The organism is Streptomyces sp. NPDC002536, from assembly GCF_053594995.1.
In genome coordinates this window covers 57,672-113,144 of sequence record NZ_JBSFWU010000006.1, presented here as the reverse complement: position 1 = coordinate 113,144, position 55,473 = coordinate 57,672, and the positions used below count along the sequence as shown (strand labels likewise).

The 55,473-nt window shown below is 71.6% G+C and carries 56 protein-coding genes and 1 riboswitch (2 of these 57 running past the window's edge); of the genes, 30 read left to right on the top strand and 26 right to left on the bottom strand.

What is annotated here, in order from left to right; all coding sequences use genetic code 11:
• Window positions 1-1,177, top strand: partial view of a magnesium-translocating P-type ATPase gene (gene mgtA / locus ACWD4B_RS04280; protein ID WP_451419313.1) — the 3' end only. Its footprint begins 1,418 nt before the window's first position; 1,177 of the gene's 2,595 nt are visible here — the last part of the coding sequence; the start codon falls outside the window, past its left edge; it ends in the stop codon at window positions 1,175-1,177.
• Window positions 1,178-1,379: 202 nt separating this feature from the next.
• Here mgtA and ACWD4B_RS04275 read toward each other — a convergent pair whose 3' ends face one another.
• Together ACWD4B_RS04275 and ACWD4B_RS04270 are read right to left on the bottom strand one after the other, a co-directional pair.
• Window positions 1,380-2,738: a hypothetical protein gene (locus ACWD4B_RS04275; RefSeq protein WP_451419312.1), complete on the bottom strand. Its 1,359-nt coding sequence runs from the start codon at window positions 2,736-2,738 to the stop codon at window positions 1,380-1,382.
• Between the two features lie 87 nt (window positions 2,739-2,825).
• Window positions 2,826-4,340 carry an LCP family protein gene (locus tag ACWD4B_RS04270; RefSeq protein ID WP_451419311.1) on the bottom strand — a complete coding sequence of 505 codons (1,515 nt, stop codon included), beginning with the start codon at window positions 4,338-4,340 and terminating at the stop codon, window positions 2,826-2,828.
• A gap of 159 nt (window positions 4,341-4,499) precedes the next feature.
• Between ACWD4B_RS04270 and tatA the strand changes: the two genes are divergently transcribed.
• Together tatA and ACWD4B_RS04260 are read left to right on the top strand one after the other, a co-directional pair.
• Window positions 4,500-4,775 carry a Sec-independent protein translocase subunit TatA gene (gene tatA, locus ACWD4B_RS04265; RefSeq protein ID WP_451419310.1) on the top strand — a complete coding sequence of 92 codons (276 nt, stop codon included), beginning with the start codon at window positions 4,500-4,502 and terminating at the stop codon, window positions 4,773-4,775.
• 256 nt (window positions 4,776-5,031) lie between these two features.
• Window positions 5,032-5,970 (top strand): beta-ketoacyl-ACP synthase III, encoded by a 939-nt coding sequence (locus ACWD4B_RS04260; protein ID WP_451419309.1) that lies wholly within the window; start codon window positions 5,032-5,034, stop codon window positions 5,968-5,970.
• Between the two features lie 4 nt (window positions 5,971-5,974).
• Here the strand turns inward: ACWD4B_RS04260 and ACWD4B_RS04255 are convergent, their stop codons facing one another.
• Window positions 5,975-6,196, bottom strand: a complete 222-nt coding sequence (locus tag ACWD4B_RS04255; RefSeq protein ID WP_451419308.1) for a hypothetical protein — start codon at window positions 6,194-6,196, stop codon at window positions 5,975-5,977.
• 47 nt (window positions 6,197-6,243) lie between these two features.
• Complete coding sequence (locus ACWD4B_RS04250; RefSeq protein ID WP_451419307.1) at window positions 6,244-7,155, bottom strand: glutaminase; 912 nt, start codon at window positions 7,153-7,155, stop codon at window positions 6,244-6,246.
• A 46-nt stretch (window positions 7,156-7,201) separates the two neighbouring features.
• Between ACWD4B_RS04250 and ACWD4B_RS04245 the strand changes: the two genes are divergently transcribed.
• Window positions 7,202-8,119 (top strand): 1-aminocyclopropane-1-carboxylate deaminase/D-cysteine desulfhydrase, encoded by a 918-nt coding sequence (locus ACWD4B_RS04245; protein ID WP_451419306.1) that lies wholly within the window; start codon window positions 7,202-7,204, stop codon window positions 8,117-8,119.
• Window positions 8,120-8,289: 170 nt separating this feature from the next.
• Here ACWD4B_RS04245 and ACWD4B_RS04240 read toward each other — a convergent pair whose 3' ends face one another.
• A complete protein-coding gene (locus tag ACWD4B_RS04240; RefSeq protein ID WP_451419331.1) occupies window positions 8,290-9,882 on the bottom strand; it encodes a Na+/H+ antiporter in 1,593 nt (530 codons plus the stop codon).
• 51 nt (window positions 9,883-9,933) lie between these two features.
• On the opposite strand from ACWD4B_RS04240, the gene ACWD4B_RS04235 reads away from it, so the two are divergent.
• The 4 genes from ACWD4B_RS04235 (at window position 9,934) to ACWD4B_RS04220 (ending at window position 12,383) form a co-directional block, all read left to right on the top strand.
• On the top strand, window positions 9,934-10,194 hold the full coding sequence (locus ACWD4B_RS04235) for a UBP-type zinc finger domain-containing protein (protein WP_336414083.1): 261 nt from the start codon (window positions 9,934-9,936) through the stop codon (window positions 10,192-10,194).
• Window positions 10,195-10,297: 103 nt separating this feature from the next.
• Entirely contained in the window at window positions 10,298-10,843 is a 546-nt protein-coding gene (locus ACWD4B_RS04230; protein ID WP_451419305.1) for an N-acetyltransferase family protein, read from the top strand.
• A gap of 210 nt (window positions 10,844-11,053) precedes the next feature.
• On the top strand, window positions 11,054-11,470 hold the full coding sequence (locus ACWD4B_RS04225; protein WP_126915983.1) for an ATP-binding protein: 417 nt from the start codon (window positions 11,054-11,056) through the stop codon (window positions 11,468-11,470).
• 40 nt (window positions 11,471-11,510) lie between these two features.
• Entirely contained in the window at window positions 11,511-12,383 is an 873-nt protein-coding gene (locus tag ACWD4B_RS04220) for an RNA polymerase sigma factor SigF (RefSeq protein ID WP_390776798.1), read from the top strand.
• A gap of 150 nt (window positions 12,384-12,533) precedes the next feature.
• On the opposite strand, the gene ACWD4B_RS04215 is transcribed toward ACWD4B_RS04220, so the two are convergent.
• Window positions 12,534-12,998: a hypothetical protein gene (locus tag ACWD4B_RS04215; protein WP_451419304.1), complete on the bottom strand. Its 465-nt coding sequence runs from the start codon at window positions 12,996-12,998 to the stop codon at window positions 12,534-12,536.
• An 82-nt stretch (window positions 12,999-13,080) separates the two neighbouring features.
• On the opposite strand from ACWD4B_RS04215, the gene ACWD4B_RS04210 reads away from it, so the two are divergent.
• Window positions 13,081-14,049 carry a diacylglycerol/lipid kinase family protein gene (locus ACWD4B_RS04210; RefSeq protein WP_336414086.1) on the top strand — a complete coding sequence of 323 codons (969 nt, stop codon included), beginning with the start codon at window positions 13,081-13,083 and terminating at the stop codon, window positions 14,047-14,049.
• Between the two features lie 323 nt (window positions 14,050-14,372).
• Window positions 14,373-14,630 (top strand): WhiB family transcriptional regulator, encoded by a 258-nt coding sequence (locus ACWD4B_RS04205; RefSeq protein ID WP_004937597.1) that lies wholly within the window; start codon window positions 14,373-14,375, stop codon window positions 14,628-14,630.
• Window positions 14,631-14,799: 169 nt separating this feature from the next.
• Here ACWD4B_RS04205 and ACWD4B_RS04200 read toward each other — a convergent pair whose 3' ends face one another.
• A complete protein-coding gene (locus tag ACWD4B_RS04200; protein ID WP_451419330.1) occupies window positions 14,800-16,269 on the bottom strand; it encodes a sensor histidine kinase in 1,470 nt (489 codons plus the stop codon).
• Window positions 16,270-16,546: 277 nt separating this feature from the next.
• Here ACWD4B_RS04200 and nagB point away from each other — a divergent pair, with 277 nt between their 5' ends.
• Complete coding sequence (gene nagB / locus ACWD4B_RS04195; RefSeq protein ID WP_336414087.1) at window positions 16,547-17,332, top strand: glucosamine-6-phosphate deaminase; 786 nt, start codon at window positions 16,547-16,549, stop codon at window positions 17,330-17,332.
• A gap of 253 nt (window positions 17,333-17,585) precedes the next feature.
• On the opposite strand, the gene ACWD4B_RS04190 is transcribed toward nagB, so the two are convergent.
• From ACWD4B_RS04190 to ACWD4B_RS04175, 4 genes are all read right to left on the bottom strand, one after another.
• Window positions 17,586-19,049, bottom strand: a complete 1,464-nt coding sequence (locus ACWD4B_RS04190) for a glycoside hydrolase family 3 protein (RefSeq protein WP_451419303.1) — start codon at window positions 19,047-19,049, stop codon at window positions 17,586-17,588.
• Window positions 19,050-19,059: 10 nt separating this feature from the next.
• Complete coding sequence (locus ACWD4B_RS04185; protein WP_451419302.1) at window positions 19,060-19,890, bottom strand: carbohydrate ABC transporter permease; 831 nt, start codon at window positions 19,888-19,890, stop codon at window positions 19,060-19,062.
• Complete coding sequence (locus ACWD4B_RS04180) at window positions 19,887-20,840, bottom strand: carbohydrate ABC transporter permease (protein WP_451419301.1); 954 nt, start codon at window positions 20,838-20,840, stop codon at window positions 19,887-19,889. Before ACWD4B_RS04180 ends, ACWD4B_RS04185 begins: the two co-directional genes overlap by 4 nt.
• A 79-nt stretch (window positions 20,841-20,919) precedes the next feature.
• The gene (locus tag ACWD4B_RS04175; RefSeq protein WP_451419300.1) at window positions 20,920-22,191 is read right to left on the bottom strand and encodes an extracellular solute-binding protein; all 1,272 of its coding nucleotides are present in this window, start codon (window positions 22,189-22,191) and stop codon (window positions 20,920-20,922) included.
• Between the two features lie 240 nt (window positions 22,192-22,431).
• On the opposite strand from ACWD4B_RS04175, the gene ACWD4B_RS04170 reads away from it, so the two are divergent.
• Entirely contained in the window at window positions 22,432-23,199 is a 768-nt protein-coding gene (locus ACWD4B_RS04170) for a GntR family transcriptional regulator (protein WP_451419299.1), read from the top strand.
• 99 nt (window positions 23,200-23,298) lie between these two features.
• On the opposite strand, the gene ACWD4B_RS04165 is transcribed toward ACWD4B_RS04170, so the two are convergent.
• Entirely contained in the window at window positions 23,299-23,730 is a 432-nt protein-coding gene (locus ACWD4B_RS04165; protein WP_227726825.1) for a DUF2000 domain-containing protein, read from the bottom strand.
• A gap of 50 nt (window positions 23,731-23,780) precedes the next feature.
• Here ACWD4B_RS04165 and ACWD4B_RS04160 point away from each other — a divergent pair, with 50 nt between their 5' ends.
• Both ACWD4B_RS04160 and ACWD4B_RS04155 read left to right on the top strand, forming a co-directional pair.
• Window positions 23,781-24,590 carry an AraC family transcriptional regulator gene (locus tag ACWD4B_RS04160; protein ID WP_451419298.1) on the top strand — a complete coding sequence of 270 codons (810 nt, stop codon included), beginning with the start codon at window positions 23,781-23,783 and terminating at the stop codon, window positions 24,588-24,590.
• 89 nt (window positions 24,591-24,679) lie between these two features.
• Complete coding sequence (locus ACWD4B_RS04155) at window positions 24,680-25,615, top strand: LAETG motif-containing sortase-dependent surface protein (protein WP_451419297.1); 936 nt, start codon at window positions 24,680-24,682, stop codon at window positions 25,613-25,615.
• Window positions 25,616-25,654: 39 nt separating this feature from the next.
• Here ACWD4B_RS04155 and ACWD4B_RS04150 read toward each other — a convergent pair whose 3' ends face one another.
• Entirely contained in the window at window positions 25,655-25,813 is a 159-nt protein-coding gene (locus tag ACWD4B_RS04150) for a hypothetical protein (RefSeq protein WP_451419296.1), read from the bottom strand.
• Between the two features lie 214 nt (window positions 25,814-26,027).
• Between ACWD4B_RS04150 and ACWD4B_RS04145 the strand changes: the two genes are divergently transcribed.
• Both ACWD4B_RS04145 and ACWD4B_RS04140 read left to right on the top strand, forming a co-directional pair.
• Window positions 26,028-26,684 (top strand): ScbR family autoregulator-binding transcription factor, encoded by a 657-nt coding sequence (locus tag ACWD4B_RS04145; protein WP_451419295.1) that lies wholly within the window; start codon window positions 26,028-26,030, stop codon window positions 26,682-26,684.
• A 64-nt stretch (window positions 26,685-26,748) separates the two neighbouring features.
• Window positions 26,749-27,513 (top strand): SDR family oxidoreductase, encoded by a 765-nt coding sequence (locus ACWD4B_RS04140; protein WP_451419294.1) that lies wholly within the window; start codon window positions 26,749-26,751, stop codon window positions 27,511-27,513.
• Window positions 27,514-27,516: 3 nt separating this feature from the next.
• Here ACWD4B_RS04140 and ACWD4B_RS04135 read toward each other — a convergent pair whose 3' ends face one another.
• Entirely contained in the window at window positions 27,517-29,100 is a 1,584-nt protein-coding gene (locus ACWD4B_RS04135; RefSeq protein WP_451419293.1) for a lytic murein transglycosylase, read from the bottom strand.
• 130 nt (window positions 29,101-29,230) lie between these two features.
• Here ACWD4B_RS04135 and ACWD4B_RS04130 point away from each other — a divergent pair, with 130 nt between their 5' ends.
• The 6 genes from ACWD4B_RS04130 to ACWD4B_RS04105 all read left to right on the top strand — a co-directional run bounded on the left by ACWD4B_RS04130 (window position 29,231) and on the right by ACWD4B_RS04105 (window position 33,859).
• Window positions 29,231-29,734, top strand: a complete 504-nt coding sequence (locus tag ACWD4B_RS04130) for a hypothetical protein (protein WP_451419292.1) — start codon at window positions 29,231-29,233, stop codon at window positions 29,732-29,734.
• 155 nt (window positions 29,735-29,889) lie between these two features.
• Window positions 29,890-30,780: a hypothetical protein gene (locus ACWD4B_RS04125; RefSeq protein ID WP_451419291.1), complete on the top strand. Its 891-nt coding sequence runs from the start codon at window positions 29,890-29,892 to the stop codon at window positions 30,778-30,780.
• A gap of 110 nt (window positions 30,781-30,890) precedes the next feature.
• Window positions 30,891-31,166 (top strand): DUF3311 domain-containing protein, encoded by a 276-nt coding sequence (locus ACWD4B_RS04120; RefSeq protein ID WP_451419290.1) that lies wholly within the window; start codon window positions 30,891-30,893, stop codon window positions 31,164-31,166.
• Window positions 31,163-32,821, top strand: coding sequence for a monocarboxylate uptake permease MctP (gene mctP, locus ACWD4B_RS04115; protein ID WP_451419289.1), 1,659 nt, complete (start codon window positions 31,163-31,165; stop codon window positions 32,819-32,821). Before ACWD4B_RS04120 ends, mctP begins: the two co-directional genes overlap by 4 nt.
• Before the next feature lie 67 nt (window positions 32,822-32,888).
• A complete protein-coding gene (locus ACWD4B_RS04110; RefSeq protein WP_451419288.1) occupies window positions 32,889-33,671 on the top strand; it encodes a MerR family transcriptional regulator in 783 nt (260 codons plus the stop codon).
• A complete protein-coding gene (locus ACWD4B_RS04105) occupies window positions 33,668-33,859 on the top strand; it encodes a hypothetical protein (protein WP_451419287.1) in 192 nt (63 codons plus the stop codon). Before ACWD4B_RS04110 ends, ACWD4B_RS04105 begins: the two co-directional genes overlap by 4 nt.
• Window positions 33,860-33,869: 10 nt before the next feature.
• Here the strand turns inward: ACWD4B_RS04105 and ACWD4B_RS04100 are convergent, their stop codons facing one another.
• Together ACWD4B_RS04100 and ACWD4B_RS04095 are read right to left on the bottom strand one after the other, a co-directional pair.
• Window positions 33,870-34,943: a hypothetical protein gene (locus ACWD4B_RS04100; RefSeq protein WP_451419286.1), complete on the bottom strand. Its 1,074-nt coding sequence runs from the start codon at window positions 34,941-34,943 to the stop codon at window positions 33,870-33,872.
• A gap of 4 nt (window positions 34,944-34,947) precedes the next feature.
• The gene (locus ACWD4B_RS04095; protein ID WP_451419329.1) at window positions 34,948-35,448 is read right to left on the bottom strand and encodes a hypothetical protein; all 501 of its coding nucleotides are present in this window, start codon (window positions 35,446-35,448) and stop codon (window positions 34,948-34,950) included.
• A 539-nt stretch (window positions 35,449-35,987) separates the two neighbouring features.
• A riboswitch (cobalamin riboswitch) is annotated at window positions 35,988-36,113 on the top strand.
• A 163-nt stretch (window positions 36,114-36,276) separates the two neighbouring features.
• Here ACWD4B_RS04095 and ACWD4B_RS04090 point away from each other — a divergent pair.
• Window positions 36,277-38,670, top strand: coding sequence for a ribonucleoside-diphosphate reductase subunit alpha (locus ACWD4B_RS04090; RefSeq protein WP_451419285.1), 2,394 nt, complete (start codon window positions 36,277-36,279; stop codon window positions 38,668-38,670).
• Entirely contained in the window at window positions 38,670-39,680 is a 1,011-nt protein-coding gene (locus ACWD4B_RS04085; RefSeq protein ID WP_451419284.1) for a ribonucleotide-diphosphate reductase subunit beta, read from the top strand. The genes ACWD4B_RS04090 and ACWD4B_RS04085 overlap by 1 nt, the downstream gene beginning before the upstream one ends.
• Window positions 39,681-39,803: 123 nt before the next feature.
• On the opposite strand, the gene def is transcribed toward ACWD4B_RS04085, so the two are convergent.
• The 8 genes from def to ACWD4B_RS04045 form a co-directional block, all read right to left on the bottom strand.
• Window positions 39,804-40,433, bottom strand: a complete 630-nt coding sequence (gene def / locus ACWD4B_RS04080; RefSeq protein WP_451419283.1) for a peptide deformylase — start codon at window positions 40,431-40,433, stop codon at window positions 39,804-39,806.
• 91 nt (window positions 40,434-40,524) lie between these two features.
• A complete protein-coding gene (locus tag ACWD4B_RS04075; protein WP_336414126.1) occupies window positions 40,525-41,511 on the bottom strand; it encodes a tetratricopeptide repeat protein in 987 nt (328 codons plus the stop codon).
• A 270-nt stretch (window positions 41,512-41,781) separates the two neighbouring features.
• A complete protein-coding gene (locus ACWD4B_RS04070) occupies window positions 41,782-42,972 on the bottom strand; it encodes an HD domain-containing protein (protein ID WP_336414232.1) in 1,191 nt (396 codons plus the stop codon).
• Window positions 42,973-43,859: 887 nt separating this feature from the next.
• A complete protein-coding gene (locus ACWD4B_RS04065) occupies window positions 43,860-45,182 on the bottom strand; it encodes an HD-GYP domain-containing protein (protein ID WP_451419282.1) in 1,323 nt (440 codons plus the stop codon).
• Between the two features lie 214 nt (window positions 45,183-45,396).
• Entirely contained in the window at window positions 45,397-45,732 is a 336-nt protein-coding gene (gene rsrA, locus ACWD4B_RS04060; RefSeq protein WP_451419281.1) for a mycothiol system anti-sigma-R factor, read from the bottom strand.
• The gene (locus ACWD4B_RS04055) at window positions 45,729-46,418 is read right to left on the bottom strand and encodes a sigma-70 family RNA polymerase sigma factor (protein ID WP_190076230.1); all 690 of its coding nucleotides are present in this window, start codon (window positions 46,416-46,418) and stop codon (window positions 45,729-45,731) included. The genes rsrA and ACWD4B_RS04055 overlap by 4 nt, the downstream gene beginning before the upstream one ends.
• Window positions 46,419-46,692: 274 nt before the next feature.
• Window positions 46,693-47,346 carry an alpha/beta hydrolase family protein gene (locus ACWD4B_RS04050; protein ID WP_451419280.1) on the bottom strand — a complete coding sequence of 218 codons (654 nt, stop codon included), beginning with the start codon at window positions 47,344-47,346 and terminating at the stop codon, window positions 46,693-46,695.
• Window positions 47,347-47,424: 78 nt separating this feature from the next.
• Window positions 47,425-48,258 (bottom strand): SOS response-associated peptidase, encoded by an 834-nt coding sequence (locus tag ACWD4B_RS04045; protein WP_451419279.1) that lies wholly within the window; start codon window positions 48,256-48,258, stop codon window positions 47,425-47,427.
• A 41-nt stretch (window positions 48,259-48,299) separates the two neighbouring features.
• Between ACWD4B_RS04045 and ACWD4B_RS04040 the strand changes: the two genes are divergently transcribed.
• The 4 genes from ACWD4B_RS04040 (at window position 48,300) to ACWD4B_RS04025 (ending at window position 51,878) form a co-directional block, all read left to right on the top strand.
• A complete protein-coding gene (locus ACWD4B_RS04040; protein ID WP_451419278.1) occupies window positions 48,300-49,013 on the top strand; it encodes a M50 family metallopeptidase in 714 nt (237 codons plus the stop codon).
• Between the two features lie 74 nt (window positions 49,014-49,087).
• Window positions 49,088-50,434 (top strand): 3-phosphoshikimate 1-carboxyvinyltransferase, encoded by a 1,347-nt coding sequence (gene aroA / locus ACWD4B_RS04035; RefSeq protein ID WP_390776434.1) that lies wholly within the window; start codon window positions 49,088-49,090, stop codon window positions 50,432-50,434.
• 17 nt (window positions 50,435-50,451) lie between these two features.
• A complete protein-coding gene (rsgA, locus tag ACWD4B_RS04030; RefSeq protein WP_451419277.1) occupies window positions 50,452-51,459 on the top strand; it encodes a ribosome small subunit-dependent GTPase A in 1,008 nt (335 codons plus the stop codon).
• A gap of 95 nt (window positions 51,460-51,554) precedes the next feature.
• Window positions 51,555-51,878 carry a DMT family transporter gene (locus ACWD4B_RS04025; RefSeq protein WP_329099136.1) on the top strand — a complete coding sequence of 108 codons (324 nt, stop codon included), beginning with the start codon at window positions 51,555-51,557 and terminating at the stop codon, window positions 51,876-51,878.
• Window positions 51,879-51,900: 22 nt separating this feature from the next.
• Here ACWD4B_RS04025 and ACWD4B_RS04020 read toward each other — a convergent pair whose 3' ends face one another.
• Window positions 51,901-52,530 (bottom strand): TetR/AcrR family transcriptional regulator, encoded by a 630-nt coding sequence (locus ACWD4B_RS04020; protein WP_451419276.1) that lies wholly within the window; start codon window positions 52,528-52,530, stop codon window positions 51,901-51,903.
• Window positions 52,531-52,655: 125 nt separating this feature from the next.
• On the opposite strand from ACWD4B_RS04020, the gene hisN reads away from it, so the two are divergent.
• Entirely contained in the window at window positions 52,656-53,450 is a 795-nt protein-coding gene (gene hisN / locus ACWD4B_RS04015; RefSeq protein WP_451419275.1) for a histidinol-phosphatase, read from the top strand.
• 140 nt (window positions 53,451-53,590) lie between these two features.
• Window positions 53,591-53,998 (top strand): CBS domain-containing protein, encoded by a 408-nt coding sequence (locus ACWD4B_RS04010; protein ID WP_451419274.1) that lies wholly within the window; start codon window positions 53,591-53,593, stop codon window positions 53,996-53,998.
• A gap of 62 nt (window positions 53,999-54,060) precedes the next feature.
• On the opposite strand, the gene ACWD4B_RS04005 is transcribed toward ACWD4B_RS04010, so the two are convergent.
• A protein-coding gene (locus tag ACWD4B_RS04005; RefSeq protein WP_336414136.1) for a catalase crosses the window boundary here: on the bottom strand, window positions 54,061-55,473 show its 3' portion. The gene runs 63 nt beyond the window's last position; the window shows 1,413 of its 1,476 coding nt (coding positions 64-1,476); its start codon lies beyond the right edge, outside the window; its stop codon occupies window positions 54,061-54,063.

Here is a 55,473-nt window from a genome sequence, read left to right as displayed (position 1 = left end):
CGCCGCCCTGGCCGCCGACGGGCTGCGGGTGCTGGCCGTCGCCGTCGCCGGACGTCCCGCCCGCCCCGGCCCGTACACCCACGCCGACGAGCACGGCCTGACGTTCACGGGCTTCGTGGGACTGCGCGACGCCCTCGCCCCCACCGCGGCCGAGGCCATCGCCGAGCTCGCGCGCGGCGGCGTCGCCGTCAAGCTCCTCACGGGCGACCACCCGGGCACCGCCGCCCGGGTCTGCCGCGAACTGGGCGGCGACCCCGGCGTGCCCGTCACCGCCGACCGCATCGACGCCCTCGCCGACGAGGCGGAGCTGACGGAACTCGCCGCCGGGACGACCGTCTTCGCGCGCTGCACCCCCGAGCACAAGGCCCGGGTCGTGCAGGCGCTGCGCGCAGGCGGGCACACCGTCGGGTTCCTGGGCGACGGGGTCAACGACCTGGCCGCGCTGCACGCCGCCGACGTGGGGATCTGCCCGCGCGACGGGGTCGACGTGGCGCGCGAGGCCGCCGACGTCGTGCTCGCCTCGAAGGACCTCACCGCCCTGGACCGGGCCATCGTCGCCGGGCGGCGCAGCACCTCCAACATCGCCGCCTATCTGCGGATCACCCTGTCGTCGAACGTCGGCAACGTCATCGCGATGCTGGTGGCCGGGCTGATGCTGCCGTTCCTGCCGATGCTCCCGGCGCAGGTGCTGGTGCAGAACCTGTGCTTCGACGCGGCCCAGCTGGCCCTCGCCTTCGACCGCCCCGACCCCGGCGCCCACAACCGTCCCGTGGTGCTGCGCCCGCGCGCGCTGCTGCGCTTCGTCACGGGCTTCGGCCTGCTGAACGCGGCCGCCGACCTGGCCACCTTCGGGGTGCTGCTGCTGGCCGTGCACTCGCTGGGCGAGGACGGCCAGGAGGCGTTCCACGCCGGGTGGTTCACCGAGAACCTGCTGACGCAGGCGATGGTGATGCTGCTCCTGCGGTCCGGGCGGCAGCTGGCGGAGGGCGACACCCCCGGCCCGATCCGGTGGGCGACGGCCGGCCTGGCGGTGGTGGGCCTGCTGCTGCCGCTGTCCCCGGTGGGGCCGCTGCTGGGGATGGCGGTGCTGCCGGCGATGTACTACGCGCTGCTGGCGGTGGTGCTGGCGCTGTACGCGGTCGGCCTCGCGGCGGCGCGGGCGCGGTTCGACCGCTGAGCCACAGCGCCCCGTAAGGGGCGCGGGGCTCCTTTTGATATGCGGCTCCGCCGCGTGGGCGCGACCAGCCACCGCCGGCCTGCAGCCGACGCACCACCCCAGGGGTCCGGGGCGAAGCCCCGAGAACCTCGACTGCGGGAGCGTCGTGGCTGATCGCGCAGTTCCCCGCGCCCCTTACGCGGCGCACGAAACGCGGGACGGGTTACCAGTCCCCGCCCCCGAAGTCGCCCCCGCCTCCGAAGTCGCCGCCGCCGTCGCCCCAGCCGCCTCCGCCGAAGTCGCTGGAGTTGAAGTCCGAGCCGGAGAAGTCCCCGCCGTCGGTGCCGCCGTCGTACGACGGACCGGCCGCCCAGGCGGACGGTCCGCTCAGCATGCTGCCCAGCACCGTGCCCGCGAGCAGCCCCGGCAGCATGCCGCCGCCGAAGTAGCCGCCGGCCCAGGGCCCGTACGCGGGCCCGGCGTTCCAGTAGGGCTGGGGACCGTGCTCGGTCTGGACGGTGCGGGACATCGGCTCCTGTCCGTCGGCCACCCGGGCCGCGTCCGCCGCGCAGGCGGGCACGGTGCGCATCGCACCGCCCGGCGGGGCCCAGGCCACGTCCTGGACGGACGGCCCGTGCCGCGGGTCGAAGAAGCAGGGCATCCGGCGCTCGGGCAGCGGGGCCCCGGTGCGGCGGGCGGCGAGGGTGGCCAGGGCGAAGCGGCCCTTGTCGAGGGAGTCGGTGACGCCCGTGACCTCCTGCGGCCTGGTGGCCGCGGCGATCCGCGTCTTGGCCTCCTCGTAGGCGTCGAGGGCCTGCTCGTAGTCGTGGCGCATCTCGTCGGTGGCGCCGGGCTCGGACGGCTTGAAGTCCAGCCGGTCGAGCTCCTCGCCGAAGGCGGTGATGTCCTCGTCGACGACGACGCGCAGCGCCTGCAGCTCGGCGCGCTCGCGCTCCTCGCGCCGCTTCTTGTTGCGCCGGTAGAGCGCGTAGCCGCCGGCGCCGCCGGCCACCAGAACGCCGCCGATCACCAGCAGCCCGGTGGTGGCGGCGTCGCCGGAGCCGCCCCAGGAGTCGGGGGCGTGGCCCTTGGCCTGCTTGTCGGCCTGGTCGACGAAGTTGTTGAGCACGGTCTTGGCGTCGCCGCCCTCCGCCCTGACGGCGTCGACCAGGTTGCGGGCGGAGCCGGGCGACATCACCTTGCGGTCCGCGGCGGCGTTGAACTTGTCGCCGAGGTGGACGGCGTAGACGCCGCTGATGCCGACGAGGCTGCGCAGGTTCTTCAGGATGGTCTGCTCGGGGAACTCGGGCGCGTTGGGCAGCACCGCGACGAACACCGGCTTGCCCGCGTCCTCGATCTTCTTCGCGAGGTCCTTGGCGTCAGCGTCGGAGAGCTGCGAGCTCGCCCTCGGGTCGACGTAGACCGGGCTCTTCTTCAGCCCTTCGGCCACGGCCTTCAGGCCGGTGGCCGTTCCGGTGTCGGCGTGCGCGGCAGGAGCGTACGACGCCGCGCCTGCCAACGCGAACAGGGCGATGGCCAGGGCCGCCAGCGGCCTTGCCAGCACCCGGGGAGTGGCGGACATGGCGTTGCTCCTCCAGGAAGGGCTCATGAGGATCATGGCTTTACTCTTCGCTCACCAACAAAACGGGCCGAACGGTCATGAGGTTCCTCACCCGTAGGAGAGGTTGGCGCAGGGGTCGTCGTCGGCCGAGCGGGCCTTGTCCGCGACCTCCGAGGACACCGCGTCCGGAGTGGAGACCGAGGCCGACGGGCTCGGGCCGGAGCCGCCTGCGGGGGCGTCCGCGTAGTCCTTGCCGAGGGTGACCGAGATCCCGCTCGCGGAGGCTCCCCGGACGTACGAGCCGGGGAAGAGCTTCGCGAGGGTCTTGGCGTGGTCCGCCTCGCCGGGTCCGAACTCGATCACGGTGGTGGCCTCGCCGCGCAGCCGGGAGTTCGCGGTGCCGGTGACGGTGTAGCCGTGCTCCTGGAGCAGTCCGGTGGCGCGGGCGCCGAGGCCGGCGACCGTGGTGCCGTTGGCTATGGAGACCTTGACGCCGGCCCCGTTGACGGCCTCCGAGGAGGATGCCGAGGGCGAGGGCTCGGACCCGTGGCCGTCCTTGCCGGCAGCGTCCTTGCCGTCGATGGTCCGGTCGGCCCTGAGGGAGGCCCACAGGGCGTTCGCGTCGGGCTGCTTCACGTCGACGCGGGCGCCGTCGTACTGCCAGGGCATGGTGACGAACTTGATGTTGTGCAGGTCGATGTTCTTCATCGCCATCGCGAAGGAGATCATCTTGTCGGCGCTGCCGAGCCCGGGGTCGACGGTCATCGACTTGGTGGCGGCGTCGGCCAGGGGCAGCAGGGTGGTGGGGTTCAGGCCCTGCGACTTGACCTTCTTGATCATGGAGGAGACGAAGGCCTGCTGACGCTGGATGCGCCCGATGTCGGAGCCGTCGCCTATGCCGTGGCGCACGCGGACGTAGTCCAGCGCCTTCTGCCCGGAGACCTTCTGCGGCCCCTTGGGGAAGATCAGGTCTCCGCGCGAGCCGAGGTTGGGGTTGAGGTCGCCCTCGTAGAGGTCCTTGGGGACGCAGACCTCGACGCCGCCCACGGCGGAGGTCATCGAGGAGAAGCCCGAGAAGTCGACCACGACGGTGTGGTCCACGCGCAGCCCGGTCAGCTGCTCGACGGTGTTCTGGGTGCAGGCGGGGTTGCCCTTGGGGGTGTCGCCCACGGAGAAGGCCGAGTTGAACATCGCGTGGTGCTCCCCGGACGTCCAGCTGCCGCTCGGGAGCTTGCAGGGCGGGACGTCGACGAGGGTGTCCCTGGGTATGGAGATGCCGATCGCGTGCTTCCCGTCACCGTAGACGTGCAGGATGAACGCGGTGTCCGAGCGGCCCACGTCGCCCGTGCCGCCGCCCAGCTTGGCGTTGCCGCCCGCGCGCGAGTCCGAACCGATCACCAGGACGTTCTGCCCGGCGGCATTGGCCGGGGGGCGGTTCTTGGAGAGGCCGTCGGCGCCGAAGGTGTTGATGTTGCCGTCGAACTTCAGGTACAGCCAGCCCGCACCGGCGGTCAGCAGCACCAGGAAGGCCACGGCGACAATGGTGACCCCCCGCATTTTTCCGCGCTTCGCGGGCTTCCCCGGGGGCGTTCCCTCGGGGCGCTTGCCCCGCTTGCCACTCATATGCGCGCCTCGTTCCAGTCCCCCGCCGACCGTTTGTTCACGGCCGGTTAGACGATTGGCCATGGGCTTTGGTTGTCCATTTGCGCAATCTAGCAAGTATGGTGGGGAAAGCTGTTATGGCATCCGAGCCGGAGCAAGCGGAAAGAGAGGTGGGCGGCCATGCTGCGCAACGCCCTGGAACCCTGGCACCTCCTGGTGGTCGTGCTCGTGGTTGTCGTCCTGTTCGGGTCGAAGAAGCTGCCCGACACCGCCCGTGCGCTGGGCAAGTCCATGCGCATCCTCAAGAGCGAGGCCAAGGCGATGAAGGACGAGGGCAGCACCGCACCTGCGAACACGGGCGCCGCGAGCGACACCGCCGCCGCCCCGGTGTCCGGCATCGTGCACCCCTCCACCCCCGCCTCCCCCAACGGAAGCACCGCCGACAGCGCTCGGTGAGCCGACCCCTCGGGGACATCGGCCCGTGGTGAGCCTCCTGGAGGCCGGGAACACCTCCCGGCCCGCGCCGGGAGGCTGCGCACCGCGGGCTTTTGTGCATGCCCGGGCACAGCCGGGGCAGCAGCGCCGATGACCGGCCGATGATCGGATCACGACAGTAGTTCCCGCGCAACATTGGCGGATCACGCACCGGGAACCGGAAGGAAAGCGTCGAGACTGGTCACCCGCATCACTCGCGCGCGCAGGAGGAACCGCCATGTCCGGGTCTCGTGTACTGGCCATGGGCCACTACCAGCCGTCCCGGGTGCTCACCAACGACGAGCTGGCCACCCTGGTCGACACCAGCGACGAGTGGATCAGTTCCCGGGTGGGCATCCGTACGCGGCGCATCGCCGCGCCCGACGAGTCGGTCGCCTCGATGGCCGCCCAGGCCGCCGCCAAGGCCCTCGCCAACAGCGGGCTCGCGCCGGAGGACGTCGACCTCGTCCTCGTCGCCACGTGCACCGCCGTCGACCGCAGCCCCAACACGGCGGCGCGGGTCGCCGCCGCACTGGGCCTCACCGCCCCCGCGGTGCTGGACGTCAACGTCGTCTGCGCCGGCTTCACCCACGCCCTCGCCCAGGCCGACCACGCGATCCGCGCCGGAGCGGCGACGAACGCGCTGGTCGTGGGCGTGGAGAAGTTCAGCGACGTGACCGACTGGACGGACCGCACCACGTGCGTCCTGGTCGGCGACGGCGCCGGGGCCGCCGTGGTCACCGCCTCCCCCGAACCCGGCATCGGCCCGGTGGTGTGGGGCTCGGTCCCCGAGATGGGCCACGCGGTGCGCATCGAGGGCGCCCCGTCCCGCTTCGCCCAGGAGGGCCAGTCCGTCTACCGCTGGGCCACCACGACCCTCCCGCCGATCGCCCGCAGCGCGTGCGAACGAGCCGGGGTGCGGCCGGAGGAGCTGGCGGCGGTGGTCCTGCACCAGGCGAACCTGCGCATCATCGAGCCGGTGGCCCGCCGGATCGGCGCGGTGAACGCCATTGTCGCCACGGACGTGACGGAGTCCGGCAACACGTCGGCGGCGAGCATCCCGCTGGCCCTGTCGAAGCTGGTGGCCTCCGGCCGGGTGGAGCCCGGCGCCCCGGTCCTGCTGTTCGGGTTCGGCGGAAACCTGTCGTACGCGGGGATGGTCGTGCAGTGCCCGTGACCGCCTACGGCTGTTCCCGCAGGTAGAGCGCGCCGCACGAGTGACAGATGGGGACGTTCGGCGTCCCCCAGTCGTCCGCGGAGCGGACTTCGGCGGCCGATTCCAGCTCGCGCCCGCACATCGCGGTCGACGCCTCCTGCCGCACCACGTGCCAGACCTTGACCTCGGCCAGCGGGTCCGCTGCCGCGCGGCCGTCGACGTACTCGGCCCGGAGTTCGTGCTCCATGACCCCACCATGCGGTACCCCTGGCGGGGGCGCCACCGATGGGGCGCTCAGAACACCGACCAGCCCGTCAGCGTCGTGAAGTGGTCCAGCGCAGCGACACCGGCCACCGAGTTGCCCCGGGCGTCCAGGCCCGGGCTCCACACGCACAGCGTGCAGCGGCCCGGTATCACCGCCACGATGCCCCCGCCCACGCCGCTCTTGCCGGGCAGGCCCACCCGGTAGGCGAAGTCGCCGGCCGCGTCGTAGGTGCCGCACGTCAGCATCACGGCGTTGATCTGCTTCGCCTCGCGGCGCGGCAGCAGCCGCGAGCCGTCGGCGCGCAGGCCGTGCCGGGCCAGGAAGCTGCCCGCGCGGGCCAGGTCGGCGCAGCTCATCCGGATCGAGCACTGCCAGAAGTAGTGCTCCAGGACCGTCGGCACGGGGTTGTCGAGGTTGCCGTAGCTGGCCATGAAGTGGGCCAGCGCCGCATTGCGGTCGCCGTGCTCGGTCTCGGACTCGGCCACCACCGGGTCGAAGGAGACGTCCGGGTTGCCGCTCTCGGCGCGCAGGAACTCCAGCATCGTGGTGCTCGCGTCGCCGGTCAGCGTCTGCAGCCGGTCGGTGACGACGAGCGCGCCGGCGTTGATGAACGGGTTGCGCGGGATCCCGTTCTCGTACTCCAGCTGCACCAGGGAGTTGAACGGGTTGCCGGACGGCTCGGTGCCGACGCGCTCCCAGATCTTCTCGCCGCCCTCGGCGAGCACCAGCGCGAGACTGAACGCCTTGGAGATGGACTGGACGGAGAACGGCCGTTCCCAGTCCCCCACGCCGTACACGCCGCCGTCGACGTCGGCGACGGCCATGCCGAAGTGATTGATGTCCACCTCGGCGAGCGCCGGGATGTAGTCGGCGACCTGCCCCCGGCCGACCAGCGGCCGCGCGAAGGCGGCAACCTCTTCGAGTACGGCCTGGTAGTCCACGTGGTGCGCTTCCTGTCTCTCCTTGCTGGCCGGGCCAGCGTACAAAATGGGTGACGTGACCAGCGACAATCCCCCCGGCGCGGCCGGGCTCGCCACCCTCCGTCCCGTGCTGCCGTCGCCGCTCGCCGAAGTGACGGACGAGCGGTTCGCCCGGCGCGGGCTGCGTCTGCTGCTCAAACGGGACGACCTGATACACCCGGACCTTCCGGGCAACAAGTGGCGCAAGCTGGAGCCGAATCTCGACGCCGCCGTGGCGGCCGGGCGGCGCACCCTGCTCACTTTCGGCGGCGCCTACTCCAACCATCTGCGGGCGACGGCCGCCGCCGGCCGGCTGCTCGGCTTCGCCACGGTGGGCGTCGTACGGGGCGAGGAACTGGCGGACCGGCCGCTCAATCCGTCGCTCGCGCAGTGCGCGGCGGACGGGATGGAGTTGCGGTTCGTCGACCGGGGAACGTACCGGCGCAAGGCCGAGCCGGAGGTGCTGGCGCGGCTGGCCCCCGAAGGGGCGTTCGTCGTCCCGGAGGGCGGCAGCAACGCGGCCGCTGCGCAGGGCTGCACCGCGCTGGGGCGTGAGTTGCGCGGGGTGGCGGATGTGGTGGGGGTGGCGTGCGGGACGGGCGGCACGCTCGCCGGACTGGCGGGTGGCCTGGCGGCCGGCCAGCGGGCGATCGGGTTCCCGGTACTGAAGGGCGGGTTCCTCGGCCCGGAGGTGGAACGCCTCCAGCGGGAGGCGTTCGGGGGACGGCGCGGCGACTGGCAGTTGGACGAGCGCTTCCACTTCGGCGGCTACGCGAAGAGCTCTGCCGAGCTGGAGGAGTTCGCGGAGGACTTCGCGGCGCGGCACAGGGTGCGGCTGGAGCGGGTGTACGTGACGAAGATGCTGTTCGGCCTGACGGCCTTGGCGGAGGAGGGGGCGTTCACGCCCGGAAGCACGGTGGCTGCTGTCATCACGGGGGCCCCGTAACGGGCGCCCCGTCAGGGGCGCGGGGCTGTTTCGATATGCGGCTCCGCCGCGTGGGCGCGATCAGCCACGACGCACCCGCAGATGCCCTGCCGCCCGAGGCGGTGCGTCAACTGCAGGCCGTCTTCGGCTGGTCGCGCAGTTCCCCGCGCCCCTTAAGGGCGCAGTCACCCTCATTCCTCCCGATAAGCGGCCGCCTCCTCCAGATCCAGCCTGCGCAGCAGCACCCGCAGCATCTCGTCATCGATCCGCCGCTCGTCCCGCAGCCGCACGAACACCTGGCGCTCCGCGCCGATGACCTCGCGGGTCAGGCGGCGGTACGCGTCGTCCGCCGTCTCGCCCGTCCGTTCGTCGACGACGCCCAGCCGCTCCCACACCGCGTTGCGGCGGCGTTCCAGGACCGCGCGCAGGCGGTCCGCCAGCGGCGACGGCAGGGCGTTGCGCTCGTCCGCGAGGAGTTCCGCCAGCCGCCGCTCCGCCGCCGTGGACGCCTCGCTCTGCGCCTGGGCCTCGACCAGCGTCAGCTCCTCCGGCTCGGGGCGCCGCAGCCGCAGCCGGCGGATCAGCGGCGGCAGCGACAGGCCCTGCACCACCAGGGTGCCGATCACCGTCGTGAACGCCAGGAACTGGATCAGGTTCCGCGCCGGGAACGGCGCGCCGCTGTGCGTGGCGACGGGGATCGAGAAGGCGATGGCCAGGGACACGACGCCGCGCATACCGGCCCAGCCGATGACGAACACCCCGCGGACGTCCGTGTCGGGCTCGCGCTCGCGGATCCGCGGGAACAGCGCCCGCGGGACGAAGGCCGCGGGGTAGACCCACACGAAGCGCGTCGCGACCACGACCGCGAACACCACCACCGCGTACCAGGCCGCGGGCCCCATCCCGTACGTCCCCAGCCCCCGCAGCACGACGGGGAGTTGGAGCCCGATGAGGGCGAAGACGGCCGACTCCAGGACGAAGGCGACCATCCGCCACACGGCCTCCTCCTGCAGCCGGGTCGCGAAGTCGACCTGCCAGGACCGGTGTCCGAGGTAGAGGCCGACGACGACCACGGCGAGCACGCCGGACGCCCCGACCTCCTCGGCGGCGCCGTAGGCGACGAACGGGATGAGGAGCGAGAGGGTGTTCTGCAGCAGCGGCTCGCGCAGCCGCTTGCGCAGCCAGTGCAGCGGCACCATGAGGACGAGGCCGACGCCGATGCCGCCGACCGAGGCGACCGCGAACTCCCGGGCGCCCTCGGCCCAGGTGGCGCCCGCGCCGACCGCGGCGGCGAGGGCCACGCGGTAGGCGGTGATGGCCGTCGCGTCGTTGACCAGCGACTCGCCCTGCAGGATCGTCGTGAGCCGCGACGGCAGCCCCAGGCGGCGCGCGATGGCCGTCGCGGCCACCGCGTCCGGCGGGGCGACGACGGCGGCCAGCACGAGCGCCGCCGCGGCGGGCAGCCCGGGCACGACGAGGAACGCCACATAGCCGACGACGAGCGTCGCGAAGAGCACGTACCCGACCGAGAGCAGGGCGACCGGCCGCCAGTTGGCCCGCAGGTCGAGGTACGAGCTGTCGAGCGCGGCGGTGTGCAGCAACGGCGGCAGCACCAGGGGCAGCACGATGTCCGGGTCGAGCGTGTAGTCCGGCACGCCGGGCACGTACGAGGCCACCAGCCCGGCGGCGACGAGCAGCAGGGGCGCGGGCACGGGGGTGCGGCGGGCGGCGCCCGCGACGGCGGTGCTGCCGGCGACCAGCAACAGCAGCGGCATGACATTCATGTGTCCGGTCATCCCTCGGAGTCTGCGAGCGTGCGAACTACCCTGGCAATCATGATCGAGTGCACGCATGTCGATGCGCTGCCGCGCCCCGAGCCGGAGCCGGCGAGTGCCACCTGCCCGGAGTGCGAGAGAGTCGGCAGCCACCCCGTACAGCTGCGGATGTGCCTGGTGTGCGGCCATGTCGGCTGCTGCGACTCCTCGCCGTACCGGCACGCCACCGGGCACTTCGAGGAGACCGGCCACGCGGTGATGCGCAGTCACGAACCGGGACAGAGCTGGCGCTGGTGCTTCGTGGACCGGCACCTCGTCTGAGCGCCCGCACCGGGGCGGGCGCCGCACGCACGCCCCCGCGCGTGCCCCCGGCGGGGGCGCCGGTTTCCGGGGCCCTGTCGGCGGGGCCCGCTAGCATGCACACATGATCCGACCTGCGACGCCCGGCGACGTGCCCGCCGTCCACGCGATGATCCGCGAACTCGCCGCGTACGAACGGGCGCTGGAGGCGGCGAAGGCGACCGAGGAGCAGCTGCACGAGGCGCTCTTCGGGGAGCACCCGGCGGCCTTCGCCCTGATAGCGGAGAGTGACGAATCGACGCCCGAGGACGGCCGCGCGGAGCGCGAAACGGTCGGCTTCGCCCTCTGGTTCCGCAACTTCTCCACCTGGACGGGCACGCACGGTGTCTACCTCGAGGATCTCTACGTCCGGCCGCACGCGCGCCGCGCGGGCCACGGCAGGGCGCTCCTCGCGGCGCTCGCGAAGATCTGCACGGACCGCGGCTACGAGCGTTTCGAATGGTCAGTGCTGGACTGGAACGAGCCCTCGATCGCCTTCTACAAGTCCCTCGGCGCCGAGCCCATGAGCGAGTGGACGGTGCACCGGATGTCGGGAGAGCCGCTCCAGGCTCTTGCGGCGCTCGCGCAGAGTGACGAAAATCCCAACAGGGCGATTTCTCTTTCGATTTGAGACCGCACGACCCTAGCCACTGTGCGTACTCATGGGCTTACCATGAGTGACAGTCGCGGGGCTGCGGCGCGGACCCGCAGATCGCGATAGCGTCTCAGCCGGACCATGTGCCGCACCGGCCCGTTTCTCCCCCGTCCTCCACCGGCCGGGGGCCGCGCGGGACCGGGCCCCGTTACAGCTCAAGAAGCTTGTGCCACCTTGGAGGTGAGGGTGTCCCCCATCGCAGGCGAGCCTGGGACGACCCAGGACTTCGTGGAAGTCCGGCTGCCCGCTGCGGGTGCCTACCTGTCGGTGCTGCGGACGGCGACAGCCGGCCTCGCGGCCCGTCTGGACTTCACCCTCGACGAGATCGAGGACTTGCGCATCGCCGTCGACGAGGCCTGCGCGATCCTGCTCCAGCAGGCCGTTCCGGGCTCCGTCCTCAGCTGCGTCTTCCGCCTCGTCGGGGACGCGCTCCGGGTGACCGTCTCGGCACCCACCACCGACGGCCGCGCGCCCGAGCGCGACACCTTCGCCTGGACGGTGCTCTCCGCCCTGGCCGGCGAGGTCGACTCCACCGTCGCGGAGGACCGCACGGTCAGCATCAGCCTGCACAAGAAGCGCGGCGCCGGCCCCGGGCAGCCGTGACGGAAGAGGGGGCTCCGTGAGTACTGCGTCACCGCGGGGAGTGCGTACCCCGGCCATCCCGCAACAGCCTGCCCGGCCGCTGCCGGTCCAGGCGGGCGACCCGTCAGAGCGGGCGGACCACATGGATCATGTCCAGCACCAGCAGCAGCACGGCGATCCGCACGATCGCAGCGGTGCCCGGGCCCTGTTCGTCGAGCTGCGCGCGCTGCCCGAGGGCTCGCCGGAGCGGGCCGAGCTGCGCAATCACCTGGTGCGGATGCACCTGCCCCTGGTGGAGCACCTGGCCCGGCGGTTCCGCAATCGCGGCGAGCCGCTGGACGACCTCACCCAGGTCGCCACGATCGGTCTGATCAAGTCCGTGGACCGGTTCGACCCGGAGCGCGGGGTGGAGTTCTCCACGTACGCGACGCCCACGGTCGTCGGCGAGATCAAGCGGCACTTCCGCGACAAGGGCTGGGCGGTGCGGGTGCCGCGCCGGCTCCAGGAGCTGCGGCTGGCCCTGACCACGGCCACCGCCGAGCTCTCCCAGCGGCACGGCCGCGCGCCCACGGTGCACGAGCTGGCCCAGCACCTGAGCATCTCCGAGGAGGAGGTGCTGGAGGGCCTGGAGTCCGCCAACGCCTACAGCACGCTCTCGCTGGACGTGCCGGACACGGACGACGAGTCCCCGGCCGTGGCGGACACCCTCGGCGCGGAGGACGAGGCGCTGGAGGGCGTCGAGTACCGGGAGTCCCTCAAGCCGCTGCTGGAGGACCTGCCGCCGCGGGAGAAGAAGATCCTGCTGCTGCGCTTCTTCGGCAACATGACCCAGTCGCAGATCGCCCAGGAGGTCGGCATCTCCCAGATGCACGTCTCCCGCCTGCTGGCCCGCACCCTGGCCCAGCTGAGGGATCGCTTGCTGATCGAGGAATGAGCCGAGCCCCGTAAGGGGCGCGGGGAACTGCGCGAGCAACCCCCACCGGCCCGCAGCCGACGCACCGCCTCGGGCAGCAGGTCATCTGCGGGTGCATCGTGGCTGGTCGCGCAGTTCCCCGCGCCCCTTACGGGGCGCGCCGGACACGTCCTAAGCGTCCCGAGGCCCGATGCCCAATGCTTCGGTGGCGGTCGGGTTGACCAGCAACACCAACGTCGTCACGGCGACGAGCGCAACCGCGACCCCGGCCGCGATCAACGCCCCGCCCGCATTGGCCAGCGTCCACGCGACCGGCAGCGCCATGATCTGCGTCGCCAGCGACGGCCCCCGGCTCCAGCGCCGCCGCAGCCACAGCCCGCGCGCCGCGACCAGCGGCAGCGCGGCGAGGGCGAGCACGGTCAGCCCGCCCATCTCCGCCTGGCGGGGGCTGTCCGGCCGTCCCAGCAGGCCCATGACCAGCAGGTAGATCCCACCGGCGACGAGCACGGCACCCTCGGCGCCGGACAGCACGGCGGCCGCCGTCAGCCGGCGCGGCCGGGGCCCGGCGGGGGCCGGAGGCGTGTTCCCCGCCTGGGTCGTACGGGCGGATTTCGGGGCGGACTGCTTGCTGCTCACCCCAGCAGGGTAGCTGTAGGCCTGCTCGTAAAAGGCCGACCTGGGACCGTTCATGTACCGGCAGGTAGGTAGGCTGGCGCGCATGCGTGCGCTTCTCGTGGTCAACCCTTCGGCCACCACCACCAGTGCCCGTACCCGTGATGTCCTGGCGCACGCCCTGGCAAGCGATCTCAAACTGGAGGTCGCCACCACCGAGTACCGCGGGCACGCCCGCGACCTCGCACGGGCCGCGGTCGAGAGCGGGAACACGGAGCTGGTGGTCGCGCTCGGCGGCGACGGCACGGTCAACGAGGTGGTCAACGGCCTGCTGCACGCGGGCCCCGCCCCCGAGCAGCTGCCCCGGCTGGCGGTGGTGCCCGGCGGGTCCACCAATGTCTTCGCCCGCGCCCTGGGCCTGCCCAACGACGTCGTGGAGGCGACGGGCGCCCTGCTGGACGCGCTGCGCGAGGGCCGTGAGCGCACGGTCGGCCTCGGCCTGGCGGCGGGCACTCCGGGCACCGAGGACGAGGGGGTCCCGGAGCGCTGGTTCACCTTCTGCGCGGGCTTCGGCTTCGACGCGGGGGTCGTGGGCCGGGTGGAGCAACAGCGCGAGCGCGGCAAGCGTTCGACCCACTCCCTGTACGTGCGACAGGTGGCCCGTCAGTTCTTCGGCGAGCACCACCGGCGACACGGCACGATCACCCTCGAACGACCTGGCGAGGAGCCACTCCGCAATCTCGTCATGTCGATAATCTGCAACACGGCCCCGTGGACCTATCTGGGCAACCGCCCGGTCTACGCGCTGCCGGACGCGTCCTTCGACACCGCCCTTGACGTGCTCGGATTCACCAAGCTGAGCACGCTGACGGCCGGCCGCCACGGCACCCAGCTGCTCACCTCCACCCCCGAGCGCGGGCCTCGCGGCAAACACGCTGTGTCACTGCATGACCAGGACTCGTTCACCTTGCATTCGCAGGTTCCCCTCCCGTTCCAGATGGACGGCGACCACCTCGGACTGCGCACCAGCGTGACGTTCACAGGCGTTCGCCGTGCACTGCGTGTGATTGTGTGAGTGCCAGGGCCTAAAGTCCTTCCACTCGAACGTTTAGACTGGGCTGCACCCCCTGGAAGTACGGCTGTGACCTAGCCGACACCGAGGAATCAAAAAAAACTTTCCGGAAGGGGTTGTATCCGTCGCCGAGGTTTGCGAGTCTCTTCATGGCGATCGGGACAGCCCTCCATCAAGGCTTCCTCTGAGAGCCCGAACCCCCTCCTTTTACCTCCTGGACCACACCAGTCTTGCGACTGGCAGTCGGCCCTTCCCTTGCGGGGGGATTCGTGAAAGCGTTCACATTCACAAGCCACGTAGCCGTAACACGAGGAGATGGAGCAGCCATGGACTGGCGTCACAACGCCGTTTGCCGCGAGGAAGACCCCGAGCTGTTCTTCCCCATCGGCAACACCGGTCCTGCGCTGCTGCAGATCGAGGAAGCCAAGGCCGTCTGCCGCCGCTGCCCCGTCATGGAGCAGTGCCTGCAGTGGGCGCTCGAGTCCGGCCAGGACTCCGGCGTCTGGGGTGGCCTCAGCGAGGACGAGCGTCGCGCGATGAAGCGCCGCGCTGCCCGCAACCGGGCGCGCAACGCGACCGCCTGACCCCCTACTGTCTAACGACGGCCCTCGGCCCCCGAGCCGCAGCGCGCAGTACCCCCGGAGCTCCCCTGGCATCCGGGCGTGCACCAGCACAGTGAAGCTTTGAGCCCCGGACCTGAACTTCAGGTCCGGGGCTCAGTGCTGTGTGCCGCGCGGATCGGGGCTTCGCGGATCAGGGCTTCTCGGCGCGCACCGGGATGTCGAGGGTGACACGCGTTCCCTGCCCGGAAGCGGGCAGCATGTCGAAGGTTCCGCCCAACTCCCCCTCGACCAGGGTGCGTACGATCTGCAGGCCCAGGTTGCTGGCCTGCTGCGGGTCGAAGCCCTCGGGCAGCCCGCGCCCGTCGTCCTGGACCGAGATCAGCAGCCGGGAGTCGCTGCGGGTGCCGCCGCGCACCGCGGTGACCTCGACGGTTCCCGACTCGCCCGGACCGAAGCCGTGTTCCAGGGCGTTCTGCAGCAGTTCGGTCAGCACCATCGACAGCGGAGTCGCGACCTCGGCGTCGAGCACCCCGAAACGGCCGGTGCGCCGGGTGCGGACGCGCCCCGGGGAGATCTCCGCGACCATGGCCAGGACCCGGTCCGCGATCTCGTCGAACTCCACGCGCTCGTCAAGGTTCTGCGACAGCGTCTCGTGCACGATCGCAATCGAACCGACACGGCGGACGGCCTCCTCCAGCGCCTCGCGGCCCTCCGCCGAGGAGATCCGGCGGGCCTGCAGCCGCAACAGCGCCGCCACGGTCTGGAGGTTGTTCTTCACCCGGTGGTGGATCTCCCGGATGGTGGCGTCCTTGGTGATCAACTCGCGCTCGCGCCGACGCAGTTCGGTGATGTCGCGCAGCAGTACGAGTGAACCGATGTGCGTGCCCTTGGGCTTGAGGGGGATGGCCCGCAGGTGGATCACCCCGTCGTTGGCCTCGACCTCGAACTCGCGCGGCGCCCAGCCGCTGGCGAGCTTGGCCAGGCCCTCGTCGACCGGGGTGCGCGAGGGTGCCAACTGAGCGGTGGTCTCGCCCAGATGATGCCCGACGAGATCGGCGGCCAGGCCGAGGTGATGATAGGCGGACAGCGCGTTGGGGCTGGCGTACTGGACGATGCCCTCGGCATCGAGCCTGATCAGCCCGTCGCCGGCGCGCGGCGAGGCGTCCATGTCGACCTGCTGCCCCGGGAAGGGGAAGGTGCCGTTCGCGATCATCTGGGCGAGGTCGGAGGCGCTCTGGAGGTAGGTGAGCTCCAGCCGGCTGGGGGTGCGCACGGTCAGCAGGTTGGTGTTCCGGGCGATCACGCCGAGGACCCGCCCCTCGCGGCGGACCGGGATGGACTCCACCCGGACCGGCACCTCCTCGCGCCACTCCGGGTCGCCCTCGCGCACGATGCGGCCCTCGTCGAGGGCGGCGTCCAGCATCGGCCGGCGGCCGCGCGGCACCAGGTGGCCGACCATGTCGTTCTGGTAGGAGGTCGGTCCGGTGTTGGGCCGCATCTGGGCGACGGACACGTAGCGGGTGCCGTCCAGGGTGGGAATCCACAGGACGAGATCCGCGAAGGACAGGTCGGAGAGCAGCTGCCACTCCGAGACCAGCAGGTGGAGCCACTCGAGGTCCGAGTCGTCGAGCGCGGTGTGCTGGCGTACGAGATCGTTCATGGAGGGCACGGCTCGAGCCTACCCGGGCGTCCACCGTGCGCAGGCCGCCGGAAGTTCGCGGAGAAGTCGTCCGCCGGTCATGGACACCGTCGAATGGTCTAGTCCACAATGAAAAGGTAAAGAGCCCGCCCCTCCCGCACAGGGGGCGGAGCGACAGGCTGCGGCGCCGGCCGGGTCGAGGGTCCCGGCCGGGCGCCGCGGCCACCAGGCGGCTCATGTCCGTTCTGCTACATTGAGAATTGGTCTATACCACCCTCTTCAGATCGGCAGGCCCAGCGTGGAAGTTGTCATCGTTCCGGACGCCCAGGCAGGCGGCGAGATCATCGCCGAGGCCATGGCCGCCCTGCTGCGCCGCAAGCCCGACGCCCTGCTCGGCGTGGCCACCGGCTCGACGCCGCTGCCGATCTACGAGGCGCTGGCGGCCAAGGTCCGTGCCGGTGCCGTGGACGCCTCGCGCGCCCGCATCTGCCAGCTCGACGAGTACGTCGGGCTGCCGGCCGACCACCCCGAGTCCTACCGCTCCACCGTGCTGCGCCAGGTCGTCGAGCCGCTCGGCCTGACCGAGGCCTCGTTCATGGGCCCCGACGGCACCGCCGAGGACGTCCAGGCCGCCTGCGAGGCATACGACCGCGCGCTGTCCGGGGCGGGCGGCGTGGACCTGCAGCTGCTCGGCATCGGCACCGACGGCCACATCGGCTTCAACGAGCCGTGCTCCTCGCTCGCTTCGCGCACCCGCATCAAGACGCTGACGGAGCAGACGCGCGTCGACAACGCGCGCTTCTTCGACGGCGACATCGACCAAGTGCCGCACCACGTCATCACCCAGGGCATCGGCACCATCCTGGAGGCCCGCCACCTGGTCCTGCTCGCCACGGGCGAGGGCAAGGCGGACGCCGTCGCCCAGACCGTCGAGGGCCCGGTCGCGGCCGTGGTCCCGGCGTCGGCGCTGCAGCTGCATCCGCACGCGACGGTTGTCGTGGACGAGGCCGCCGCGTCCAAGCTGAAGCTGGCGGACTACTTCCGCCACACGTACACCAACAAGCCGACCTGGCAGGGGCTTTAATTACCGCGCCCCGTCAGGGGCGCGGGGAACTGCGCGACAAGCCCCCGCCGGCCCGCAGTCGACGCACTACCCCAGGGGTCCGGGGCGCAGCCCCGAGAACCTCGACTGCGGGCGCGTCGTGGCTGATCGCGCAGTTCCCCGCGCCCCTGACGGGGCGCCTGGTACGGGCACATCGAGGCTCGTCGCGCCCACGCGGCGGAGCCGCTGGGGGTACCTCCCAGCGGTAGCTGGGGGAGTCACAGCCCCGCGCCCCTTACGGGCGCACCAACGCCTCCGCCGCAGCGGTCCCGCACACGCGTGCCGCGCCATGGGTGGCCACGTGCAGCGAACCCGCCGGAGGTGCCTGGTTGAGGCCCATTTCGACGACTGCCGTGTCCGGGCGGGCCGTCAGCAGGGCGCGCAGCGCAGCCGCCATCCACGGGTGGCGGTGCGCGTCCCGGACGACGGCCACCACGCGGCGGTCCCCGGCAGCCGCCAGAACCGCGGCCGCGGCCGCCCCGGGGCCGTACGTGTCCGTCGTCGTACCCGGCAGCAGCCGGGCCAGTTCGGCGCCCACGCCCCACGGCGTCTCGTCGCCCACCGCGATGTTCGCCACCGGCGCGAACGCCGCGACGTACGCGGCCCCGTCCAGCGGCTTCCAGCCCGGCGCAGCCGTGACCCGCAGGGCCCGGCGGGCGGCTTCAAGTCCCACCTCCGGCGCCGGGGTGACGGCCGCTCCGAGCGGAGTCACCAGCGCCCGTACCCGTGCCGCCGCGTCGGCGAGCCGCTCCTCCGCCAGTTCCCCGCCCCGCACCGCGTCGACGAGCGCGTCGCGCAGCCGCAGCACGGTGTCCTCGTCGGCCAGCCCGCCCCCGACGCAGATCGCGTCGGCGCCGGCGGCGATGGCCATGACGCTGCCGCGCTCGATGCCGTAGGCGGCGGCGACGGCCTGCATCTCCATGCCGTCCGTGACGATCAGACCGTCGAAGCCGAGGCCGCCGTCCGCGACGGACCCCCGCAGCAGGCCGTGCAGTGCGGCCGGACTGAGCGTGGCCGGCAGGCGCGGGTCGAGCGCGGGCAGCAGGATGTGCGCGCTCATGACCGCCTTGGTGCCGGCGGCCACGGCGGCCCGGAACGGGACGAGTTCGCGGGTGTGGAGCGTGCCGAGGTCCGCGTCGATGCGCGGCATGTCGTGGTGGGAGTCGACGGCGGTGTCGCCGTGTCCGGGGAAGTGCTTGGTGCACGCGGCGACCCCGGCGGACTGCAGGCCCTCGACGTAGGCCGCGGTGTGCCGGGCGACCAGCTGCGGGTCGGCGCCGAAGGACCGTACGCCGATGACCGGGTTGTCGGGGTCGGAGTTGACGTCCGCGGAGGGCGCCCAGTTGAGGTTGACGCCGCAGGCGGCGAGCCGGCGGCCGAGTTCGCGGGCGACGGCCCGGGTGAGCCCGGTGTCGTCGACGGCGCCGAGGGCGAGGTTGCCGGGGAAGGAGGAGCCGGTGCGGACTTCGAGGCGGGTGACGTCGCCGCCCTCCTCGTCGATGGCGACGAGGACGTCCTCGTACTCGGCCCGCAATTGTGCGGTGAGCGCCGCGAGTTGTTCCGGCGAGGTGATGTTGCGCCCGAACAGTCCGACGGAGGCGAGGCCTTCGCCGAGCCGGCGCAGCAGCCAGGCGGGGGCGGTGGTGCCCGTGAAGCCGGGCTGGAGGACGGTGAGGGCGTCGCGCGTGAGCGTGTCCATGGATGCAGTGCTAACCCTTCACTGCGCCGGAGGTGAGGCCTCCGACCGCCTTGCGCTGGAGGATGACGAACAGGACGAGGATGGGGACGGCGAAGAGCGAGGAGGCGGCCATGGTGGCACCCCAGTCGTCGCCGAACGTGCTGCGGAAGCCGGTGAGCCAGACCGGCAGCGTCTGGGAGCCGGGGTCCTTGTTGAGGATCAGGACCATGGGGAACTCGTTCCAGACGGTGATGAAACCGAAGAGCGAGGTGGCCATCAGGCCGGGGGCCAGCAGCGGGAAGATCACCCGCACGAACGCCTGCGTACGCGTGCAGCCGTCCACCATGGCGGACTCCTCCAGCTCCTTGGGCACGGCGGCAACATAGCCGCGCAGCGTCAGGACGGTGAAGGGCAGCACCATGACCGTGTAGATGGCGGTGAGCGGCACCAGGCTGTTCAGCATCTCCGCGTCGCGCACGATCATGTAGTAGGCGATGACCATGACCTCCCAGGGGGCCATCTGGGCCATCATCATCACCAGGATGAAGCTCTTGCGCCCCTTGAAGCGCATGCGCGCGACGGCGAAGGACGCCAGCAGCGCGATGACGAGCGAGAGCCCGACGGCGATCAGGGTGACGGTGAAGGAGTTGCCGACGAACGTCCAGAAGCCGTCGGCGTGCACGGCCTTGGTGAAGTGGTCGAGCGTGGGGGCCTTCGGGAACCAGACGGGGGTGTCGCTGACGATGTCCTTGTTGGCCTTGAAGGCCGTGGCGAACATCCAGTAGACGGGGAACGCGAAGACGACGAAGAGGACGGCCGCCGTCGCCCCGGGCCATACGCGGCCGAGCAGGGATCGCCTCACAGTTCGTCCTCCTCTTGCTTGAGCACGATGCGCAGGTAGTACGCGGTCAGGGCGAGCAGGATCACGATGGTGAGGATGGAGATCGCGGCGCCCATGCCGAAGTGCTGGTTGCCCATGCCCTCGACGAAGGCGTAGACCGGCAGGGTCTCGGTGAGCCGGTCGGGGCCGCCCTCGTTGATCGCGAAGACCTGGGTGAACGCCTTGAAGACCCAGATGACTTCGAGGAAGGTCGTCGCGAGGAAGAAGGGCCTGAGGAAGGGGAAGGTCACCGAGGTGAACGTCGTCCAGGTGCCCGCGCCGTCCAGCGAGGCGGCCTCGTAGAGCTCCTTGGGGATCGTGGTCGTCGCCGCGTAGAGGTTGATCGCCACGAAGGGGATGGACTGCCAGACGATCAGGACGGTGATCACGAAGAAGGTGGAGAGCTGTCCGCTGGTCCAGTTGTACCCGTGCATGGAGTGCCAGCCGAGCCGGTCCAGCACGTAGTTGACGACGCCGAAGCGCTGGTCGAAGAGCCACTGGAAGACGGTGGTGGCGGCGACGACCGGCATGGCCCAGGCGAGGACGAGGCCGAGCGAGAGCAGCAGCCGCATCTTCTTGCCGAGCCGGGCGAGCAGCAGTCCGATGAGGCAGCCGAGCAGCATGATGAGGGCGACGTTGGCCGCGGTGAAGGCGACGGACCGGCCGGTGACGTGCCAGAACTCGGAACTGCCCAGCGTCTTGGTGTAGTTCTCGCCGCCGTTCCACTCGGTGACGTGCCGGATCAGCTGGCGCGGGTTGAGGTTCTGGAACGACAGGATGCCGTTCTTCACCAGGGTCCAGCCGAGCAGCAGGACGATGACGGCGGCCGCGGGGAGAATCAGCAGGTAGGGAACGGCCGTTGCGGCTCTCCGGGCCGACGTGCCGGGTGGCGGGGCGCCGCCTTTCCTCGCCTCTTCCGTCTGAGCTGACATCGTCGTCCGCCTTCTCCCCTGTAGAACTGTGGTGCGTCGTACCGGGGTTGTGCAGCGGATACTGCACAACCCCGTCGGATCACTGCTTCTGGCTGAGGCGCTTGTTCATGTCGCCCTCGACCTGCTTGGCGGCCTCGTCCGCGGACTTTCCTTCGAGGACGGCCGTCATATAGGCCTTGACCGGGTTCGGCGCGTTCTCCACCGCGGCCCATTCGGGGATCAGCGGGGTGGTGCCGCCGCCCTTGGCGGCGGGCGCCGCGGCCTCGGCGGCCGGGTTGCCCTTGACGCTGGAGAGCAGGGAGTCCTTGTTGGGGATCGAGCCGACTTCCTTGGACAGCGCGGCCTCGTTCTTGTCGGACAGCGCGATCTTCAGGAATTCCTTGGCGAGTTCCTTCTTCTTGCTGCCCTCGGCGACGGCGAGGTTGGAGCCGCCGAGGAAGACGCCCTCGGGCTTGTCGGCCGTCTCACCGGGAATGGTGAAGTAGCCGATCTCCTTCTCGATCTCCGGGTTCGCCTTGATGGCGGTGGCCGCCTCCCAGCCCATGCCGATGAAGGCGCCTGTCCTGCCCTTGGCGAAGACGTCGGCCTGCTGCGGGTTGGCCTCGTCCTTGTCCTTGGGGGCCTTGCTGAAGGCCTGGTACTGCTTGTAGATGTCCATGGCCTTGGCGACCTTGGGGTCGCCGAGGTTGGAGACGTACTTGTTGCCGTCCTTCTTCACCAGGTCCGCGCCGGTGCCGATGGTCAGGCCGTCGAAGAAGTACCAGTTCTGGCCGGGCAGATAGAGCGGCTCGGCGTCGCCCTTCTTCTGAATGGCGTCGAGGTCCTTGAAGAATTCGGCGCGGGTCTTCGGCGTGTCCGTGATGCCGGCGTCGGCCCAGATCTTCTTGTTGTAGATGACGACGCGGCTGGCGGCGTACCAGGGCGCGGCGTACTGCTTGCCCTCGAAGACGGACGGTTTGTTGAGGGAGTCCGTCCAGTCGGCGCCGATCTCCTTCTTCAGGTCGCCGAGGTCCGCGATGCCGCCCGTCTGGGCGTAGAAGGAGGTCTGGGTGTTGCCCACTTCGACGACGTCCGGCGGGGCGGACTCGGACAGAGCAGTGGTGAGCTTCTGCTGGATGCCGTTCCACTTCTGGACCTGTATGTCCAGCTTGGCGCCCGTCTTCTGTTCGAATTCGGCCTGTACGGACTTGGTCCAGCCCGGCGGATTCGAGCCATCCATGAACCACACGGTCAGACTCTTGGCCCGGGAACCGTTTCCACCCGAATCCTTGTCACTGTCGCTGGACCCACAGGCAGCAACACTCACCAACATTGCCGCGACTCCCGTCGCCGCTATGAGCCCTCGCCTCACGGCACTCTCCTCAGGGACCGAATGTGGTCTTTAATGGTTTAGACCAGTGCCCGCAGCTTGGCCTAGACCTTTTGGGGTGTCAAGGGTGTATAAGAGTCGCTGTCGGCTCCGTTACCGGACCGACACCTGAGGCCGGCCCGGCCGTCTCCGGGCCCCTCGGGCTCTGCCCGTGCCACCATGTGACCGCGATAAACGGAGGAGCCGGTGACGGCAGCAGGAACGGACTCGGGAAGGCACGCCATGGCAACCGAGGGTGGTACGGCGGACAGCGGCAGCGCCGCGAGCAGCGCGCGGACGGCCCGTGTTCCCAAGTACTACCGCCTCAAACGTCACTTGCTGGAGATGACCGAAACCCTGCCCCCGGGCACCCCCGTGCCCCCGGAGCGCACCCTCGCCGCCGAGTTCGACACCTCCCGCACCACCGTGCGGCAGGCCCTGCAGGAACTGGTCGTCGAAGGACGACTGGAGCGTATCCAGGGCAAGGGGACATTCGTCGCGAAGCCCAAGGTCTCGCAGGCGCTGCAACTGACCTCCTACACGGAGGACATGCGGGCCCAGGGCCTGGAGCCGACCTCGCAGCTCCTCGACATCGGCTACGTCACCGCGGACGACCGGCTGGCGGGGCTGCTGGACATCGCGCCGGGCGGCCGCGTCCTGCGCATCGAACGTCTGCGGCTGGCGAGCGGTGAGCCGATGGCCATCGAGACGACCCACCTCTCGGCGAAGCGGTTCCCGGCGCTGCGCCGGAGCCTGGTGAAGTACACGTCGCTCTACACCGCCCTGGCGGAGGTCTACGACGTGCATTTGGCGGAGGCGGAGGAGACCATCGAGACGTCCCTGGCGACCCCCCGCGAGGCGGGCCTGCTGGGCACGGACGTGGGCCTGCCGATGCTGATGCTCTCCCGGCACTCCCTCGACGCGGAGGGCCGTCCGGTGGAGTGGGTGCGGTCGGTGTACCGGGGGGACCGCTACAAGTTCGTGGCGCGGCTGCAGCGGCCGACGGAGTAGGGGGGCCGCACCCAGGACCGCGCGACCGCACCGGGACGGCTCGGCACCCCCGTGGCCGAGCCGCCCTGATGGGGCATCACACCTGCCGGACGCGCCGGTTCAGGGGTGCATGGTGGCGCCCTTGAGCACCTTGTCCACGCCGTTGCGCGGCCCGTGGAGGGCGATGCCGACGAGATCGAGCTGATCCTTGCCCACGGCGCGCACCGCGGCGCGGTTGTCGCGGTCGTTGTTGGTCGTGAACAGGTCCGAGGTGAAGACGGACAGCGGGATCCCGCGGCCCAGGGCGCGGCCGTGCGCCGTCGTCAGGAGCTCCTTCGAGCCTTCGAAGACGAGCACGGGCTGCCGGAACATCGACAGGTACTCCGTGCCGTCGGCGTCCCCGTAGGGCTCGCCGATCACTTCGGGGAGCGCGGTGCCGATACCGCTGACCAGGAAGGCCGTGACGTTCAGGCGCTGCCAGGTGTGCAGGTCGTCGCGCAGCAGGACAGCGATCTTGGTGTCGAAGCGGACAGGGGCGTTCTCGGTTTCCATGCACCGGATTGTGACCCGGTACAACGACCCTGGTCTTGTACGATCTTTGCGTGGTTGCCCGCCCCGATCTCACGGCGTGGCGGCCGGCCGTGGCCGGGGTCGCCGAAGTCCTCCACGCGCACTTCACCGACCACGTCTACCCCATGCACGCGCACGACACGTGGACGCTCCTGATCGTCGACGACGGCATGGTCCGTTACGACCTGGACCGTCACGAGCACGGCGCGCTGAGCGACTTGGTCACCCTGCTCCCCCCGCACGTGCCGCACAACGGCTGCCCGGTGACCCCGCACGGGTTCCGCAAGCGGGTGCTGTACCTGGATGCGGACGTGCTGGGCGTGGAACACATCGGCCGGGCCGTGGACGGACCCGCCCTGGACGACCCGCTGTTACGGCGGCGCATCCACCAACTGCACACCGTGCTCGCCGAACCCGGCGAGGACCTGGAGGCGGAGTCCCGCCTCGCCCTCATCTGCGAACGCCTCCTGCGGCACCTGGGCCGCCGCGTCCCCCCGGCCCCGCCCCGCCCGGACCGGAGCGGCCTCGCCCACCGGCTGCGCGACCTCCTGGACGAGCGCGTCCCCGAGGGCCTGTCCCTCCAGGAGGCGGCCGGCCTGCTGCACGCCCATCCCGCCCATCTCGTCCGGGCGTTCAGCCGCGAGTTCGGCATCGCCCCCCACCAGTACCTGACCGCCTGCCGCGTGGACCGCGCCCGGCGCCTCCTGCTGGAGGGCCGGCCCGCGCCCGCGGTGGCCGCGAGCACGGGCTTCTGCGACCAGTCGCACCTGGCAAGGAACTTCAAGCGGATCGTGGGCGTCGGCCCGGGGTGGTACGCCCGCACGGTCCGCGGACCCCGATGAGCACGATCTGCGCAGCGCGGCGTTTATGCGGCCATTACCATCACCCCCGTACCAAGTGTCCCGTCTCGTCACACACAGAGGTTGCTCGCATGAAGCTGTCCCGAATAGCGACGGTCGCGGCCGCCGTCTCCCTCGCCCCTGCCGTCTTCCTCGCCACGCCGGCGCTCGCCGACGACGGCAACACCGTGGATTCGTCGACCCAGACGGTCACCGAGCCGAAGAAGGAGACGACCGACGCGACCACGCAGACCGAGCAGGAGGCCAAGGCCGTCCTGACGGCGCACTTCCCCCAGAAGTTCGTGACCGGGTCCAAGGACTGGACGGAGTTCTCGGTCGACATCGACAACTCCAAGGGCGATGCCGTAGAGCAGTTCTCGCTCCGCTTCACCCTTGAGGCCGGGGTCGACTCCAAGGAGCACCCCAAGGCCGGCAAGAGCGAACTCGAGTACCAGGACGCCGACGGCAAGTGGCACCCGGCGCTCGAGCCCTCCTCCCTCTACGGCACCGTCTCCGGCACCGTGAAGGACGGCAAGCTCGGCAAGGGTGCGAAGCGCACCGTCAAGCTGCACATCCGGCTGGGCGCCGACTTCCCGCAGCCCGTCTCCGCACACGTGGAAGTGGAAGCCTCCGGCGCGGCGAAGTTGACGCTCCCCCACGTCCCCGTGGGTGCCCAGACCCAGTCCGCGTCCCCCTCGCCCGAGCCGAACACCCACGGCGGGGACAAGAACAACAAGTCCACCGAGTCCCCTTCCCCGGCCCAGCCGACCCCCTCCGTCAGCACCGCGCCCAGCGCAAGCGCCAGCCCGAGCGTCAGCGCGAGCGCCACCGCGAGCCCCACCCCCGCCCCCGCGACCGGCAGCGACAACACCGCCTCCGGCAGCTCCGGCAGCGCTGACACCACCCAGCTGGCCGCCACCGGTGCCGGCAACGAGACGCCGTGGCTGATCGGCGGCAGCGCCGCCGCCCTCGTGGCGGGCACCGGCATGGTGGTCGCCGCGCGCCGCCGCTCCGCCTCGCGCGGCTGACGTCGCCCGGGTGTGAACCCCGCCCGCGTCGGGCGGGGTTCACACCTTCGCCAACACGCCTCCCTGCGCCTGCAGTTCGCTGCCCATGTCCGCCAGCAGCTCCTCCCGGGAGCGCACGGACGCCCGCAGCTCGGCCGCCTCCAGCGAGCTCGCGACCGTCTTGTACGAGATCCCGAACCACTCCAGGTAGGACAGCACCCGCCGCGCGTCGGCGTCGGGGAGGAACCGGAAGGCGGGGGTCCCGTCGGGGGCGCCGGTGATGTTAGGGGGAATGTTCCCCCGCTCACGACTTGGAGCACCCTCCGGGCAGGCAGACGGCCACGAACAGGCGTCGTAAGATACGGACCGGACGGTTTTTTCACACCGTCGCAACGTGGGCCAACGTGGGCCACAGTCACACCAGGAGGCCCACATGGCACGGCAGGAACGTGCGCTCCGTACCCGGCAGACGGTGCTCGAAGCGGCGGCGGAGGTCTTCGCCGACCGCGGCTACGAGGCCGCGACCATCACCGAGATCCTCGACCGGGCCTGCGTCACCAAGGGCGCGCTCTACTTCCACTTCCCGTCCAAGGAGGACCTGGCCCGTGGCGTCCTCGAGCACGCGGTGACCGAACCGCCGCCGGAGCAGCAGATCAAGCTCCAGTCCTTCGTGGACACGGGCCTGATCCTCGCCCACCGCCTGCCCCGCGAACCGCTCCTGCGCGGCGCGGCCCGCATCGCCGCGGACCAGAGTGCACAGCGGTTCTTCGGCCTGCCCTGGCCCGTATGGGTCGAGCACACCGCGGCCATGCTGGCCGCGGCCAAGGAACAGGGCGAAGTCCTGCCGCACGTCGACCTGGTCCTGACCGCCCAGACGATGGTGGGCGCGTTCACCGGCACGCAGCTCTTCTCGGAGGCGGCGGACGGCATGGCGGACCTGGAGCGGCGGACGGCCCTGCTGTACGAGCTCATCCTGCCGGGCATCGCGGCACCGGACATCCTGGGCCGGCTGGACACCTCGCCGGAGCGGGGGGCGCGCCTGCTGAAAGAGAACGGACGCGGGGCGGACGGGGCAGACGAAACCGGCTGAGCACCGAACCGGCCGCATCAGCACGCACGCACACACACATCGATCACGGGGGAATGCATCACTCATGGGTGCACTGCAGGGCAAGACCGCGCTCGTCACCGGATCCAGCCGCGGCATCGGCCGCGGCACGGCCGAGGAACTCGCCCGCCAGGGCGCGCTCGTGGCCGTCCACTACGGCAGCAACGAGGCGGCTGCGAGAGAGACCGTCGCCGCGATCGAGGCGGAGGGCGGCCGGGCCTTCCCGGTCGGCGCGAAGCTCGGCGAACCCGACGCGGTGACGGAGCTGTACGCCGCATTCGACGCGGGCCTGAAGGAGCTCGGCGCCGAACCCGGCCTCGACATCCTCGTCAACAACGCGGCAGACGGCACGATGCGGGAGATCACCGACGTCACGCCGGAGCACTTCGACGACCTCTTCGCCGTCAACGCCAAGGCCCCGCTGTTCGTCGTCCAGCAGGGCCTGGACCGCATGCGCGACAACGGCCGCATCATCAACCTCACCTCGGCGGTGACGCGCCACGCCTTCCCCGACGCCATCGTCTACGGGATGACCAAGGGCGCCGTCGACGTCATGACCCTGGCCCTGGCTCAGCAGCTCGGCAGCCGCGGCATCACGGTCAACTGCGTGGCGCCCGGCTTCGTCGAGACGGACATGAACGCGGCGATGCGCCAGTCCCCCGAGGCACGGGAGCAGTTGGCGGCCTTCTCCGTGTTCCACCGGATGGGCGTGCCGCAGGACATCGCCGACGTGATCACGTTCCTCGCCTCGGACGCGGGCCGCTGGATCACCGGGCAGCGGATCGACGCCACGGGCGGCTCGAAGCTGTGACGGTCATGACTCAGGGGGCATGACCGTCAACGGCACGTCCAGGGCGACGCCTTCGGGCGTGGTGAGGCGCAGGACGTAGGTGCCGGGGTTCCGGCCGGCGCGGAGGACGGGCAGCGTGACGACGCCGTCGGAGCCGGGGGCGGGGAGGGCGAGGGTGCGGACGGGGATGCCGTCCGCATCCGTGAAGTACGGTGCGTCGTCGCTCCCGACGACGGTAGCGGTGATCCGCGTCCCGAGGGCGGGCTGCCCGTGGCGGGTGGCGTTGATGCGTACGGGACCGGGGAATTCGGTACCGGCGACGGCGCTCAGGGGCTTCTCGCCGGCCACCCGGAGAAGGTCGGCGGTGGCGGTGGCCGGGAGCCGGAGCGTCACCTGGAACCCGGCGTCCCGTCCTGCGGCCCGGGCCCGGACGGTGAACGTACCGGGCCGGTCCCCGGTGTGGACGGGCGGGGCGACGGCGACACCCTGACCGTCGGTGGCGACGGTGATGCTCCTGACGCCGCCGGGGAACCGGGCGCCGGTGTCGTCGCCGACGATCTCGAAGGTGACGTCCTGCCGGGGAACGGCCTGCCCGCTGCGGTTGCCGGCCCAGACACGGAACCGGTCCCGGAGCACCTGCCCGGTCTCGGCACCGGTCCGGTCGGGGCCGAGGACGTCGAGCCGGGTGAGGGTGAGGTCGGGGGTGGGATCGGGCGTGGGCGTGGGCTTCGGGTCGGGCTTGGTCTGAGGGGTGGGGGTGGCCGGCCGCGAAGCGACGCTCCCGGAGCCGGACTTGACCGCCGCGGCCGATGTCCTGCTGGGAACCCCCGGATCGGGTCGATGCGGGGTGGCCGGAGTGTCATTGGGAATGGCGGTGGCGTTGCCGCCCTGGTACGTCCGCATCCACTCCAACACGGCGTTCACGTATTCCCGCGAGTTGTTGTAGCTGAGGACGGCCCGGTCGAGGTCGGCCGGGTTGTTGAGGTCGCGATCCCCGGCGCAGAGGTATCGGGCGGTGCCGAGGGCGGCATCGTAGATGTTGTTGGGGTCCTTGACCCCGTCCCCGTTCCCGTCGGCACCCCAGGCGGCCCAGGTGGAGGGAATGAACTGGGTGGGCCCGACGGCCCGGTCGTACTCGGTGTCCCCGTCCCAGCGCCCGCCGTCGGTGTCCCGGATGAGCGCGAACTGCTTCCCGTCGAGCCGGGGCCCACGGATGGGCGTCTCGGTGAACCCGTCCTCGCGCAGCCCGTACCCGGAGGCGTGCACGGACTCGACCCGCCCGATGCCGGCGACCAGTTCCCAGGGAATGTGACACCCGGGCTGACTGCCTGCGAGCGCTTCCGCGGCCTTCTTGTACGCGTCCAGGGCGGTCGCGGGAATCCCGGCGTCCCCGGCGGCGGAGGGCCCCGGCTGCACACCGGGCTTGCGGAGGTCGGGAAGGGCGAGGTTGGGCACGCCGCGCGGGTGGGCGGCCTGTGGTCCGTCCTCGCCGGTGGGGGCGGGGTTGGCACTGGCGGTGAGCGGCCCGGCGGCCGCGGCTGTCGACAGCGAAGCGGCGAGGGCGACCCCACAAAGGCCGCGGCGGGTGCGGGGGGTGACGAACTTCATGGGGTCCTCGACAAAAGGGACCCGCACCCCGTGAGAGGCGCGGGGGAACTGCGCGATCAGCCACGGACGGCATGGGGCCGACGCACGACAGGAATCGGGAGGCATTGCCGAGACCCGGCTGTAATTGTAAGTGACGCTTTGCCAGCCCTTTAACAGGGTCGTCAGGGGCGCTTCCGGTCCAGTAAAGTCGGCAGGAAAACAGTCGGAGAATTCCTCCGGCGAGGCCGACATCACAGGGACTGAGGAGATCACACTGCACCCCCCGCACATCTCGACAGGCACCTGGTGGATCATCGCCTCCATCGTGACGGCGCTGCTCTTCGCCGTCTGCGTGCCCGTGATGCCCACGCGGGATTACAAGGTCAAAGTCGCCTGTATTCCCCTTCTCGGAGTGGTGTTCATGTGGGGAGCCGCCACACTGAGAGGGCATGACCTCGAAGCAGTTCTGTCCATGTATTCCACGGGGACACTCGCACTTTCTCTCGGTGTCTTCGGGCGCGGCAAAGAGCTGAAGCGAGCAGTCGAAGACGAGAGACTGTTCGGCAAGCAAAGCTCTCAGCCCAAGTTGACCGCCCAGCTCCTCACCGCGTTCTGCGGGGTAATGCTGGTGTGGGCGTGGCTCAGATGGGGTTGAGCCCTACCAGACGTGCTCGCCGGTGTCTCAACTTTCCGCACATCTGACTGGACTTGACTCGTGCCCCGCTACGGTGGCCGCAACAAGCGACCCCCCGCGCTGGCTGCAACCGGCGCAGGGGGTCTACACCCACAAGGAGATAAGGCCTCCCGAAGATGCACCGGCATGCTATCCCCCCTGCACGCTTCTTCTCCCAGGTTCCGAACGAGATCATCCGCCATCCCCGCCTCTCCTCCGACGCCGTCCGGCTGTTGCTCTGGCAGCTGTCGCTCCCGCCATCGGCCAACGAGCCGCTCTACGAGTCCGCGCAACGCGCCGGGATCAAGAAGGCCGCGTTCAACCGCACGAAGGGCGAGTTGCTCGCCGAGGGGTACCTGCACGAGTGGCGCTGCCAGGACAGAGCCGGGCGATGGTCTCGGCCGCAGCTCATCTCCAACGTGCCGTTGACGGCGGGCGAGGCGCTCGCCGTACGGGACGGCCACGTTCCGGATCCGTCACCCCGACCGAGTGCCCCACAACCGGCCGTCGGTGAGCCGACTCCTCGGGCCGTCGGTCGTTCCCCTGAAAACACCGAGGGGAACACCTCCCACCCTCCCCACCACCCGCTCGCCGAGCGCGGCGCCCAAGCCCTCGCCGCCGTCGCCCGCGACGAACAGCGGCTCCGTCTCAGTGGGCGCGAGCTGCGCCAACTCGCCCCGCTCGCAGGCGAATGGCTGCTCCGCGGCGCCACCCTCGCCGACCTCCGCGACGCGCTGGCCTCCGGGCTCCCCGAGCGCGTCCACTCTCCCGCCGGGATCGCGCGCGACCGGCTGGTGCGGAAGATGCCGGAGCCCGCGCCGGAGCCCAAGGCGGCCCCAAAGCCACTTCGTCACTGCAGCGGCCCCTGCGGGCGGGTGTTCCGGCCCGTCGTCGACGAGGACCAGTGCCGGGACTGCCGCCGCGCAACAGCCCCGTACGACACCTCCGCCTCCGTCGCCGCAACCCACCGCGGCATGGCTGCCGTCCGCGAGGCGCTCGGCCTCATCCCGTGCATCGGCCCGACGTGACGTTGCCATACCGAAATCCGGACAGGGGGTGACGTCACCGCGCCCCTCGCCTAGATTTCGTGCGCATCACGCGAGTGATCACTCGCACCGGGGACGGACGGAGTCACCGCATGTCGGCACCACCAGAACCACCCGAGAACAACAGGGGGCACAGCCGCCCCGTCGTCACCGTGCCGCTCGTCGTGGCCGGTGTGTGCCTGGCCATCCCCTTCGGGGCGATGCTCTGGGTCGACTCGTACTCCCGGCTGACTCCGACCCTCATCGGCATACCGTTCTTCTACTGGTACCAGATGCTGTGGGTGGTCCTCTCGACCGTGCTCACGGTCGTCGCCTACGTTCTCGTCCGGCGCCATGAAGCGGCGCGCCGCGGGGGTGAGCGGAAGTGACGCACACAGTCCTCGCCGGTACCACGCACGGCGTCAACGGCGTCGCCCTCACCGTGTTCATCGTCTTCTTCCTCGCCGTCACGGTCATGGGATTCCTGGCCGCGAAATGGCGGCAGGCCGAGAACGCGAACAACCTCGACGAATGGGGGCTCGGCGGGCGGTCGTTCGGCACCTGGATCACCTGGTTCCTGCTCGGCGGCGACCTCTATACCGCGTACACCTTCGTCGCCGTCCCGGCGGCGATCTACGCAGGCGGGGCGGCCGGATTCTTCGCCGTTCCGTACACGATCCTCTGCTATCCGCTCGTCTTCACCTTCCTCCCCCGCCTCTGGTCCGTCGCGCACAAGCACGGGTACGTGACGTCCTCGGACTTCGTCCGCGGCCGGTTCGGGTCCAAGGGGCTTTCGCTCGCCCTCGCGCTGACCGGAATCCTCGCGACCATGCCGTACATCGCGCTCCAACTGGTCGGCATCCAGGCCGTCCTGGACGTGATGGGCGTGGGCGGCGGGGCGAACGCGAGCTGGTTCGTGAAGGATCTGCCGCTGCTCATCGCCTTCGGCGTCCTGGCTGCGTACACGTACTCCTCCGGACTGCGGGCGCCCGCCCTCATCGCCTTCGTCAAGGACACGCTGATCTACATCGTCATCGCGGTGGCGATCATCTACATCCCCATCAAGCTCGGCGGCTTCGGCGAGATCTTCAGCAAGTCCGGCCATGCCTTTGCCGTCACGAACCCCGCCACCGGCCAGCCTCGGGGCTCGCTCGTCACGGGGCCGCAGGCGCAGTGGGCGTACGCGACGCTCGCGCTCGGTTCGGCGATGGCGCTGTTCCTCTATCCGCACTCGGTGACGGCCGTCCTCTCCAGCAAGAACCGCAATGTCATCCGGCGCAACACCACCATTCTGCCGCTGTATTCACTGATGCTGGGGCTGCTGGCCATGCTCGGATTCATGGCCGTCGCCGCCGGAATCAAGGTGAAGAACGGGCAGTTGGCGATCCCGCAGCTCTTCGCCGACATGTTCCCGGACTGGTTCACGGGGGTCGCCTTCGCGGCCATCGGGATCGGGGCACTGGTCCCCGCGGCCATCATGTCGATCGCAGCCGCGAATCTCTTCACGCGCAACATCTACAAGGACTTCATCCGGCCGGACTCCTCGCCCGCGCACGAGGCCAAGGTCTCCAAGCTCGCCTCGCTGCTGGTGAAGGTGGGGGCCCTGGTCTTCGTCCTGACCATGGACAAGACGGTCGCCATCAACTTCCAGTTGCTGGGCGGCATCTGGATTCTCCAGACCGTGCCCGCGCTCGTCGGCGGCCTCTTCACCCGGTGGCCGCACCGCTGGGCGCTGCTCGCGGGGTGGGCCGTCGGAATGGGGTACGGGACGTGGCGGGCGTACGAGACGCCGAGCGCCACGCAGGACCACTTCGGCAATACGAACCTGATTCCGTTCATCGGGGAGAAGGGGTACATCGGCCTGACGGCGTTCGCCCTGAACGTGCTCGTGGTCGTCGTCCTGACCTTCGTCCTCAAGGCGGTCGGGGCACCGGACGGTGTCGACCAGACGTCGGCGTCGGACTACACGGCCGATGCGGGTGACCCGGGCGTCAGCCCGGACCTGCCGCCGGCCACGGCGGGGGCGGCCCCGGGCGGGCATTGAGCCCACTCCGCCGGCGGCCTGGTCCGCGACTTGAACCTCACGTCGTGTGAGGCTGCATGGTGGCCCCATGACCACGACATGGAAAGTGGGCCCGCTCGCCGAGGCCAGCGGGCTCACCGTGCGCACATTGCACCACTGGGACGGCATCGGGCTGCTCAGCCCCTCCCAGCGCACCGCCGGCGGGCACCGGGAGTACACGGAGGACGATCTCGTCCGCCTGTATCAGGTGCTGGCCCTGCGCAGGCTGGGGCTGGGCCTGGAGAGCATCGCCGTCTGCCTCGACACCGGGGTCGACCCCGCACGGCTCGTGCGGGATCACCTGGCGACGGTCGAGGCATCGCTCGCCGCGCTCGGTTCGCTGCAACAGCGGCTCGCGCAGCTCGGCGACGCGCTCGACGCCGGGCAGGCGCCGAGCACCGGCATGCTGTGGGACGCGCTGCGGGCGATCGGCGGGACGGGACCCGAGGGCGAGCGCACGCTGCGCCGGCACCTGGACGACGAGCAGATTCAGGTGCTGGAGTCACGGGCCGCGGCCCTCGGGCCCGCGATGCACTACCTCCTGGAGATCGAGTGGCCCGAGCTGTACCGGAGGGCGGAGCGGCTCCGCGTCGACGGGGTACCGCCCACCGACCGGAAGGTCCGGCGGCTGGTTGCCCGCATGGACGAGTTGAGCACCCTGTTCAGCGGCGGCGACGCGGAGATCGGCACCGGTGTGCGGGCGGCCTGGTACGAGGACCCGGCGGCCATGTCGGGTGATCCGGCTGCCGCCGCCTCCGCGGACGAATGGCGCGCGCTCGCCGACTACTTGGCCCTCGCCCGACGCAGCACCGAGGAGGAGATCCGGTCATGAACCGTCCCACCCGCACCCGTATCGCCCTGCTGTCCACGGTCCCCACGCTGCTGACCGTTCCGTACCTCTGCCTCCTCGCTGCGCTGGGCATCACGCCATGGAGCCTCCTCCTTGCCGTGCCGGTCGCTCTCGCCGTGCACGCCGCCGTCACCTTCGTCCGTCTGCGGTCCGTGCGCTCTCAGCCGTGACCGGCCGGGTCTACGTCTGCTGCAACGCCCCGAGAACCCACGGCATGTGCATCTCGGGGGATGCGATGAGCACGGGCGTATCGCCGTCCCGGCACTCCGCTATCAGGAAGTTGGTGAGGTCCGGGCCGGGGTCCGACCGGTACGGCGGACGGACGCGCTCCACGACGAGGGTGCGCGGCACGGCCTTGCGGGCGAAGTGACCAGTGGGATCGGGGGTTGTGGCGAGCAGGCCGGGACCGGCCACAAGGATGTGGAAGCCGTCCACGCTGTAGGGGACATCGCCGATGATCAGGCCCTGGCAGATCTCCTCCTTGCCGGGAACGACCGGGCCGATCTCGACCGTGTCGGTCTCCTGCCGTCGGTCCTGGCGGACTTTCACAACGGCCACGGCGGCCGCCACGGCCAGGACGGGCGCGGCTCCGGCAGCGGCGTACCGCAGGGCCTCCCCCGTCCCGTCCCCCGCATAACCGGCGATGCCCCCCACGATCGCGATGCAGACGCTCGCCGTGGCCGGGATCGCGATCTGCCACGGTGCCCTCAGCCGCGAGGACCCCGAACGGCGGGCCAGCCAGTAGGCGCACCAGAGCGAGTTCAGTACGAGGGCCGCCAGGGCCATGCCTATCGCGGTCGGCATCCGGAAGTCGTCCGTCGGATCCTCGTGGGTGGACTGCCGCAGGCCGTGGAAGTCGATGAAGCGGATGTGCCCGCGCCAGTACCACAGGGTCACCGGGTCGCCCTTCCCGACTGCGGCGAAGACCGGGTACGCCTTCTCGTTCATCCTGACGTGGTGGGGCGTCCCGTCGCGTTCGGCGAGGTCCAGCCAGTACCGCGGTGTCTTGCGGTTGGCGTCCGTCTCGGTGCCCTTCACCGTGGCGCCGACGGGCCGTTCGCAGTCCGGTGCCGGGGCGGTGGCCGGGCAGGGCGAGGCCGCTTTGAAGTCGCGCTCCTCGGCGTGGAGGCCGGGGACGGTGACGAGGAGCAGGATGCCTGCGGCGACCGCGAGGACGAGGCCGGTCACCGCGACAGCGATGGCCGACCGGCGGTCCTTGGGTAACACGTCGGCCCTACGAGCCTTGATCAACATGGCGTCATTGTGCGCCTGCGGTTGCGGGGCCCGCGGGCGGGGTTCCGCCCGTCCCCGCCAGCCGGAGCTCCAGCCGGTCGAGGGCGGCACGTATGCCGTCGCCGTAGGCGTCGTCGCCGAGGGCGTCCGCGTGCTCCCGGGCCCGGGACAGGTGCTCCAGGGCCAGCGGCGCGTTCCCCGTCCTGCGGTAGCTCTCCGCCAGGTTGAGGTGCAGGGACGGGCGGAAACCGCGGACCGCGAGCGAGGCGTGGTGCTCCCGGACCCGGTCGTCGGTCAGCGACTCCGCGGCCTCCAGGGCGCGCAGGTCCCAGGCCAGTTCGTCCTCGGGGTCCGGCTGGACATCGGCCATGTAGTGGGCGAGGACACACCGGTGGAAGGCGTCCCCGTCCGGGCCGATCTCCTGCCAGATCTCGCCGAGGCGCACCCGGGCGCCTTCCGCGTCGCCCTCGCGGTGCAGCGTCACCGCGGCCTCGATGCGGGTCATCGTCGCGTCCTCGTGTGTCATGGCGGCCTCGCCCTCCTCCGTCACCGGCTTCGTCACCGACTGTGATGGAGCGTACGAGGAGGGTCTGACAACGGCCCGGATCCCGCGGTCACGCGAACGACGGCGCGATCCGCTCATGGATCAGCCGGAGTTGAGCCGGTACGTCCGCCGCGTCCGGAAGGTCGCACCCGGAAGGTCGCATCCGGAAGGTCGCATCCGGCGAACGCCCCGACCAGGATCGACAGCCGGCGGCGAAGGCGAACCGGCCGCAGCAGGAGCGGAAGTCGCCCCGATGCATGATGCCGCCGTGGCCGCCGTGACACCTCCCGCGCCCCGCGAACGGCCCCCTCACCGCCTCCGCGCGCCCCGGGCTGACCGTCCCCGCCCCGGGCGGCTCCCAGGCCCCTGAAGCCCCCTCGACGCACCACCCCGGCGCCGCCCAGGCGTTGCCCCGACACCGCCTCAACAGCCCTCAACCCCCCCGCCCGTTAGCACATTCCGCAACCGCCCGACGACGCCCCGACACAACATGTGGGGGCGCTCCCGACCCCCGGCACTAGATGTATGCTCGTCCTCGCTGTCGTCGCAGGGGAATCCGGTGGAAATCCGGAACTGTCCCGCAACGGTGAATGTATGCGCATATGCGCTCCACAAGTCCGAGGACCTGCCGCCAGCGCGCCCACGTCCGAGCCGCCCCAGGGCCCGGCATGGGTGATGAACACGTCCGGGCCCCGCGGGTTGGGCCGATGGGCGCTGTCCGGCATGCCCCGAAGAAGTGTGCCGGTACGCGTTCCGTCGAGCGCCTCCCGAGCGGCCCCAGCCGACCAGCCGAGCGAGGGAGAGCCACACGTGACCATCGCGCCCGCCGATCCGGTCTCAGCAGCCACTGCGGAGGAGACCGGTGGCCCCGGGACCGCGCTGCTGCGCACCCTGACCGATCTCACTGCCGATCTGCCCGCCACCGACCCCGGCAAGGTCGCCGCCGCCGCGCTGCGCGGCCGGCACCCCGGGTCGGACGAGGCCGAGCTGCGGTCCCTGGCCACCGAGGCCGCCGCCGGGCTGATCGCCGAGGAACCGCAGTACTCGCGGCTCGCGGCGCGGCTGCTCACGCTCGCCATCCGGGAGGAGGCGGCCGGGCAGGGCGCGGTCTCCCTCTCCGCCTCCGTCGCCGTCGGGCACCGTGAGGGCCTGATCGCCGACGACACCGCCGCGTTCGTCGCCGAGCACGCCGAGCGGCTCGACGCGCTCGTGGACGGCGCCCTCGCCGACGGTGCCGACGACCGGTTCGGGTACTTCGGCCTGCGGACGCTCCACAGCCGCTACCTGCTCCGGCACCCGATCACCCGCAACGTGATCGAGACGCCGCAGCACTTCCTGCTGCGCGTCGCCTGCGGTCTGGCCGAGGACCACTCCGTCCGGGCCCTGGAGGACGTCGCCGAGCTCTACCGGCTCACCAGCACGCTCTCGTACCTGCCGTCCTCCCCCACGCTCTTCAACTCCGGCACGCGCCACCCGCAGATGTCGTCCTGCTACCTGCTGGACTCGCCGCTGGACGAGCTGGACTCGATCTACGACCGCTACCACCAGGTCGCGCGGCTGTCGAAGCACGCGGGCGGCATCGGGCTCTCCTACTCCCGCATCCGCTCCCGCGGTTCGCTGATCCGCGGCACCAACGGGCACTCCAACGGCATCGTGCCGTTCCTGCGCACCCTCGACGCCTCCGTCGCCGCGGTCAACCAGGGCGGCCGGCGCAAGGGCGCGGCCTGCGTCTACCTGGAGACCTGGCACGCGGACATCGAGGAGTTCCTGGAGCTTCGCGACAACACGGGCGAAGAGGCCCGCCGCACCCACAACCTCAACATCGCGCACTGGATTCCGGACGAGTTCATGCGCCGCGTCGAGGCGGACGCCGACTGGTCGCTGTTCTCCCCGGCGGACACCCCCAACCTGGTCGACCTGTGGGGCGACGAGTTCGACGCCGCGTACCGCGCGTACGAGGCCCAGGGCAAGGCCGTCAAGCAGATCCCGGCCCGCGTCCTCTACGCCCGCATGATGCGCACCCTCGCGCAGACCGGCAACGGCTGGATGACGTTCAAGGACGCCTCCAACCGCACCGCCAACCAGACCGCCGAGCCGGGCGCGGTCGTCCACTCCTCCAACCTCTGCACCGAGATCCTCGAGGTCACCGACGACGGCGAGACGGCCGTCTGCAACCTCGGTTCGGTCAACCTCGCCGCGCACCTGGGTGCCGAGGGCGAGATGGACTGGGAGAAGCTGGACCGCACGGTCCGCACGGCCGTCACCTTCCTCGACCGCGTCGTGGACATCAACTTCTACCCGACCGAGCAGGCGGGCTCCTCCAACTCCCGCTGGCGGCCGGTCGGTCTGGGCCTGATGGGCCTGCAGGACGTGTTCTTCCGGCTGCGGCTGTCCTTCGACTCGCCCGAGGCGAAGGCGCTCTCCACCCGGATCTCCGAGCGCATCATGCTCGCGGCGTACGAGGCCTCGGCCGACCTCGCCGAGCGGCACGGCCCGCACCCGGCCTGGGAGGCCACCCGCACCGCCCGCGGCGTGCTGCACCCCGACCACTACGCGGACGCCACGGCCACCTGGCCGGAGCGCTGGGACGCCCTGCGCGCCCGGATCACGAAGACCGGCATGCGCAACTCGCTGCTGCTCGCCATCGCCCCGACCGCCACGATCGCCTCGATCGCCGGCGTCTACGAGTGCATCGAGCCGCAGGTCTCCAACCTCTTCAAGCGCGAGACCCTCAGCGGTGAGTTCCTCCAGGTCAACACCTACCTGGTGGAGGACCTGAAGCAGCTCGGCGTGTGGGACGCCACCACGCGCGACGCGATGACCGACGCCAACGGCTCGATCCAGGACCTGAAGTGGATCCCGCAGGAGGTGCGCGACCTGTACCGCACCGCCTGGGAGATCCCGCAGCGCTCCCTGATCGACATGGCCGCGGCCCGCACGCCGTACCTGGACCAGAGCCAGTCGCTGAACCTCTTCATGGCCTCGCCCACCATCGGCAAGCTCAGCTCGATGTACGCGTACGCCTGGAAGCAGGGCATCAAGACGACGTACTACCTGCGTTCGCGCCCGGCGACCCGCATCGCCCGTGCGGCGTCCGGCAATTCGGCCGCCCCCGCCACCATTCCGGTGCAGCAGGCCGCGCCCGACGCGGACGCCATCGCCTGCTCCCTCGAAAACCCCGAGTCCTGCGAGGCCTGCCAGTAATGTCTTCCGAGAAGAACCTGCTCGACCCGGGCTTCGAGCTGACCCTGCGTCCCATGCGGTACCCGGACTTCTACGACCGCTACCGCGACGCGATCAAGAACACCTGGACCGTCGAGGAGGTCGACCTCCACTCCGACGTCGCCGACCTCGCCAAGCTCTCGCCGGGCGAGCAGCACATGATCGGCCGCCTGGTCGCGTTCTTCGCGACCGGTGACTCGATCGTCGCGAACAACCTCGTGCTGACGCTGTACAAGCACATCAACTCCCCCGAGGCGCGGCTGTACCTGTCGCGGCAGCTCTTCGAGGAGGCCGTGCACGTCCAGTTCTACTTGACGCTGCTCGACACCTACCTGCCCGACCCGGAGGACCGCACCGCCGCGTTCGCCGCGGTGGAGAACATTCCGTCCATCCGCGAGAAGGCGCAGTTCTGCTTCAAGTGGATGGACTCGGTCGAGAAGATCGAGAAGCTGGAGACGAAGGCCGACCGCCGCCGCTTCCTGCTCAACCTGATCTGCTTCGCCGCGTGCATCGAGGGCCTGTTCTTCTACGGCGCGTTCGCGTACGTCTACTGGTTCCGCAGCCGCGGCCTGCTGCACGGCCTGGCGACCGGCACCAACTGGGTGTTCCGCGACGAGACGATGCACATGAACTTCGCGTTCGAGGTCGTCGACACCGTGCGCCAGGAGGAGCCCGACCTCTTCGACGACGAACTCCAGCAGCAGGTCACCGACATGCTCAAGGAGGCCGTCGAGGCCGAGCTGCAGTTCGGCCGGGACCTGTGCGGCGAGGGCCTGCCGGGCATGAACACCGAGTCGATGCGCGAGTACCTCCAGTGCGTCGCCGACCAGCGCCTGCAGCGCCTCGGCTTCCCGGCGGTCTACGGCTCGCAGAACCCGTTCTCCTTCATGGAGCTGCAGAACGTCCAGGAGCTGACCAACTTCTTCGAGCGCCGCGCGTCCGCGTACCAGGTGGCGGTCGAGGGCACGGTCTCCTTCGACGACGAGTTCTAGAAGCCCCGCTTCCCCGCGCCCCGTCAGGGGCGCGGGGAACTGCGCGAGCAACCACCGTCGGCCCGCAGCCGACAACGAAGGGCCCGTACGGAACGCATCCGTACGGGCCCTTCGTCACGACGACTAGTCGTTCGCAACGACCGGGTACCGCGGCGTACCCTCCTCCATCTGCCGCAGCGCATCGCGCCGCTCCCGCTTCGACAGGCGGTCGATGTACAGGCGCCCGTACAGGTGGTCCGTCTCGTGCTGGAGGCAGCGGGCGAAGTAGCCGGTGCCCTCGACGCGGATCGGGTTGCCCTTCGTGTCCTGGCCGCTGACGACCGCGTAGTCGGGGCGGGCCAGGGCGGCGTAGGCCGTCGGGACGGACAGGCAGCCCTCGTTGGAGTCGTCCAGGACGCGGCGCTCGGCCGGCAGGTCCTCCAGGACGGGGTTGCAGACCGCGCCGACGTGCCGGAGGCCCTCGTCGTCCATGCAGTCGTAGACGAAGACCTTGAGGTCGACGCCGATCTGGTTGGCGGCGAGGCCGACACCCTCGGCCGTGCGCTGGCTGGCGAACATGTCGTCGACGAGCTGCGCGAGCTTGTCGTCGAACTCGGTCACGTCCTGGCACTCGCGGTGCAGGACGGGGTTGCCGACGACGGTGATCGGGCGGGAGGTGCCGCGCTCGCGGTGGGCGAGCTCGCGCTCCTCACAGTCCTCGGTGTCCACGATGAACTCGCTGTTCACCGACTGCTCAGTGTCTTGCTGCGCCATGTCCGCCGTAAGCCTCTCTCACAACCCGAAAGCAATATCGTGCCCGGAATCCGCAGGGCTCATACAGGGTACGGGGAGCTTCGGCCACCGCTCAGCAGACCTCTTCGAGATCCCGCCATTCCCGGGTGTCCGGGCTGTCGGCGACCCAGCCGTCCAGCAGGCCCCGCACCAGGCCCGCGGGCGCCGCGATGCCGCACTCGCGCTCCGGCACCCACAGCGAGCCGGAGCCGGCCGTGCGGTGGCCGAGCGGGCCGGGGTGGCCGGGCTCGCTGTGGTCGTGCGGGTCCAGGTGCTCGCCGTCGCCCTCGTCGCTGGGCATCCGGCTCTCCGAGCACGTACGGCACAGCAGGCGCACGGACGAGGACCAGTCCTCGGCGGCGAAGCCGGCGTCGGCGGCGAGCCGCTCCAGGGCGTCCCGGTCGGCCTCGGTGGCGGCCTCCAGGAGCACCACCCAGGTCGGCACGGGGGACGGGGCCCACAGCTCGATCTCGTCGAAGACCGGGTACGAGGGCCCGGCGGCGGTGACCCGCTCGCCGTGCGGGACGCCGTCGTGCAGCACGACCTCGCCCCAGCGGCGGCCCGAGGAGGGCAGCGGGATGGAGAGCACCTCCATGCGCGCCGGGTCGAGCCGGCGGCCCCACACGACCTCCGCCTCGCCCTCCGGGGAGAGCCGCACGGCCGCGCTGCCCAGCTCCATGCCGACCGGCTCACCGGCCGGGCCGCCCTCGGAGGGCACTCTCAGCCCGTAGGCCTGCCAGGCACGGCGGGCCAGCGGCCAGTCCTGCAGGGCGGTGGCCGCGATGCCCACGTTCCACCAGTCGGGAGCGCCCGCCTCGCGGTCCAGCAGGGCCACGGCGCGCAGGCCCGCGGCGCGCGCCTGCTCCCAGTCGTGACGGAACTTGTGCAGCAGCGCGAGGTTGAACCACGACTCGGACAGCCAGGGCTCCATGTCGGCCGCGCGCGTCAGCAGGGCGCCCGCGTCCTCGTACCGGCCGTCGCCGATGAGTGTGAAGGCACGGTCCGTCGCCTGCCGCCACGAGGCGGAAGGCCGGTGCCGCACCCTGCCGAAGATCCTCACGATTCCCGCCTGCCGGTTTCTGCGTGCAACCACGCCGGATGGTCCCGGTGCCGGCCGCCGTCCTCACCGACGGACGCCTGCCGCACCGTATTCGCTGCGGGGAGCACTGCCGCCCTCCAGGCCTCCTTCTTGCCGACGACGGCGCGCACGACACCCCCCGATTCCGCTTTCTCGCCATTCTCTTCGTCTTCTTCGCATCCAACCATGTCCTTCCGGACGCCCGCTCATTACCCGTGGGTTCAGCGGACTACTCCGGGTTTGCCCGCACTTTCACGGCCCCGGTGGAGCGGGGCCGCCGCGCGCGAGCACCCTCGCGAGCGCCTCCACCACCCGGGGCTCGTGGTCGTGCGCCGTGGCCAGCCGCAGCCGCTCCAGGGCGCGCAGCGGGCCGCACGCCGGGTCGGCGGCGAGGTCGTCGTAGGCGTTGACGGTCCGCACGACGCGGGCGGTGAGCGGCTGCTCGCGGTACGGATCGGCCTGCTGTTCGACCGCCAGGGCGACGTCGGCCGGGACACCGGTCTTGCGGACCACGGCCGCGCCCAGCAGCGCGATGCGGCGGCGCTCCTCCGGGGGCAGCGGCTCGGTCGCGCCCGCGGGCACCGGGTCGACGAGCGACAGCTGGCCGATGTCGTGCATCAGCGCCGCGTACTCCACGACCGTGAGGTCCGCGTCGGACAGGCCGAGCTCCCGGCCCACGGCCAGGCCGAGCGCGGCGACGCGGCGGGCGTGGCCGGCCGGGGTGTAGCCGGCGATCTCGGTCGCCCTGGCCAGCGAGGCGATGGTCTGCCGGCGGGTGGCGCGCACGGCCTCGTAGCGGTGGATCGACAGCTGGGTGACCAGCAGCGGGAGGCAGAAGACCGGCAGCGCCCACAGTCCGGCGACGGCCACCGCGAGGGCCATCACGACACCGGTCGCGCAGATCGCCGAGCCGATGCCGGGCAGGGTGCGCAGTTCCTCGCGCAACAGCGGTCCGTACGGGCTCCCGGTGCGGGCCCGGGTGAGGGCGGCGGCGAGCACGGCGTCGCACAGGGCGGTGAGAACGACCAGGAGCAGCAGGAACAGCGCGTAGTACGGGCCGGGGCCGGGCGTGCCCGCGTGCTGCAGGGGCTGGAAGCAGGTGGCGGCGAACCCGGCGTTCAGGACGCGACGGGCGAGCCGGTCGACGGCGGGCGGGCGGCCGACGGCCCCGGCGAGGGTGGCGCCGAGCACCACGGCCACGACCTGCGGCACCCCGTGCGAGGCCGGCCGGCCGCCGACCTCGCCGAGCAGTGCGTAGGCGAGGGTCGCGGCGGCGCCCACGGGCGCCGTCTCCCGCACCCCGCCGCTGCGCGGCCGCCGCCGGGCGGCCTCGCCGAGCGCGATGAGGACCCCGTAGGCCAGGGCGACGCCGGGCTGCGCGACGCCGCGCCAGGCGGTCCACAGCAGCGCGGCCAGCGCCGCGGTCCCGGCGGCGGCATGCACCCCGCGCACGACCCAGCGCCGCCGGGGCCGGGTCCCTGGCCCCAGGAGGGACGGGGCCGGGGCGGGCGGGATGCGGGGGTCGCAGGCGGCGGAATCCGACTCGTCGGACGGGACGGGGGCGCCCGGAATGCGGGGGGCGGGGGCCGAAACCTCGGACGAAACCGAGGCGCCCGGAATCCGGGAGGCCCCGCGCTCCGGCCCCCCGGACGGGACCGGGGTGTCCTCGGGGGCCCGGCGTGGGCGCCCGACCGCCGGGAGCGGGGCGAGCACTCCGCAGTTCCCCGGCCCGGGCGACGCCGGTGCAGGGGCCTGCGCATCGCCGGAACCGGAACCGGGGCGGGCGGCGTGACCGCCCGTCGGCAGCCCCCGGGCGGCGGCCCGGCCGGCTCCGGAGGCCGCTGCCGGGGCGGGCGCTTCGCCGGCGCCCGGACCGGCGTGACCGAGCCCTCCCCCGGCGCCTCCGGCAAGGTCCTCGGGAGCCGGTGGCCGGGCACGGCCGGCCACCGCGGCGGCGGAACCGGAACGGGCGCGGGCACCCGGCGCGGGCACCCGCTCACGCACCTGGGCGCCTGCGGGGAGCGCGGCCTCGTCCGGCGCGGGCCCGTCGGCCGCCGCGGCAGCAGTTCCGGGACGGGCACGGGCACCCGCCACGGGCACCCGCTCGCGCACTTGACCACCCGCCGCAAGCGCGGCCTCCTCCAGGGCGGATCCGTCGCCGGAACAGGCACGGACACCCGGCGCAGGCACCCGGCCGCGCCCCTGCGCGCCCGCCGCGGGGGCATCCCCGTCCGGCGCGGGCCCGTCGGCCGCGGCGGGGCGCGGCCGGGCCCCGCACGCCGTTCCGCCCGCCTCTCCCGGCGGCGGAGCCGCTCCCGGTGTGCGGCCCGTCATCCGGGGCCCCCGGGTTGGCGGGCCGGCCCGGCGGCGGAAGGGTGACCAGGGTGATCAGAAGGGACGTTTCGGCTGGCCTGGGCGGCGAGTTCCGGCGGGGGCGGCGCCGGGTGCCAGCGGTGGTGGGTCAGGGCCCGGGAGAGCGCCTCGACCATGCGCGGGTCGAACTGGGTTCCGGCGCAGCGGTCCAGCTCCTCCAGGGCCGCGGGAACCGGGCGGGCGCGCCGGTAGCTGCGGGTCGAGGTCATCGCGTCGAAGGCGTCGGCGACCGCCACCACCCGTGCGAACTCCGGGATTTGACGACCCGTCAGCCCATAGGGGTAGCCGCTGCCGTCCAGGCGCTCGTGGTGATGGAGGATCGCCGCCCGTGCCTCGTCGAGGAAGCCGATGCCGCGGACCATCTCGTGCCCGTACTCGGGGTGCAGCTCGATCACCCGCCGCTCCTCGGGCGTGAGCGGCCCGTCCTTGCGCAACACCCGGGTGGGAACGCCGAGTTTGCCCACGTCGTGCAGGATGCCCGAGAAGCGCAGCGCTTCCAGGCGCTCCCCGCTCATGCCCAGCTCGCGGGCGATCAGCACCGACGCGCGGCCCACGCGCTCGCTGTGGCCGCGCGTGTAGCGGTCCTTGAGGTCGACGGCCTGCACCAGGGCCCGCACCGTGGCCTGGTGGGCGGCCCGTTCACGGCGGCAGCGGTCCAGGACCCAGGAGGAGATGGACAGCGGCAGCAGCACCAGCAGCGCCGCGACGGGACCGTAGACGCTCTGCCACAGGACGGCCATCATCAGGCCCGCCGGGCCGTGGACCAGCGGGGGCACCAGCGCCCCGGGCAGCCGGCCCCGCCAGGCCGAGCGCGGCGACCGGCCCTCGGCGGTGACCAGGGCTCCGCCGTCGAGGGCGGCCATGACCAGGGCGAAGACGAGGCCCGCCACCAGGGCGGGCAGCAGCGCGTACGGAAGGCCGGAACCGCCGGGCACATGGGCGAAGACCTCCGAGGCCAGGCCTCCCGCCAGCACGTACTGCCCCGCATGCCACAGCCGCCGCACCCACACCGGCCGCGGCTCCCCCCGCCCGGCGAGCGCACCGGGCACCGCGACCAGCCCCGCGGCGGCGGGCGGCAGCAGGAAGGCCCCGGCGAGCAGCACGGGAAGGACGGGCGCACAGCGCGGCACCCGCTCGCACACCGCGCACACGGCCGCGAGGAGCAGCACCGCACCCCAGGGGACGCCCGATCCGGGGTGCACGGCGGGCAGCGTGCACACCGCGGCGGCCAGCACCACGCAGGCGATGTAGCCGCGCGCGGCCGCTGGAAGTGCCCCCATGGCGCGCCCCTCCCCGTACCGTCCCGGACATGACGTCAGGTTGGGGAGAATAGGCTTCCGGCGGGCCGGGCAAACGGGATCCGGGTATTGGACCGTCCGTTCGGGTGACGTTCCCCGGTCCGACGGTTTGGATCACCCCGGAACCGGTCCGGAGCCACTCCGGGCGCACGCGCCCCCGGAGCCCGCCCCGAGGCGTCCGGCCGGGGGTGGCCGGCTACCGCTCCTGGGCGACGCTGCGCGCCTGCGCCTCGGCCGCCTTGGCCTCGGCCACCACGTCCTGCTCGGGCACCGCCTGGCCGGCCCGGATCATGTCGATCCGGCCCATCACCTTGGACCGCAGGTCGGCGGGCACGTCGTCGTGGCCGCAGCAGCGCTTGACGAGCTTCTTCACCGCCTGCTCCAGGCCGTACTTCTCCAGGCAGGGCGAGCATTCGTCGATATGCACCTCGAACTCGGCGCACTTGCCCTCGGGCATCTCGTGGTCGAGGAACTCGTAGAGATGGTCGAGGACTTCAGAGCAGTCCGTCTCGTGCGGGTCTCCGCAGCTCATGAGTCCGAGCCTTTCCGATTGTGCGACTCGTCGGAACCGTTCGGCACGTTGCCGGCCCCCGCGGGGACCAGACCGCGCTCACGGGCATAGTCCTCCAGCAGCCCGCGCAGCTGACGGCGGCCGCGGTGCAGCCGGGACATCACCGTGCCGATGGGGGTACCCATGATGTCCGCGATCTCCTTGTAGGCAAAGCCCTCGACGTCCGCGAGGTAGACCGCTATGCGGAATTCCTCGGGAATGGCCTGGAGGGCCTCCTTGACGTCGGAGTCGGGAAGATGGTCGAGCGCCTGGGACTCGGCGGAGCGCAGCCCGGTCGACATGTGCGACTCGGCACGCGCCAGCTGCCAGTCCTCGATCTCCTCGGACGCGCTGCGCAGCGGCTCGCGCTGCTTCTTGCGGTACGAGTTGATGAAGGTGTTGGTCAGAATGCGGTAGAGCCACGCCTTGAGGTTGGTCCCGTCACGGAACTGGTGGAAGGACGCGTAGGCCTTGGCGTACGTCTCCTGCACCAGGTCCTCGGCGTCCGCAGGATTGCGCGTCATGCGCAGTGCGGCCGAATACATCTGGTCCAGGAATGTGAGCGCATCACGCTCGAACCGGGCACTGCGCTCGGCGGCGCTCTCCGTGCCCGCACCCTCGGTGCGCTCCACGGGCTCCCCCGCGTCGGTACCGGCGACCGGACCCACCTCCTCCAGCAGCGCTGCGGGACCGGAGAGGGACCCGCTCGTTTCGGAGAATAGACGACGATCCGGTCCACCCGCCGCTCCGGCCGCGGTCGGCAGGCCCGCGCTCATGACCGCCCATCCGAGGTCGGCCGTCTGCGGGCGGGACGGGCATGCGATCGAACCCATGCGGGGAGCTCCCATTCCATACGTCGTGCCGGTGCGTTGCTTTGCTACGTCCGGTTAACAGCCGTGCGGCGCGGCGCATTCCCGCTCCACCGGGGCGTTCACCGGGGATTCACCGCAGCCGGAGCCCCGTGAGCCAGTCCGCCACCGCGCCGGTGATCACCGCGAGCGCGTCCTCCTGGGTGACGTCCGCCTTCTTCGGCACCGCGAAGCCGTGGTCCCCGAAGGGCACCGCGACCGGTGCGCTGCCGGACGGGAATTCCTCGGGGCGGCCGAACGGGTCACGCGCGCCCTGCACGACGAGCACGGGCAGGCCCGCCCCCGTCAGTTCGTCCGCGCGGGACTTCTCCGGCTTTCCCGGCGGGTGCAGCGGGAAGCTCAGCGCGAGGACGGCCGCGGCGCCGAGCTCCTGCGCCGTACGGCAGGCGACGCGCGCGCCCGCGCTGCGGCCGCCGGCCACCACCGGCACGCCGGGGGCGGCGAGCGCGGGCCACAGGGCGCGCCACGCCTCGTCGAGCGCCTTGGGTGCGGGCGCGACCTTCCGGCCGGCCACGCGCCAGGGCTGCTCGACGAGGGCCACGGTGACGCCGTTGCGGGGCAGGGCGGCGGCCAAGGCCGTCAGGTCGCGCGCCTCGACGCCGCCGCCCGCACCGTGCCCGAGGGCCAGCACCAGGCGGGGCTTCCCCGCCGCGGGGTGCCAGTGGATCCGGGCCTCGCCGCCGGGGGTCTGCACGGACTCGACGTGGGTCTGTGATGCGTTGGTCACGTCCCCATCCTGCCGCCACCCACTGACAACGGGACTCGGCACGCTCCGCACGCTGGAAGTCCGCACGCCAGAAGCAGGCTAGAAGAGCGTCGTCTCCTCCGGCGCCGGCAGTTCCTTCAGCAGTTCGGGGCCGTTGTTGCGGACGTCGCTGACCGCCGTGGCCACCGGATAGGCCCGGACCGACCCGGGCGGGGGCGGGGCCAGCAGGTGCCGCAGCTCCGCGGGATCGGTGCACGTGGGGTCCAGCCAGGCCGCCCACCGGTCCGGGGGCAGCACCAGCGGCATCCGCGGGTGGATCTCGGCGAGCGAGCGGGGTCCGGGTTCACCGGCCTCCGCGGACGGCACGGCGTGGGCGAACGGCTCCGGCTCCGCCTCGGTGGTGATCACCGAGCAGGTGGCCCACCACGCCTGCGGGTGGTCCGGCGGCAGCGTCGGGTCGCGCCAGAACTCGTACACCCCGGCCATCGCCATCACCGAGCCGTCGGCGGGAGTGACGAAGTACGGCTGTTTCCGGGTCCTCTTTCTGCGGCCCTGTTCCTCCAGTTCGCGCTCCTGCGCGCCCGTGACCCACTCGTAGTAGCCGTCCGCCGGGAGCAGACAGCGCCGGGACTCGAACGCCCTCCGGAAGGACGGCTTCTCGTGGACCGTCTCCGCCCGGGCGTTGATCATCCGCGCCGCGCCCTCCGGCGACTTGGCCCACGACGGGACCAGCCCCCAGCGCAGAACGCGCAGCTGACGAACCGGACGCCGGTCCGCTGCGTCTTTAAGAGGACGCTCGAGCACCGCATGGACGCTCTTCGTCGGCGCCACGTTCCAGTCCGGAGCCAGCGTCTCCTCCGGTTCCCACTTCTCCACCCCGAAGAGCCCGACCAGGTCCTCCGGCCTCCGGCTCGCCGCATATCGACCGCACATGAGTGCCACAGTGCCACGTAGACGCAAGGAGCGGATCACCGATGGACAGCACCACCGCCACCGAGCTCTGGGACCGCGTCGTCGGCAGCCAGCCCGCCCCCGACCTCTGGCTGGTGATCGTCACCGCAGCGGTGGCCCTCGGCGCGGTCGTCCCCTGGAGCGTCTGGCGCATCACCCGCAACGCCGTGACCATTGCGCACGAGGGCGGCCACGCGCTCGTCGCCCTGCTCAGCGGGCGCCGGCTGGACGGCATCCGGCTGCACTCCGACACCTCCGGGCTGACCGTCTCGCGCGGCCGCCCGACCGGCCTCGGCATGATCCTGACCGCCGCCGCCGGCTACACCGCGCCCTCCCTGCTGGGCCTGGCCGGTGCCGGACTGCTGGCCGCCGGGCACATCACCGCCCTGCTGTGGGGCGCGGCCGTGCTGCTCGCCGCGATGCTGGTGATGATCCGCAACGCCTACGGAATGCTGACGGTGGTCCTTACGGGCGCGGCCTTCGTCCTGGTGTCCTGGCTGGCCGGACCACAGGTGCAGGCCGCGTTCGCGTACGGGGTGGTGTGGTTCCTGCTGCTGGGCGGCGTCCGCCCGCCGTTCGAGCTGCAGCGCAAGCGGCGCCGCGGAGGCGCCGCGGACTCCGACGCGGACCAGCTGGCGCGGCTGACGGGCATCCCGGCGGCAGCCTGGCTGCTGCTCTTCCACGTCGTCACCCTCTGCTCGCTCGCGGCGGGCGCGCGCTGGCTGCTCGGGGTGTGAACGTCCGGCCGCTCGGAGCGTGACCGTTTGACTGCCCGGAGTGTGACTGTGAGCAAGCCACTAAGGTAAGGGGCATGACCGAGAGCCCCGCGCACACCGACCTCTGGCCCGCACCGCTCGCCACGCGAGCCGTCGACGCGACGGTCACCGTGCCAGGATCGAAGTCGGTCACCAACCGTGGCCTCGTCCTGGCCGCCCTGGCCGCCGAGCCGGGCTGGCTGCGCCGGCCGCTGCGCTCCCGGGACACCCTGCTGATGGCCGAGGCGCTGCGCGCCATGGGCGTCGGGATCGAGGAGGGCGTGGGCCCCGACGGCACCGGCGAGGCCTGGCGCGTCATCCCCGCCCGGCTGCACGGCCCGGCCACGGTCGACGTCGGCAACGCCGGCACGGTCATGCGCTTCCTGCCGCCGGTGGCCGCGCTGGCCGACGGCCCGGTGCGCTTCGACGGCGACCCGCGCAGCTACGAGCGCCCCCTGCACGGCGTGATCGACGCGCTGCGCGCCCTCGGCGCGCGCATCGACGACAACGACCGCGGCGCGCTCCCCCTGACCGTCCACGGCGCGGGCGCCCTCGACGGCGGCCCGGTGCAGATCGACGCGTCCTCGTCCTCGCAGTTCGTCAGCGCCCTGCTGCTGTCCGGGCCGCGCTTCAACCAGGGCGTCGAGGTCCGCCACGTCGGCTCCGCGCTGCCCTCGCTGCCGCACATCCGGATGACCGTGGACATGCTGCGCGCGGCCGGTGCCCAGGTCGACACCCCCGAGTCGGGCGGCGAGCCGGACGTCTGGCGGGTCTCCCCCAGTGCCCTGCTCGGCCGCGACCTGGTCGTCGAGCCCGACCTGTCCAACGCGGCGCCGTTCCTGGCCGCGGCCCTCGTCACCGGCGGCCGCGTCACGATCCCCGACTGGCCGGAGCGCACCACCCAGCCGGGCGACGCGCTGCGCGAGATCTTCACCGCCATGGGCGGTTCCTGCGAACTGACCGAGGCGGGCCTGACGTTCACCGGCACCGGCCGGATCACGGGCATCGACGCCGACCTGCACGAGGTCGGCGAGCTCACCCCGGTGATCGCCGCGGTGGCGGCGCTGGCCGACTCCGAGTCGGTGCTGCGCGGCATCGCGCACCTGCGGCTGCACGAGACCGACCGGCTCGCGGCGCTCGCCAAGGAGATCAACGAGCTCGGCGGCGACGTCGCCGAGACCGAGGACGGGCTGGTCATCCGGCCGCGCCCGCTGCACGGCGGCGTCTTCCACACCTACGAGGACCACCGGCTGGCCACCGCGGGCGCCGTCATCGGCCTGGCCGTGTCCGGGGTCCAGGTGGAGAACGTCGCGACCACCGCCAAGACCCTCCCCGACTTCCCGGCGCTGTGGGCCGGCATGCTCGGGTCCGCCGCGGGGGCGACGACGGTGTCGAGAGCCTGAGAAAGCCGGTACGTCCCATGCGCCGCTACGGCAAGCACACCGACGAGGACGACGTCCGCGTCCGCCCCAACCGCAAGGGCAACCGCCCCCGCACCACCATCCGCCCCAAGCACGAGGACGCGGCCGAGGGCTTCGTCCTGACCGTCGACCGCGGCCGGCTGACCGTCCTCGTCGAGGACCGCACCATCACGGCGATGAAGGCGCGCGAACTCGGCCGCAAGGGCGTGGTCGTGGGCGACCGCGTCGCCGTCGTGGGCGACCTCAGCGGCGCCAAGGACACCCTGGCGCGCATCGTCCGGGTCGAGGAGCGCAGCTCCGTGCTGCGCCGCACGGCCGACGACGACGATCCGTTCGAGCGCGTGGTCGTCGCCAACGCCGACCAGCTGGCGATCGTCACCGCCCTCGCCGACCCCGAGCCGCGCCCCCGGCTGATCGACCGCTGTCTGGTCGCCGCGTACGACGCGGGGCTGGAGCCGCTGCTCGTGCTGACGAAGTCGGACCTGGCCCCGGCCGAGAAGCTGATGGAGTCCTACGGGGCGCTGGGCCTGCCGTACGTGGTCACCAACCGCGAGGAGCTGGCCGACGGCGACGCGGCCGCCCGGGTGCGGGAGCGGCTGGGCGGCCGGATCACCGCATTCGTGGGGCACTCCGGCGTGGGCAAGACGACCCTGGTCAACCACCTCGTCCCGGACCGCCAGCGGGCCACGGGGCACGTCAACGCGGTCACCGGCCGCGGCCGGCACACCACCACCTCGGCGCTGGCCCTGCCGCTCCCGGACGGCAGCGGCTGGGTGATCGACACCCCGGGCGTGCGGTCCTTCGGGCTGCACCACGTGGATCCCTCGCGGGTCATCCACGCCTTCCCCGACCTGGAGCCGGGCACCGAGGAGTGCCCGCGCGCGTGCAGCCACGACGAGCAGGACTGCGCGCTGGACCAGTGGGTGACGGACGGTCACGCCGATCCGCAGCGGCTCTACTCCCTGCGCCGGCTGCTCGCGACCCGGGAGCGGCGCGAAGGCGACTGATCGCCTACGTTTGCGAGTGACCGCCCGCGGCAAGGGCATCAGGGGCACTGAGGCTCGTGATGCGCACGGCGGTCACGGACACGGGAGGCAATCCGATGGCGTGGCTGCTGGTGGTCGTCGCAGGTCTGCTGGAAACCGGTTTCGCCGTCTGTCTGAAGCTCTCGCACGGCTTCACCCGCCTGTGGCCCACGATCGCCTTCGCGTGCTTCGCGCTCGGCAGCTTCGGCCTGCTGACCCTCGCGCTGAAGAAGCTCGACGTCGGCCCGGCCTACGCCGTGTGGACGGGCATCGGCGCGGCCGGCACGGCCATTTACGGCATGGTCTTCCTGGGCGACCTGGTCTCCACGCTCAAGCTCGTCTCGATCTCCCTGGTGATTCTCGGGGTGATCGGGCTGCAGCTGTCCGGTTCGGCGCACTGACTCCGCATCGGAGCACGCCGCATCAGAGCACGGCGTCGCCCCGCAGGGTGCGGACCAGGCAGGCGACGCTTGCAGCCGCCTCCTCGTCCGAGGCCGCCGGGGCGATCACGTAGGACAGGGTGAGCCGGACCGCCGCCTCGCAGGCCCGCCGGGTGCCTTCGCGGTCCGCGTCGCGTCCCGTACTGACCGCCCCGACCGCGCTGTCGCGCATCCGCTCGGCCAGTGCGCCCGGCGTGGGCGCCCCGCGCGCCGGTGCGCCGCCCGGCCCGGGCGCCGCGCGCGGGGCGGGGACGGCCGGCGCGGCGGCGGCAGGCAGCCGCTCACCGCGGCAGCCGGTGAGCGCTGCCCGCACCAAGGGATTGGCCCGCGCGGCCCGCAGCGTCCACAGGGCGAGGGCGGCGCAGCAGTCGCCCGCGTCGGCGCCGTCGCGGGCGGTGTCGGCGAGGGAACGTTCCACCCCGGCGAGGAAGGAGTCGGCCTCGCGGCGCACCAGGGCGCGCGCCAGGCCGTCCTTGCTGCCGAATTCGTTGTACAGGGTCTGCCGGGAGACCCCGGCCGCGGCCGCGACGTCGACCATCCGGACCCCGTGCCAGGGCCGGGCGCCGAGCGCCGTGAAGGCCGCGTCCAGCAAGAGTTCTCGTGCCGCGGGCATCGTCGCCTCCTGGGCCTTTCGGCCGCACGACGGTCGTGGCCACAGAATTGACGTGCAGCCAGACGGTGTCAAGACCACGGGCGGGCCGCACGTGCCCGGGGCGGGGCCGCAGGTAGTGTGCTGCCATGTCCGACTACCACGATGATCTGCGTCTGGCCCATGTACTGGCGGACGCCGCCGATGCGGCGACCATGGACCGGTTCAAGGCCCTGGACCTCAAGGTCGAGACCAAACCGGACATGACTCCGGTGAGCGAGGCGGACAAGGCCGCCGAGGAACTGATCCGCGGCCAGCTGCAGCGGGCCCGGCCGCGCGATGCGGTGCTGGGCGAGGAGTTCGGCAGCGAGGGCGCCGGCCCGCGCCGCTGGGTGATCGACCCGATCGACGGCACCAAGAACTACGTGCGCGGGGTGCCGGTGTGGGCCACGCTCATCTCGCTCATGGTGCACGGCCCCGGCGGCTACCACCCGGTGTTGGGCGTCGTCTCGGCCCCGGCGCTGGGCCGTCGCTGGTGGGCGGCGCAGGGCTCCGGCGCGTACACCGGGCGCAGTCTGTCCTCGGCGACGCGGCTGCAGGTCTCGCGGGTGGGGCGGATCCAGGACGCGTCGTTCGCGTACTCGTCGCTGTCGGGCTGGGAGGAGCGCGGCAAGCTGCCGGACTTCCTTGACCTCACCCGGAACTGCTGGCGCACGCGCGGCTACGGCGACTTCTGGCCGTACATGATGGTCGCCGAGGGCTCGGTGGACATCTGCGCGGAGCCGGAGCTGTCGCTGTGGGACATGGCGGCGAACGTCGTCATCGTCGAGGAGGCGGGCGGCCGGTTCACCGGGCTGGACGGGGTGCCGGGGCCGCACAGCGGCAACGCCGCCGCGTCGAACGGCCTGCTGCACGACGAACTGCTGCACTACCTGGGCTCATAGAGGGCCGTAAACTCCCTGTTTCCTCCACGGGACACCTCTTGTCCACCTCCTGACGGCGTGTGAAGATGACACTCCGATGCTTGTGAACTTGTGAATCCCTGCCCGGGGTTCACGGTCCGCCAAGGAGGTGGCTGAAGGCCATGCTCGTCCGCGACGCCATGAGCACGGTGATCCTCGTCATCGGTCCCGCACACACCCTCCGGCAGGCAGCGCGGCTGATGTCCGCGCGCAAGGTCGGTGCCGCCGTCGTCCTCGACCCCGATGCCGGCGGCCTCGGCATTCTCACCGAACGCGACATCCTCAACGCGGTGGGCGCCGGGCTGGACCCGGACCGCGAGACGGTCCAGGGCCACACGACGACCGACGTCGTCTTCGCGGCCCCCGGGTGGACCCTGGAGGAGGCCGCCGCCGCCATGGCGCACGGCGGCTTCCGGCACCTGATCGTCCTCGACCGCCACGAGGCCGCGGGGGTGGTGTCGGTGCGCGACATCCTGCGCTGCTGGGTGCCGCAGCGGACGCCCGCGGGCGCGCTGGCGGCGCACCGATAAAAGGCCGAAGAGGCCGGAGCCCCGTGGCGTCCGGCCTCTTCGGTGGGTACGGCAAGCGTCCGTCAGCCCCTCAGGGCCTGGACAGCGGCTTCCAGTCGCTTGCCGTAGTCGGGGTCCGCCTGGCGGAAGTTGCCGATCGCCCGCTCGGCGATCTCGTCGCGCGACACCTTGGCGATGAAGCCGGCGAGGTTGGCGATCAGCCGCTCCTTCTCCGGCTCGGACATCAGCCGGTAGAGGTTGCCCGCCTGGACGAAGTCGTTGTCCTCGGCGTGCGCGGGGGCGGGGTGGGTGCCGGTCGGCCCGGTGACGGCGGCCGGCTGCCACAGCGGCCGGTCCGTCTGGAAGGGGCCGCCGAAGCTGTTCGGCTCGTAGTTCTTCGCCCGGCCGTGGCGGCCGTCGTAGGCGTAGCCGTCACGGCTGTTGGTCCGCGCGACGGTGGCGTGCGGGCGGTTGACCGGCAGGTGGTCGGCGTTGATGCCGACGCGGTAGCGGTGGGCGTCGCCGTAGGCGAAGAGCCGGCCCTGGAGCATCTTGTCCGGCGACGGGCCGATGCCCGGGACGAAGTGCGCCGGGGAGAAGATCGACTGCTCGACCTCGGCGAAGATGTTGTCGGGGTTGCGGTTGAGCTCCAGCCTGCCGATCTCGATCGGCGGGTAGTCCTCGTGCGGCCACACCTTGGTGAGGTCGAACGGGTTGAAGCGGTAACTCGCCGCCTCCTCCGCGGGCATGATCTGCACCTGCACGGTCCAGCTCGGGAAGTCGCCGCGCTCGATGGCCTCGCGCAGGTCGCGCTGGTGGCTGTCGGGGTCCTCGCCGGCCAGCCTGTTGGCCTCGTCCTGGACGAGACTCTTGACGCCCTGGTCGGTCTTGAAGTGGTACTTGACCCAGAAGACCTCGCCCGCCTCGTTGTTCCACTGGTACGTGTGCGAGCCGTAGCCGTTCATGTGGCGGTACGAGGCCGGGATGCCGCGGTCGCCGAAGAGCCAGGTCACCTGGTGGGTGGACTCGGGCGACAGGCCCCAGAAGTCCCAGACGTTGTCCGCCTCCTGGGAGCCCGTGTAGGGGTCGCGCTTCTGGGTGTGGATGAAGTCCGGGAACTTGATGGCGTCCTTGATGAAGAACACCGGGGTGTTGTTGCCGACGAGGTCGTAATTGCCCTCCTCGGTGTAGAACTTGAGCGCGAAGCCGCGGGGGTCGCGCACCGCGTCCGCCGCGCCGAGGTTGCCCGCGACGGTGGAGAAGCGCAGGAACGTCTCCGTCTGCTTGCCGACCTCGGACAGGAACTTCGCCCTGGTGTACCGGGTGACGTCCGCGGTCACCGTGAACGTGCCGTACGCGCCGGCGCCGCGGGCGTGCACGACGCGCTCCGGGATGCGCTCGCGGTTGAAGTGCGCGAGCTTCTCCAGCAGCAGCTGGTCCTGCACCAGGACGGGGCCGCCGACGCCCGCGGTCTCGCTGTTCTGGTTGTCCGCGAC

Coding starts and splice junctions, on each gene's coding strand:
- ACWD4B_RS04275 (WP_451419312.1), bottom strand. CDS start 2,738: ATGTCCGCCACTCCCCGGGTGCTGGCAAGGCCGCTGGCGGCCCTGGCC.
- ACWD4B_RS04270 (WP_451419311.1), bottom strand. CDS start 4,340: ATGAGTGGCAAGCGGGGCAAGCGCCCCGAGGGAACGCCCCCGGGGAAG.
- tatA (WP_451419310.1), top strand. CDS start 4,500: ATGCTGCGCAACGCCCTGGAACCCTGGCACCTCCTGGTGGTCGTGCTC.
- ACWD4B_RS04260 (WP_451419309.1), top strand. CDS start 5,032: ATGTCCGGGTCTCGTGTACTGGCCATGGGCCACTACCAGCCGTCCCGG.
- ACWD4B_RS04255 (WP_451419308.1), bottom strand. CDS start 6,196: ATGGAGCACGAACTCCGGGCCGAGTACGTCGACGGCCGCGCGGCAGCG.
- ACWD4B_RS04245 (WP_451419306.1), top strand. CDS start 7,202: ATGGGTGACGTGACCAGCGACAATCCCCCCGGCGCGGCCGGGCTCGCC.
- ACWD4B_RS04240 (WP_451419331.1), bottom strand. CDS start 9,882: ATGAATGTCATGCCGCTGCTGTTGCTGGTCGCCGGCAGCACCGCCGTC.
- ACWD4B_RS04235 (WP_336414083.1), top strand. CDS start 9,934: ATGATCGAGTGCACGCATGTCGATGCGCTGCCGCGCCCCGAGCCGGAG.
- ACWD4B_RS04230 (WP_451419305.1), top strand. CDS start 10,298: ATGATCCGACCTGCGACGCCCGGCGACGTGCCCGCCGTCCACGCGATG.
- ACWD4B_RS04210 (WP_336414086.1), top strand. CDS start 13,081: ATGCGTGCGCTTCTCGTGGTCAACCCTTCGGCCACCACCACCAGTGCC.
- ACWD4B_RS04205 (WP_004937597.1), top strand. CDS start 14,373: ATGGACTGGCGTCACAACGCCGTTTGCCGCGAGGAAGACCCCGAGCTG.
- ACWD4B_RS04200 (WP_451419330.1), bottom strand. CDS start 16,269: ATGAACGATCTCGTACGCCAGCACACCGCGCTCGACGACTCGGACCTC.
- ACWD4B_RS04190 (WP_451419303.1), bottom strand. CDS start 19,049: ATGGACACGCTCACGCGCGACGCCCTCACCGTCCTCCAGCCCGGCTTC.
- ACWD4B_RS04180 (WP_451419301.1), bottom strand. CDS start 20,840: ATGTCAGCTCAGACGGAAGAGGCGAGGAAAGGCGGCGCCCCGCCACCC.
- ACWD4B_RS04170 (WP_451419299.1), top strand. CDS start 22,432: ATGGCAACCGAGGGTGGTACGGCGGACAGCGGCAGCGCCGCGAGCAGC.
- ACWD4B_RS04165 (WP_227726825.1), bottom strand. CDS start 23,730: ATGGAAACCGAGAACGCCCCTGTCCGCTTCGACACCAAGATCGCTGTC.
- ACWD4B_RS04155 (WP_451419297.1), top strand. CDS start 24,680: ATGAAGCTGTCCCGAATAGCGACGGTCGCGGCCGCCGTCTCCCTCGCC.
- ACWD4B_RS04145 (WP_451419295.1), top strand. CDS start 26,028: ATGGCACGGCAGGAACGTGCGCTCCGTACCCGGCAGACGGTGCTCGAA.
- ACWD4B_RS04140 (WP_451419294.1), top strand. CDS start 26,749: ATGGGTGCACTGCAGGGCAAGACCGCGCTCGTCACCGGATCCAGCCGC.
- ACWD4B_RS04135 (WP_451419293.1), bottom strand. CDS start 29,100: ATGAAGTTCGTCACCCCCCGCACCCGCCGCGGCCTTTGTGGGGTCGCC.
- ACWD4B_RS04125 (WP_451419291.1), top strand. CDS start 29,890: ATGCACCGGCATGCTATCCCCCCTGCACGCTTCTTCTCCCAGGTTCCG.
- ACWD4B_RS04120 (WP_451419290.1), top strand. CDS start 30,891: ATGTCGGCACCACCAGAACCACCCGAGAACAACAGGGGGCACAGCCGC.
- ACWD4B_RS04110 (WP_451419288.1), top strand. CDS start 32,889: ATGACCACGACATGGAAAGTGGGCCCGCTCGCCGAGGCCAGCGGGCTC.
- ACWD4B_RS04105 (WP_451419287.1), top strand. CDS start 33,668: ATGAACCGTCCCACCCGCACCCGTATCGCCCTGCTGTCCACGGTCCCC.
- ACWD4B_RS04100 (WP_451419286.1), bottom strand. CDS start 34,943: ATGTTGATCAAGGCTCGTAGGGCCGACGTGTTACCCAAGGACCGCCGG.
- ACWD4B_RS04095 (WP_451419329.1), bottom strand. CDS start 35,448: ATGACACACGAGGACGCGACGATGACCCGCATCGAGGCCGCGGTGACG.
- ACWD4B_RS04085 (WP_451419284.1), top strand. CDS start 38,670: ATGTCTTCCGAGAAGAACCTGCTCGACCCGGGCTTCGAGCTGACCCTG.
- def (WP_451419283.1), bottom strand. CDS start 40,433: ATGGCGCAGCAAGACACTGAGCAGTCGGTGAACAGCGAGTTCATCGTG.
- ACWD4B_RS04065 (WP_451419282.1), bottom strand. CDS start 45,182: ATGGGGGCACTTCCAGCGGCCGCGCGCGGCTACATCGCCTGCGTGGTG.
- rsrA (WP_451419281.1), bottom strand. CDS start 45,732: ATGAGCTGCGGAGACCCGCACGAGACGGACTGCTCTGAAGTCCTCGAC.
- ACWD4B_RS04045 (WP_451419279.1), bottom strand. CDS start 48,258: ATGTGCGGTCGATATGCGGCGAGCCGGAGGCCGGAGGACCTGGTCGGG.
- ACWD4B_RS04040 (WP_451419278.1), top strand. CDS start 48,300: ATGGACAGCACCACCGCCACCGAGCTCTGGGACCGCGTCGTCGGCAGC.
- aroA (WP_390776434.1), top strand. CDS start 49,088: ATGACCGAGAGCCCCGCGCACACCGACCTCTGGCCCGCACCGCTCGCC.
- rsgA (WP_451419277.1), top strand. CDS start 50,452: ATGCGCCGCTACGGCAAGCACACCGACGAGGACGACGTCCGCGTCCGC.
- ACWD4B_RS04025 (WP_329099136.1), top strand. CDS start 51,555: ATGGCGTGGCTGCTGGTGGTCGTCGCAGGTCTGCTGGAAACCGGTTTC.
- ACWD4B_RS04020 (WP_451419276.1), bottom strand. CDS start 52,530: ATGCCCGCGGCACGAGAACTCTTGCTGGACGCGGCCTTCACGGCGCTC.
- hisN (WP_451419275.1), top strand. CDS start 52,656: ATGTCCGACTACCACGATGATCTGCGTCTGGCCCATGTACTGGCGGAC.
- ACWD4B_RS04010 (WP_451419274.1), top strand. CDS start 53,591: ATGCTCGTCCGCGACGCCATGAGCACGGTGATCCTCGTCATCGGTCCC.